This window comes from Streptomyces cyaneofuscatus, assembly GCF_042718795.1.
Lineage (GTDB): Bacteria > Actinomycetota > Actinomycetes > Streptomycetales > Streptomycetaceae > Streptomyces > Streptomyces cyaneofuscatus_A.
The window spans coordinates 247,036-293,898 of the sequence record NZ_JBHXOX010000009.1 but is presented as its reverse complement, the minus strand read 5'-3'; the positions used below and the strand labels follow the sequence as shown (position 1 = coordinate 293,898).

Annotated in this window: 38 protein-coding genes, 3 pseudogenes and 1 riboswitch (1 of these 42 only partly in view); of the genes and pseudogenes, 24 read left to right on the top strand and 17 right to left on the bottom strand. The window is 70.3% G+C overall.

Annotated features, from left to right (window positions below; translation table 11 throughout):
* Nucleotides 1-20: 20 nt before the first annotated feature.
* The 7 genes from ACFWRT_RS13155 to ACFWRT_RS13125 all read left to right on the top strand — a co-directional run bounded on the left by ACFWRT_RS13155 (nt 21) and on the right by ACFWRT_RS13125 (nt 9,914).
* Nucleotides 21-353 (top strand): ATP-binding protein, encoded by a 333-nt coding sequence (locus tag ACFWRT_RS13155; protein ID WP_380954485.1) that lies wholly within the window; start codon nt 21-23, stop codon nt 351-353.
* The gene (locus ACFWRT_RS13150) at nt 350-820 is read left to right on the top strand and encodes a hypothetical protein (protein WP_380954433.1); all 471 of its coding nucleotides are present in this window, start codon (nt 350-352) and stop codon (nt 818-820) included. Before ACFWRT_RS13155 ends, ACFWRT_RS13150 begins: the two co-directional genes overlap by 4 nt.
* Before the next feature lie 49 nt (nt 821-869).
* On the top strand, nt 870-1,991 hold the full coding sequence (locus ACFWRT_RS13145) for an adenosylhomocysteinase (protein ID WP_380954435.1): 1,122 nt from the start codon (nt 870-872) through the stop codon (nt 1,989-1,991).
* A gap of 5 nt (nt 1,992-1,996) precedes the next feature.
* Nucleotides 1,997-2,539, top strand: a complete 543-nt coding sequence (locus ACFWRT_RS13140; protein WP_380954436.1) for an NUDIX hydrolase — start codon at nt 1,997-1,999, stop codon at nt 2,537-2,539.
* A 356-nt stretch (nt 2,540-2,895) separates the two neighbouring features.
* Entirely contained in the window at nt 2,896-3,630 is a 735-nt protein-coding gene (locus ACFWRT_RS13135; protein WP_359373836.1) for a hypothetical protein, read from the top strand.
* Entirely contained in the window at nt 3,623-6,982 is a 3,360-nt protein-coding gene (locus ACFWRT_RS13130) for a P-loop NTPase (RefSeq protein WP_380954437.1), read from the top strand. The genes ACFWRT_RS13135 and ACFWRT_RS13130 overlap by 8 nt, the downstream gene beginning before the upstream one ends.
* Nucleotides 6,983-8,417: 1,435 nt before the next feature.
* The gene (locus ACFWRT_RS13125; RefSeq protein WP_380954438.1) at nt 8,418-9,914 is read left to right on the top strand and encodes a hypothetical protein; all 1,497 of its coding nucleotides are present in this window, start codon (nt 8,418-8,420) and stop codon (nt 9,912-9,914) included.
* A 48-nt stretch (nt 9,915-9,962) separates the two neighbouring features.
* Here ACFWRT_RS13125 and ACFWRT_RS13120 read toward each other — a convergent pair whose 3' ends face one another.
* A complete protein-coding gene (locus tag ACFWRT_RS13120) occupies nt 9,963-10,520 on the bottom strand; it encodes a hypothetical protein (protein WP_380954439.1) in 558 nt (185 codons plus the stop codon).
* A gap of 133 nt (nt 10,521-10,653) precedes the next feature.
* Here ACFWRT_RS13120 and ACFWRT_RS13115 point away from each other — a divergent pair, with 133 nt between their 5' ends.
* Nucleotides 10,654-11,238, top strand: a complete 585-nt coding sequence (locus tag ACFWRT_RS13115; RefSeq protein WP_380954440.1) for a TetR/AcrR family transcriptional regulator — start codon at nt 10,654-10,656, stop codon at nt 11,236-11,238.
* 21 nt (nt 11,239-11,259) lie between these two features.
* Here the strand turns inward: ACFWRT_RS13115 and ACFWRT_RS13110 are convergent.
* Nucleotides 11,260-11,733: pseudogene (locus ACFWRT_RS13110) on the bottom strand (NAD(P)/FAD-dependent oxidoreductase); the annotation flags it as partial.
* Between ACFWRT_RS13110 and ACFWRT_RS13105 the strand changes: the two are divergent.
* Entirely contained in the window at nt 11,662-11,826 is a 165-nt protein-coding gene (locus ACFWRT_RS13105; protein ID WP_380954441.1) for a hypothetical protein, read from the top strand. The pseudogene ACFWRT_RS13110 and the gene ACFWRT_RS13105 sit on opposite strands and share 72 nt — an antisense overlap.
* A gap of 444 nt (nt 11,827-12,270) precedes the next feature.
* Here the strand turns inward: ACFWRT_RS13105 and ACFWRT_RS13100 are convergent, their stop codons facing one another.
* From ACFWRT_RS13100 to ACFWRT_RS13075, 6 genes are all read right to left on the bottom strand, one after another.
* Nucleotides 12,271-12,558: a hypothetical protein gene (locus tag ACFWRT_RS13100; protein ID WP_380954442.1), complete on the bottom strand. Its 288-nt coding sequence runs from the start codon at nt 12,556-12,558 to the stop codon at nt 12,271-12,273.
* Nucleotides 12,555-13,313, bottom strand: a complete 759-nt coding sequence (locus ACFWRT_RS13095; protein ID WP_380954443.1) for a hypothetical protein — start codon at nt 13,311-13,313, stop codon at nt 12,555-12,557. The genes ACFWRT_RS13100 and ACFWRT_RS13095 overlap by 4 nt, the downstream gene beginning before the upstream one ends.
* Entirely contained in the window at nt 13,310-14,641 is a 1,332-nt protein-coding gene (locus tag ACFWRT_RS13090; RefSeq protein WP_380954444.1) for a phospholipase D-like domain-containing protein, read from the bottom strand. The genes ACFWRT_RS13095 and ACFWRT_RS13090 overlap by 4 nt, the downstream gene beginning before the upstream one ends.
* On the bottom strand, nt 14,638-16,626 hold the full coding sequence (locus tag ACFWRT_RS13085; RefSeq protein ID WP_380954445.1) for a hypothetical protein: 1,989 nt from the start codon (nt 16,624-16,626) through the stop codon (nt 14,638-14,640). The genes ACFWRT_RS13090 and ACFWRT_RS13085 overlap by 4 nt, the downstream gene beginning before the upstream one ends.
* Complete coding sequence (locus ACFWRT_RS13080) at nt 16,623-17,435, bottom strand: toll/interleukin-1 receptor domain-containing protein (protein WP_380954447.1); 813 nt, start codon at nt 17,433-17,435, stop codon at nt 16,623-16,625. The genes ACFWRT_RS13085 and ACFWRT_RS13080 overlap by 4 nt, the downstream gene beginning before the upstream one ends.
* 157 nt (nt 17,436-17,592) lie before the next feature.
* Nucleotides 17,593-18,816, bottom strand: a complete 1,224-nt coding sequence (locus ACFWRT_RS13075) for a helix-turn-helix domain-containing protein (protein ID WP_380954448.1) — start codon at nt 18,814-18,816, stop codon at nt 17,593-17,595.
* A gap of 348 nt (nt 18,817-19,164) precedes the next feature.
* Between ACFWRT_RS13075 and ACFWRT_RS13070 the strand changes: the two genes are divergently transcribed.
* The 3 genes from ACFWRT_RS13070 (at nt 19,165) to ACFWRT_RS13060 (ending at nt 25,648) form a co-directional block, all read left to right on the top strand.
* On the top strand, nt 19,165-19,638 hold the full coding sequence (locus tag ACFWRT_RS13070; RefSeq protein WP_380954450.1) for a hypothetical protein: 474 nt from the start codon (nt 19,165-19,167) through the stop codon (nt 19,636-19,638).
* Between the two features lie 224 nt (nt 19,639-19,862).
* The gene (locus tag ACFWRT_RS13065; RefSeq protein ID WP_380954451.1) at nt 19,863-23,468 is read left to right on the top strand and encodes a hypothetical protein; all 3,606 of its coding nucleotides are present in this window, start codon (nt 19,863-19,865) and stop codon (nt 23,466-23,468) included.
* Between the two features lie 353 nt (nt 23,469-23,821).
* Nucleotides 23,822-25,648, top strand: a complete 1,827-nt coding sequence (locus ACFWRT_RS13060) for a lysyl oxidase family protein (RefSeq protein WP_380954452.1) — start codon at nt 23,822-23,824, stop codon at nt 25,646-25,648.
* Between the two features lie 55 nt (nt 25,649-25,703).
* Here the strand turns inward: ACFWRT_RS13060 and ACFWRT_RS13055 are convergent, their stop codons facing one another.
* Together ACFWRT_RS13055 and cobN are read right to left on the bottom strand one after the other, a co-directional pair.
* Complete coding sequence (locus ACFWRT_RS13055; RefSeq protein WP_380954453.1) at nt 25,704-26,843, bottom strand: hypothetical protein; 1,140 nt, start codon at nt 26,841-26,843, stop codon at nt 25,704-25,706.
* Between the two features lie 96 nt (nt 26,844-26,939).
* Entirely contained in the window at nt 26,940-30,545 is a 3,606-nt protein-coding gene (cobN, locus tag ACFWRT_RS13050) for a cobaltochelatase subunit CobN (RefSeq protein WP_380954455.1), read from the bottom strand.
* A 119-nt stretch (nt 30,546-30,664) separates the two neighbouring features.
* A riboswitch (cobalamin riboswitch) is annotated at nt 30,665-30,750 on the bottom strand.
* 177 nt (nt 30,751-30,927) lie between these two features.
* Here cobN and ACFWRT_RS13045 point away from each other — a divergent pair.
* Genes ACFWRT_RS13045 through ACFWRT_RS13035 form a run of 3 tightly spaced genes read left to right on the top strand, consistent with a single transcriptional unit; the run spans nt 30,928 to nt 34,469 of the window.
* Nucleotides 30,928-32,274, top strand: coding sequence for a cobalamin biosynthesis protein CobG (locus tag ACFWRT_RS13045; RefSeq protein WP_380954456.1), 1,347 nt, complete (start codon nt 30,928-30,930; stop codon nt 32,272-32,274).
* Between the two features lie 50 nt (nt 32,275-32,324).
* Nucleotides 32,325-32,951 carry a precorrin-8X methylmutase gene (locus ACFWRT_RS13040; RefSeq protein ID WP_380954457.1) on the top strand — a complete coding sequence of 209 codons (627 nt, stop codon included), beginning with the start codon at nt 32,325-32,327 and terminating at the stop codon, nt 32,949-32,951.
* 3 nt (nt 32,952-32,954) lie between these two features.
* Entirely contained in the window at nt 32,955-34,469 is a 1,515-nt protein-coding gene (locus tag ACFWRT_RS13035; protein ID WP_380954458.1) for a precorrin-2 C(20)-methyltransferase, read from the top strand.
* Here ACFWRT_RS13035 and ACFWRT_RS13030 read toward each other — a convergent pair.
* Nucleotides 34,454-35,230 (bottom strand): cobalt-precorrin-6A reductase, encoded by a 777-nt coding sequence (locus ACFWRT_RS13030; protein WP_380954459.1) that lies wholly within the window; start codon nt 35,228-35,230, stop codon nt 34,454-34,456. The two genes, ACFWRT_RS13035 and ACFWRT_RS13030, sit on opposite strands and share 16 nt — an antisense overlap.
* Nucleotides 35,231-35,247: 17 nt before the next feature.
* On the opposite strand from ACFWRT_RS13030, the gene ACFWRT_RS13025 reads away from it, so the two are divergent.
* Nucleotides 35,248-36,378, top strand: coding sequence for a cobalt-precorrin-5B (C(1))-methyltransferase (locus ACFWRT_RS13025; RefSeq protein WP_380954461.1), 1,131 nt, complete (start codon nt 35,248-35,250; stop codon nt 36,376-36,378).
* Between the two features lie 11 nt (nt 36,379-36,389).
* Here the strand turns inward: ACFWRT_RS13025 and ACFWRT_RS13020 are convergent, their stop codons facing one another.
* A complete protein-coding gene (locus ACFWRT_RS13020; protein ID WP_380954462.1) occupies nt 36,390-36,602 on the bottom strand; it encodes a hypothetical protein in 213 nt (70 codons plus the stop codon).
* Between the two features lie 225 nt (nt 36,603-36,827).
* Between ACFWRT_RS13020 and ACFWRT_RS13015 the strand changes: the two are divergent.
* The 3 genes and pseudogenes from ACFWRT_RS13015 to ACFWRT_RS13005 form a co-directional block, all read left to right on the top strand.
* Nucleotides 36,828-37,019, top strand: a pseudogene (locus ACFWRT_RS13015) (radical SAM protein); the annotation flags it as partial.
* Nucleotides 37,016-37,153, top strand: coding sequence for a hypothetical protein (locus tag ACFWRT_RS13010; protein ID WP_380954463.1), 138 nt, complete (start codon nt 37,016-37,018; stop codon nt 37,151-37,153). The pseudogene ACFWRT_RS13015 and the gene ACFWRT_RS13010, both read left to right, overlap by 4 nt.
* Nucleotides 37,154-37,258: 105 nt before the next feature.
* Nucleotides 37,259-38,079: pseudogene (locus ACFWRT_RS13005) on the top strand (aminoglycoside phosphotransferase).
* A 270-nt stretch (nt 38,080-38,349) separates the two neighbouring features.
* On the opposite strand, the gene ACFWRT_RS13000 reads toward ACFWRT_RS13005, so the two are convergent.
* From ACFWRT_RS13000 to cbiE, 3 genes are all read right to left on the bottom strand, one after another.
* Entirely contained in the window at nt 38,350-38,520 is a 171-nt protein-coding gene (locus tag ACFWRT_RS13000; protein WP_380954464.1) for a hypothetical protein, read from the bottom strand.
* 400 nt (nt 38,521-38,920) lie between these two features.
* Nucleotides 38,921-39,670, bottom strand: a complete 750-nt coding sequence (gene cobM / locus ACFWRT_RS12995) for a precorrin-4 C(11)-methyltransferase (RefSeq protein WP_380954465.1) — start codon at nt 39,668-39,670, stop codon at nt 38,921-38,923.
* The gene (gene cbiE / locus ACFWRT_RS12990; protein WP_380954467.1) at nt 39,667-40,977 is read right to left on the bottom strand and encodes a precorrin-6y C5,15-methyltransferase (decarboxylating) subunit CbiE; all 1,311 of its coding nucleotides are present in this window, start codon (nt 40,975-40,977) and stop codon (nt 39,667-39,669) included. Before cbiE ends, cobM begins: the two co-directional genes overlap by 4 nt.
* Before the next feature lie 214 nt (nt 40,978-41,191).
* Between cbiE and ACFWRT_RS12985 the strand changes: the two genes are divergently transcribed.
* The 4 genes from ACFWRT_RS12985 (at nt 41,192) to ACFWRT_RS12970 (ending at nt 45,493) form a co-directional block, all read left to right on the top strand.
* The gene (locus ACFWRT_RS12985; protein WP_380954468.1) at nt 41,192-41,599 is read left to right on the top strand and encodes a YciI family protein; all 408 of its coding nucleotides are present in this window, start codon (nt 41,192-41,194) and stop codon (nt 41,597-41,599) included.
* A 52-nt stretch (nt 41,600-41,651) separates the two neighbouring features.
* Nucleotides 41,652-42,941 (top strand): RNA polymerase sigma factor, encoded by a 1,290-nt coding sequence (locus ACFWRT_RS12980; RefSeq protein WP_380954487.1) that lies wholly within the window; start codon nt 41,652-41,654, stop codon nt 42,939-42,941.
* Nucleotides 42,942-43,069: 128 nt separating this feature from the next.
* Nucleotides 43,070-43,756 carry an HhH-GPD-type base excision DNA repair protein gene (locus ACFWRT_RS12975; protein WP_380954469.1) on the top strand — a complete coding sequence of 229 codons (687 nt, stop codon included), beginning with the start codon at nt 43,070-43,072 and terminating at the stop codon, nt 43,754-43,756.
* 198 nt (nt 43,757-43,954) lie between these two features.
* Nucleotides 43,955-45,493 (top strand): M28 family metallopeptidase, encoded by a 1,539-nt coding sequence (locus ACFWRT_RS12970; RefSeq protein WP_380954471.1) that lies wholly within the window; start codon nt 43,955-43,957, stop codon nt 45,491-45,493.
* Between the two features lie 148 nt (nt 45,494-45,641).
* Here ACFWRT_RS12970 and ACFWRT_RS12965 read toward each other — a convergent pair whose 3' ends face one another.
* Nucleotides 45,642-45,815, bottom strand: coding sequence for a CsbD family protein (locus ACFWRT_RS12965; RefSeq protein ID WP_380954472.1), 174 nt, complete (start codon nt 45,813-45,815; stop codon nt 45,642-45,644).
* Between the two features lie 150 nt (nt 45,816-45,965).
* Nucleotides 45,966-46,286, bottom strand: coding sequence for a hypothetical protein (locus ACFWRT_RS12960; protein ID WP_380954474.1), 321 nt, complete (start codon nt 46,284-46,286; stop codon nt 45,966-45,968).
* A 296-nt stretch (nt 46,287-46,582) separates the two neighbouring features.
* Between ACFWRT_RS12960 and ACFWRT_RS12955 the strand changes: the two genes are divergently transcribed.
* A protein-coding gene (locus ACFWRT_RS12955) for a type II toxin-antitoxin system VapB family antitoxin (RefSeq protein WP_003967677.1) crosses the window boundary here: on the top strand, nt 46,583-46,863 show its 5' portion. The gene runs 16 nt beyond the window's last position; 281 of the gene's 297 nt are visible here — the first part of the coding sequence; it begins with the start codon at nt 46,583-46,585; its stop codon lies beyond the right edge, outside the window.

Genomic DNA, 46,863 nt, shown 5'->3' with positions numbered 1-46,863 from the left:
CGATCCACGGCGAAGTCCCCATGCCCGCCCAACGCGCAACTTCTGACGCGGACACGGCCAACAGGAGCGATCCACCTCATTGTGTTAGCCGCTGTAACGCGCTCGTCCACGGCACCGTCTCCGACCACGGATTCCTGGTTCGCCTCGACGCCGAGGACGGCGTCGTACGCCTGGAGGTGCACGACAGCCGCTGCGAACGCCCCAAGACGGGTGAGGCCGCCGACACCGACCTGTCCGGACGCGGCCTGATCCTGGTGGACGCGCTCGCCGACGACTGGGGAGTGCAGGACCGTACGCCCCTCGGGAAGATCGTCTGGTCCTCCTTCAAGGGCGCGGGAGGGAAGCAGGCGTGACCGCCGCCGTTACTCCGACCGGACCTGAGCCCCGACTACCCCTCTCACTCGCCGCGTGGAGCTGGCCGGGCATCAGTCCGGACAACCGCGAGATCGCCCACATCCTGATCACGCACACTCCTGCTCCGGCTCTCTCCGACCCCGCTGACGCACCCGAATCCCGCATGCGGCGTCTCGCGGACAGCCTCGGCGGACTAGGCCGGGCAGAGGATGTGGTTCCGGATGCCGGCCGCTGCCTGCACATCATCGGCGATCACGTGTTCCTCCACATTCCCGGCGCCTCCCGCAGGCTGCGGCTGCAAAGCCGCCCTGCCTGGACAGCACTGGCCACCCGCACCGGCACAGCCGTTCTCCTGCTCGGCTTGGACTCGTTGTCGCAGTCCGCCGACGCATCCCAGCTCGACACCTACCTGGATACCGCAAGCCATTCCGACCGGCTGCTGTACGGGATGGCCCGCACCCGTTGACCCGCTGCCCCCTGGGACTTCCTGCACGCCCCGATGAGAGGAAACTGAGATGGAAACCTTCGAACGCGCCAAGCTGGACGCCTACTTCGCCCGGATCGCCGCTCAGTTCGCCTCCGAGGAGCAGACCTCGTCGCTCCTGATCACTCACCTGTTGGCCGAGCGCCCCGCATTCGTCCGTGCCGTCGCCTCAATGACCCGGCTCGCGGCGGTGCTGCCCAAGCCGAAGTCCGTCCACCCGGCCGCCCAGCGTGAGACCGAGCGGACCGTCGCCGTCGACTCACTCACCCGCGAACTGTTCACCGACCCGGACACCGCACTGGACTATCTCGAATCCCGGGCTGCCGGGGAAACCGTCACCCTCCTCGATGTCGGCGGCTACTTCTCCCCCACCCTCACCGACCTCCACAGCCGCTTCACCGGCCGTCTGATCGGCGTCGTCGAGGACACCGAGAACGGCCACCGCCGCTACGACGCCCTCGACAAGCTGCCCTGCCCTGTGGTCTCGGTGGCCCGCTCCCCGCTCAAGGATCCCGAGGACTTCCTCGTCGGCCAGTCCGTGGTGTTCTCCACCGAGGCCGTCATGCGCGGCCGCGGCGACATCCTCCACGGCCGCCCCGCCCTGGTGATCGGCTTCGGCAAGCTCGGCTCCTCCATCGCCAGGCTCCTGCACGCCAAGGGCGTCCAAGTCACCGTCTTCGACATCGACCCCGTCCGACGTACTCAGGCCCTGTCCCAGGGCTTCACCGTCGTCCGCGACCGCGAGACCGCTCTCACGGGTGCCGGCCTGGTGCTCTGCGCCACCGGCGCGGTCTCCCTACGCGGCGAGGATTTCTCCCTTCTGCGCAACGGCGCCTACGTCGCCACCGTCACCTCCAGCGAGGACGAGCTCGACCTAGCCGGTCTGCCAGACGTCTACACCCGCACGGTCGTCGGCGACCACGTCACCCGCTACCAGACCACCGGCCATTACTTCTATCTGGCGAACGGCGGCAACGCCGTCAACTTCATCCACGGCGCCAGCGTTGGACCGTTCATCTTCCTGATCCAGGCCGAGATCCTCGCCGCGATCAGGATGCTCACCCGCGGGGACCTCACCCCTGGCATCCACGAGGTCTCCGCACCTGACCGCGAGGCCATCGCGGCGACCTGGCTCTCCTACTTCAACAGGTGATCAATATGCCCATTACGGCCCAGCACATCCGCACCACTATCAACGGCTACCTCGACCAGCACCCCGAGGACAAGCGCGAGATCGCCGTCATCCAGGGCCCCCTCAACGACGGCGACGACCTCACCAGTCGCAAGACCCTGCCCGGGCACGTCACCGCCGGCGCGATCCTCGTCGGCCGCGACGGCCGTGTGCTGCACATCCTCCACAACGCCCCCGGCAAATGGCTGCTCCCCGGCGGCCACATCGAGCCGTCCGACGACACGCTCCTGCAAGCCGCCGGCCGAGAACTGGCCGAGGAGACCGGCATCCCGCCCTTCGTCGTCACCCCGCACAGCGAGATCCCGCTGCACATCAACGTCCACCCCATCGACGCCAACCCCGCCAAGGACGAACCCGCCCACCAGCACTTCGACTTCCGCTTCCTCTTCCGTACCGCCGCCGACATCGGCGAACTGCAGACCGAAGAGGTCACGGATGCGGCGTGGCGCACAGTGGAGAGTCTCGCCGACGAACGGCTGAAACAACGGGTTGCCCGAGCGAATCGCTGACCTTCGAGGAATTGGCAGCCCCCGAGCACGACTAGCATGCCGCCGTGCTCTGGGCGCGTCGATTCGCCCAGCCCTCCCGCCACTACGCCCACCCCAACTGTCGCCTAGCGCCTCCTTCCCGGCGTAGCCAGGCATCGTTGAGGGCGACAGCTCCGCCGAGATGGGCGTGCCGCGCCTTCTAAAGGGTCTTTCACTCAGGTCATGCTGACCGCGAAGATCGCCGACGCTGTTCTGTCGGTGCGGGAGCGCCAGCCAGCGACTGTGGCCGATAGAAGACGCTCGCAGACCGGGGAAGCACTGATGGCAGTTCGTAGGATTTGGTACTTTCAGGCCCCGTTGAGTGCAAGGGGGCCCCAGTGGCTGTTGAGCAAGACATAGCCAGCCATCCAGATACTGCGCGCGAGCGCGCGGAGTACGACCAAGTCCTGGACGCCGTGGTCACCTCGGTCTCGGAGGCCTACTACTCGCAGCTCGTCCAAGCTGTCAGTGTCGCCCGGGGCCGCGCCCAGGCCGCACAGTCCACGGTCACCCTGTTCGCGGGCGGGCTGATGGCGGCGCTGAGCGTCACGGCCCTTGCCGACCGACCACTGGTGATTCAGTGGCTCGGCATCGTGTCCGTCGGGCTCTGGCTGGTATCGGCTCTGCTGTACCTCAGGGCGGTCGCCTCCCCCATACCCGAGACACTCGACCGGCTGAAAGTGGCCACGCGTCAGCAACTTCTCAATGAAGTTATCGACAAGGTTCGACAGGAGGCCAGAACGATCGACCATCGCCAAAGAAGGTCCAACGGGGTAGCGGCTGTCGCCGTCGCGCTGAGCCTCATCACCTTCGGACTGGCAGTTCTCACCAGCCCAGTCCGTGAAACCGCCGACGGTACCGTACTGGTCAACCCCTCCTACGCACCCGTCCTACGCGCCGCCTGCTCGCAGAAGGCCGCTGCCACCGGCGGGGTCGAGGGCAAGATCGTCAAGAATTCCCTTGGTACCTCGTTCGTGGAGATCGAACCGGCCCGCGGCGTTTGTCAATCGCCGGACTCGACGCTGCACGTTCCGCGCAACCAGGTCAAGGCCGTGAGGTGGCAGAATGCCTGAGCCCCAGCTCATGAAAGTCACTCATTATCTCCTTCTCGGGCCGCTTCTCCCGACTGCCGAATCTTCCAAGCAGGCAGTTCTCACGGAGGTGGCGCGGCTGCACGAGTCTGGGGGCCAGCTCAATGCGATCGTCGTCCTCGGTACCGCGGGCGTCCCGGGCGAGGCCAAAAGCTTCGTCGAGGACGTGCAGTTCGCCTGCCTGGAGCAGGGGTACGAGCCCGCCGTCGCCATTGTCCCTGGACCCTACGACCTCCGGACCATGTCGCCCAGAAGGTTGTTGGCGCGGAACCTGGCTGAAGGCTGGCAGGAGGTCGCACCTGACCTGTGGGACGGGACCATGACCGAGGACATCGTCCAGCCCTTGCGCAAGGACGTCTTTCCGGACTTCGCTCCCTGGGCGGCGGACATTGCGGACTCTTGCCCGGACTGGTATCCCGGTCTGCTGCCCGGCGACGGCTCCCTGCGGCAGCGGGTAGGCGAACGCACAATTGGCATGGTGTGCGTGAACACCGTTTTCCGTATGGTGGCCGACGATGCACCCGCCACCCTTGCCAGTTGCTCCGCTGAGCAGCTGGACAAAGCCGTGGGGGAGTCTTTTGCAGCCTGGGCAGCACACAATGATTTCACCCTACTCTTGGCCGGCCGGAGCGCCGAACTACCACACCTGCCACCGACGGCAGCACCGTTGCTCGCTCTGGCGGGAAGTGGCGAGGAATCCTCTCAGGGGTGGCACCTGCCATTCGATGCTGCCGCCACTGCCCACCTGCTGGTGCGTGTGGACGTGGGAGGGGGGCGACCGGTTGTCACGGACACCGCCACCCGCCGTCAGCTGCCATCGGCCGTCCATCCCCGTACGTCTCCAGCCAGCCGCGTGGTCCCTGCACCTCCGCAGGAGGAGCCGTACGACGAGAAACCTCTGCTTGACGACTTCTACCGGTATACGGCGTCCGGCCAGATGGTCCTCGTGGTGGTTTCAGGAACCGATGAGAACGTCATCAGCACAGACACTCTCAACCACCGGCTTGCGGAAACCGTCTTCGGAGCGATACCACAGCCTTTGCCTGCATTGCACGAGACCTGGGTGGCAGCCCGCCGCCAGCTCGCCGAGCAGCAGATGGAGTTGCATCTCAGGGCACTGGCCGCTCCAGACGGCCAAGACGCGCAGACAACGCACGGGCTGATGCGTGCCCCGTGGTCACGCATCTACGACTTCACCGGCAGCAGCACCATGGCCTCTGTCCACAACGCCCACCTTGCCGACGTGGTGTCCCTGGTTGATGCGTGTAAGGACTTTCCGACTGGCAAACGTAACGCTCTCGAAGCCATAGCCATGCACGGCTGGCCAGGTAAGGAGGATGCCCCCCAAGACTTCAGCGACGCCTGGTCAACCCCAGGCAACGACGCGCGCAGTTTGTGGTTCCGGCGCTTCCGGGCAGAACTGCTGACCCGGCCGGTGGTCTTCTTTTCCGCCACCGCCAACAGCCCGGCTTTGTGGGAGACCCTAGGGATTTCCCGGAGCATGTCTTTCGGGGAAGACGACTTCCCGAGGTTCCTCGTCACTCCGGAGGGAACGTCTGCCGACCGGGCACGGCTGCGCGAGGCAGGTCTCCGCCATATCCGCATGGCCCCTAGCGACTTCGTACAGCGTTGTCTCGGCAGCGGAATCCACGCCCTAGCCGAGGGACAGCGTGTCCTCAACGAGGAGTACGGGAAAACGCGCGACGGTGTTGGTGTCGTCCGGGTGGCGCGCCTCGTCGAGAACGCTCCCGCAGGCAGTCGCGAGTTCCTCATGGGGCGAGACCCGACGTGGGGCGACATTAAGAACAAGAAGATCGCGGCACAGCTGTCCCTGGTCGCTAAGGTCGAGGAGCGGGCCCATCCCGCCGAAGGGGGCCGACTGCCGATCGTACTCTTGAAGGGCACGGCCGGTTCCGGTAAAACGACCGCCCTGATGCAATTCGCCTACCGGCTCCACAAAGAGGGAAGAAATGCCGGCTGGGTAGACCGCAGGGCGTCGCTACCGCCCCATGAAGTCGAGCGTCAGGCACGTCAGCAGCGATTCGAAGCGATCTTCGTGGACGACGCGGACATGTTCACGAGCCGAGCGTCCTCCCTCCTGAAGAACCTGAACGACGACGGCCGTGCCCTTGTGATTGCCGCGATCCGTGTCACCCGCCAGTCAGAGCTGGGTGCCGGATTCCCCGCCGAAGTCGTCAGCTCTGACCAGTTACTGAATGACGACGACCTCGAAAAGATCATAAAGTCACTGGCAAAGAATGCGCTGATCGGCAACCTCAAGCAATATTTCTTCATGCACCAGAAGGTCGCGAGGCTCCGGGAGAAATGTGACCAAGGACTGCTAGCCGCCATGATCGAGGCGGTGACCGGGACCTCCTTGACCCAGAAAGTGAAGAGCGAGTTTGAGGAGCTTAACCAGATCCAGCGCGCCCCATATGCCGTGGTGTCCTTCTCCGACTCCTCTCTCGTCTTCCAACAGCGCGGCATCGACGAAGCGGACTTGTTGGAAATCGTTTCCCACCCGGACCCGCCGGACTGGAGCCACCGGACCGCGGTCAAGCAGCTCGTGCAGATGAACTTGCTGGTGCGCACCGGTGATGGTCGGCTGCATTGTCGGCAGCGGACTATTGCCGATACCGTTGTCGAGACCGTGCTCCAGGAGCGCAAGGGCGATCTGGAGTGGGTGATTGCCAAACTGTTGCTGTTCTACGCAGGACGTGCCTGGCACATCAAGGACAACCGGCATCGCGACCGGAGCGCCATGATTAAGCTGCTCAATCACGACACTATGCGGCGTCTGGACTTGGACGCCGAATCAGTGCGGCGGATTTATGACGCCGCGCACCAGTTTTTGGATGACGACCACCATTATTGGCTGCAGCGCGCTGAGTATGAGGCCGAGCAAGGCCGGCTCGATCTCGCCAAGAACCACCTTGCGGCTGCGAAGAACTGTCCCAACGGCGGCGAGGATCGCTTTGTCCTCACCGCCGACGCCAGGGTCCGGCTGCGTTCCTCGATGCAGAACCCGACCAGTCCACAGTTGATGCGGGCGGCTGAGCGTGCCGTGCACGACCTGTCTACCGTCGCCACCAAGTACCGCAGCCAGGCTCCGCATGCTTTCGTCGCGCTCGCCCGCGAAGGCAGCCGGTGGCTGGAGAAGTGCGGTGAAGCACTGACTCCGCAGAAGTACGAGGAAGTCCTGGATCGGATCACGGAGGGTGTGGCACTCGGCAAGAAGTGCTGTCCGGATAACAATCAGGTCGGGTATGCCCTCGACGAGTCTGGACCAAGGTTGAGGCAGCTTATTCAAAAGGGGCCAGGCATCCCGATCTGATTGTGCGGCTGCTGGCCACAGGTTGGGCACGCGCATGTGCGCGGTCTCAGTTCTGGTCTCATTCGGCCCCGTCCGGGTTCGTCCGGACGGGGCCGACCCGAACGTTCCGCCGCAGCTCAGAACTCCTACGACCCCCGCCGAACCCCCGGACGGACATTTGGAAAGCGTGTTGGGGGCAACCCCTCACGAGTTCGAATCTCGTATCCTCCGCCATTGCTCTCACCGGGCAATACGTCGAAGGCCCCCGCAGCTCGCTGCGGGGGCCTTCGACGTTGCGGGCCTTCGACGTTGGGGGTTGCAGTTCCGCTCACCGCCCGCTGAGGGCGGCCCGGCAGACGTTGCAGTACATGGCCGCGTTCGGGCCGTACCGGCGCATCATCTGGCTGCAGCCGGCACACAGTCCGAGTTCCCATGGCGGGCAGCCCAGTGCTGCGGAGGCCGCCGCTCGTTCGACAGGGGTGATTCGTGTCGTCGTCCTCTTCGACCGGCGTCATGGGCAGGGGCGTCTTCTCGTCGACGATCTCCTCCCACAGTGCACGATCGGCCGCCGACACCCACATGTGCCGTCCGGCGCGGCCGCTCCCCCGGCTGGGCACGTAGACCGGAACGCTCTCCCCCGTAGCGCTCCGCAGGACCAGGTCCTCGATGTGGATCGGCTTTCTCTCCGGGAGGCACAGCGCCGGTACGAACCAGACCGTGTGGATCGCACCACAGTGGCCTGCCCCCTCGCTGACGAGGCAGTGGCGCTCGGTGCTCGGGACGCACCTCCAGACTTCGAGGTGCCGGTCCCCGCCACGGATCACCATCTCCTTGCCGCCGGCGATGCCCCTCCACGGCATGTCGTCCACACGCGCCCACGGGGTCCGGTCGATCAGGTAAGCCGTCCGGTCCTTCGCCACCCAGAGCGCAGTGATGCCGTTCTCCACGGCGTTGACCGAACGCCGGTGCACGCTGCTGGGGCTGAGATGGGGGTACTGGATCTCCCAGCCGACCCTCAGTCCGGCAGGGCCGGTGACGACGGCGTCCGAGACGCTCCGCCGGTTGGCGACGGGGAACCTCGGCCTCGGCGTCCAGGCCGTACCGCCCTGCGGTCGCGACGACCCGCTCCTTGGTGGCCTTGTGCTGGGCGCGCTCCTCCGGAGTCGCCTTGTGCGTGATCGGCAGATGCGAGGCGACCAGCGGCCGCCGGCCGCCGACGCGCCCTCGGCGGATGAACATCCAGGGCGATTTCCCACCCGACTCCGACAGGCACTCGCGCTTGTCATGGTGCGCCAGCCATTCGAGCTATCAACCGTAGAGATGGTGGCTGACATTCAACAGAGCGCCGCCGAGCGCACGTTCTTCCGCGCGCTCCCGAAGTCATCGAAATTGTCAGAAAACCGCCCCACCAAAACGGAGTTGCGTCACCATCCACACATGAGCCAGGGACAGACGCATGGGTAAGCGCGAACGCCGCCGCAAGCGGGAACGGGTCAAGAAGAACCAGTCACCACGACGACCGGCCACTCCGGAGCCGATTGTTCGCGAGTTTCCCTTGGACGCTCCCCGCCTCCGCGTCGTGATCAAGCACGATGCTCCGGAGGATGCCCAGAGGATCAGTGCCCTCTACTGGGAAATCAAGGCCGACGGAACCTGGGCCCGGACCGTCGGCAGCATCGGCGTGGCCGGCGACATCGGCTCGGTGGCCGCTGCGCACTCGTACGCCACGCTCCTCAACTGCCCGTGCGCGAACTGCTCCGAACCGATCTCCGTCACCAGTCGGTCCTGGGCCAACAAGGTCGGCGGCAGGTACCTCGACGTGGCGGCTCCCTCGTACCTCTGCGGAGAGTGCTCGAAAATCCGGCAGCAGGAGGAGACCGAGCGGCAACAACGCGCCGCCGAACAGAAGCGCGTCGAGCGGGAACATGAGCAGCAGCAGGCGGAGATGCTCCAACGGCTGGTTGCTCACGCCCTAGCGGACGAAGAGGCCAAGGCCGCGCCGGCCGGCTCCCTCCCGACGGACAGCCCTATGGCCCTTGCCCTCTACGTGGCGTTGGTCAGCTATGCCACACGCAATCCCGGCAAGCCACTTCCCAGTCTCACGGGTATCGGCCCCTTGGGTTGGACAGGTGATACCGAGCAGGACAGAGAACTCCTGTCGGACCTCTACCACGCGAAGCTGCTCGCCCTTTCGCCGGAGAGCCCGCCGCAGGCGTTCACTCTCTCTCCGGACGGCGACGGCATCGCCTTCGTCCCCGCCGAAGTCGCGTGGCGCGTGGTCGGTGGCCTGACCGCCGCGCAGGAGCGCGTCACGAAGATCAAGGACGACCTCCTGACCCAGCCCGGTCCTGAGCCGGCTGAGGCGCGTGAGGCCTTCACCGCGCTGGTGGACCGGTTGGAGGTCCTCGAGATCTCCGGCTACCTCGACAACCTGCTCACCAAGAAGTACGGCTATCCCGCGGTGCCCGAAGCACGGCGCGAGGAACTCGCCGACGTGATTCGCAAGGGCTTCGCGCACGGGTACACCTCTGGTCAGATGATCTGCTTCGCCTGGCGGGCTACCGACTCGGCTGCGTCGTGGAAGGAGCGCAATCCTCGGATGGGGCCGCCGGAGGCGGCGTCCGCCTCGGTGACCAGCCTCAACGGCAAGATCGACAAGGCGATCGAGCTGCACCATTCCATCCCCGAGTACGAGGCCCCGCGGTGGCACACGTCGCCCCTGGCGCTCGCCTGTTTCCGGCGGCTGCACGCCGAGATCCGCTGGGTGTACGACCGCGAAGTCATCGGCGCGTGCACCCGATGCGACCAGCAGGGCCTCAAGGAGACCGTCCACCCCGAGACGGGCGTGGACGCCGTGTGGCGCTGCACCCATCCCGTCGAGATCCCCGCCCAACTCCATGGCGAGGGGGAGTCGAGCGGCCTGGATGACGCGGCCGACCCTGCCGACGTCTGATGCCTGGGCTCTCCAGACGTCGGCGGACCGGGTCGAGGCGACGACGCGTCACACCGTCCGGGTGCGTCCCAGGCGGAGGGCTGAGACCAGGAAGAAGACGCCGCCGAGGAAGGCGTAGCCGGCCAGGTTGGCCAGGGAGGCGTCGTCCGTGCCTGCCTGGGCGAGGAACGATGCGCCGGCGAGGGTGGAGATGGCTCCGCCGGCGATCATCGCCCACTGGCCGCCGAGTTGGCGTCGGGCGGCGCCGACGAGGAGTTGGACGACGCCCGCCGTGATGGCCCAGGCGCCCCAGACCCGCAGGACGGCGGGGATGCCGGACGTGGCGGCGACGGCGAGCCCGATGACAGTGAGGGTGCTGAGCGCGATGTTCACGTACAGGCCGCGCGCCGGTCGGGCGTTCGCCCGGGCGGACCGGAGGTCGATGACCGCGCACGCCACATCGAACAAGGGATAGATCACCAGCAGCGTGACCGTGAGCGCGCTCAGTGTGTCGGCGGTCGCGAACAGCAGGGCCGCCCACACCGCGGCGAACCCGAAGCGCAGGAAGTACAGCTTGCGCAGGGCGGTGGGGACGCTGGTGTGGGCCGTGCCGACGAGGGTGTCCACAGGAGTTCCTTTTCAGGGAGAGGTGTCGCGTCGCCCAACGAGGGAGAACGTTCGGTCTCTTCGTATTGAAGGGGGCGAGGGTCGCACTGTCAAGACCGAACGTTCTCCCTCATCGGTGCGGTAGCCTGACCGCATGAGTGAGGGCACGGGAGGAAGCAGCACGTCGGCAGCGCGGGCCCGGCTGCTGGGGACGGCGACGCGCATCTTCTACGCGGAGGGCATCCACTCCGTCGGCGTCGACCGGATCATCGCGGAGGCGCAGGTCACCCGCGCCACGCTGTACCGGCACTTCACCGGCAAGGAAGAGCTCGTCCTCGCCTATCTCGACCAGGCCGACCGGGGGATCCGGGCGGGCATCGAGGCCGCGCGGGCGGGCGAGCAGTCGGCGGCCGACGCGGTCCGGGCGGTCGGCCGGTTCATCACCGGAGGCATTCAGAGTCCCGGGTTCCGCGGCTGCGCCTTCCTCAACGCGGTGGCTGAATACCCCGACCCCGCCCACCCCATCCACCAGGCCGTCCTGGCCCACCGCCAGTGGTTCCTGGACACCGTCACCGAGCTGCTGGCGCAGGTCGGCGACCAGCCCGCCGACGGAGCCGGCCGGCACCTCGTCATGCTCCGCGACGGCGCCATGGCCGCCGGCTGCCTCTCCGACCCGAAGCCGATCGCCGAGACCTTCCTCCTGGGCGTCGAGGGGATTCTGCGGGCTCGCGGCGCCTGAGTGGCTTCGGGCGGCCGACTCCTAAAGAAGATCCCGCGCCGCGTAGTAGGCGTGCAGCGCGGCCTCGCTGCCGGAGCCCATGGCCGTCATGATCCGCTGGAAGCGGGCGGAGCGGAGATCGCCGGCCACGATGACGCGCGAGTGCTGGCGGTCCGGCGGGCAGTAGCCGTCGGCGCCCCGGACCAGGTCGCTCGCAGGGGCGGTGGGTGCGCTCCCGAGGCTGAGGTGGGCGGTGTCCGCCGTGACCGTGTGCCGTCCGCCGCCCCGGGTCCGTACGTCCGCGGTCACCGTGCCTCCTCCGGAGGCGTACAGCGTCAGATGCTCGACGGGCAGGAGCGTGACGCGGGGGTCGTCCCGGATCTCCTCGGTCTTGTACGCGTCCGTCTGCGGGTACGCCACGAGCAGGCGGGTCGCGGTGGCCGGGTGGGCGCGGAGGAAGGTGCCGATCGGGCGGTCGCCGCCGAGGACGAGGAGCGTACGGCCTTCGGCGTCGTCCGGGCCGGGATGCGGTGGAGGGTGTCCGGCTCGATCAGGGCCGAGCGCAGGCCCACGCTCGCGGCGGCGCAGCCGGCCGGTCGCCGCCGATGACGATCAGGTCGGTGGCGTGGGCTTCACGTGATCCGGGTCCAGGGCGGGGCGACATGTCGGCCATGGTCGTCATTCCAGCACCGAGGCGGTCGGCACCGAAGGTGGGGCCCGGCGGGCAGGCGACGTACAGACGGTGATCGCCGACAGGTGGGACGGCCTGTACCGGCGCCGGCGTCAGCCATCCCAACGTGATCGTGGCGTCGACGCCGTCGACGATGAGTGCTTGCCCTGCACCGTCATGGTGTACGTGCTGTCGGTCACCTGGGCGACACCCCTGCGCTCTCGGGGGCCATGGTCGCCGCCCCGAGCGTCGGGCCTCCGCCATGCGTCGGGGCCCGGTGCCCCGCCGGACACCGGCTGCCGGCACTCGCTCCCTGACTCCGCGAGCACGTGGAGAGCGGGGCCGGGAGTGGACGTGCACCGTCCCGGCCCCGCCGCCTCTGTTCAGTACCGGCCGTCGGCCGGACCACGCGCGATCCGCGCACCCGCTTCGAAATCGTCGTAGTGCACGCGCACGTCCTGGATGCCGAGAGCCCGCATCAGGTCCGTCAGCCGCACGACGTACCGTCGCCCGACTTTCCGGAGCGGGCAAGGGAATTCGCCCCTCCTCGCCCGCTGGTACGCCGTGCTCAGACCCAGGCTCAGCGCCTGCGCGGCCACGTACATCCCCACTTCCGCCGGAAGTCCGAACACAGCCGAGAAGGCGACGGTCTCATCGCGATGGCGCTTCATCGGCCGGGCCCCCGCATCCCGAACAGGTCCAACTGCTCGCTCACCACGGGCTCGACGCCACGACTCGCTCGGCGTCGCCCACGCTGACGCACCTGGCGCACATGGGCCAGCAGGCCCAATCGGTACGCCAGCGAACCGAGGCGTTCGCCCTGTGCCTGCTGGGCGATAGACCTGGACATCCCCTCGACACGTACGACTTCATCGGCCGCGATCGCCAACGGATCGGGCCCTTCCGGCTCCTCCACCGTCCCCCACTCCCCCACCGGGGTCTCCTCCGGACTACGGCGGCCTGTCCGCCACCCGGCTGCGAAGGCCGCATCGACCAGGTGCTGCTCAGCGGCCGATGCGTCCCGGCCAAGGGTTCGCGAACCCTCCAACATTCCTTGCAGCAAGGCGGAGCACACGTCGGCGTGCTCGGCCCCGGTGCGGCGGGAGAGCGAGTACGCCGCTCCTCTCAAGCGCGGCGCGAGCAGCCACACGGCGAGAAGCGTCCAACTCCTCACACTCTCGGCCTCCTTCTCCGGGTCCCGCCGGATGTGGTCGGTGATGTGCCGCCAGTGAGCGATCCGGTCAGGGTGGTCCGGTTCTGCTCGGAGGGCCTGGGACCGCAGATCGTCCAGCGAGATGCCCGTTCCGGCACAGTGCGGCTCCGTGCGTGCGTCCGAACCGCCGCACAGCGGTCGGCCGTGGGCGTACCGCTCCTCCACGGACCTGCAGATGCGGGTGAAGACATCGGAGGGCGGGCACGGACTCATCGCTCACCCCCGGGCCACTCCGGGCCGGTGCCGCCCCGCGCCCAGGCGCCGGGGTCGAACTGGCGGGTGGTGCCGCTCGCTTCGGAGGCCATGCCTTCCCGAACCGTCTGCCGGCTCCCGGTGCTCGGCGGTTCCGCCGCGTCGGTCGGGTGGCCGGCCCCGTCTCCGCCGTGCGGGGGCGGCGGAGAGGAGGCAGGTCCGGTCGGCGGCGGATCCTCCGTACCGGCGTCCTCGAAGGGGTCTGCAGGTGGTCGCCCGCTCTCGTGGTCGGCCCGGCTCAGATGCCTGCGGATGTTCTCCGCGGCCTCCGGCCGGCCCGCCGCGTCCGACATACGTGCGAGGCGGTCGAGGAACACCCTGGTCTCGTCCGACCCGTCGGTGAACCCCTCGCCGTCCAGCCAGGCCGCCAGGCTGTCGCTCGGCGGCGGCCCCTGCCCCGCCGCCGAACGGATCGGCCCATAGCCCGAAGGGGCCTGCCCACCGCCCGGCTCCGGATGGTCGAATCCGCTCATCGGCTCCCCTTCCACCGGCTTTACACGGCCCCGGAACAGGTCCCGGTACTCCTCGGGAATCTCCTCGTCGTTGGCGGCGGCGGACAGGACCGTCAGAGGAGCGATCATGTCCACCGCGCGCTCGATCTCGTCGTCGTGGCGGGCCATCCACCAGACCACGGCGTTGCCGGGGCTCCGTAGAACGTCTTCCCCCAGGTACTCCCGGAGGTTGCGCTCGTGCTGCCGCCGGCTCTCCCAACTGCCCATGGCCTTACGGAGACCGTCCAGCTCTTCCAGATGCCGCTGGTCCCTCGGCCGCAGGACCAGCCGGACGTCCGTGGCGAAGGCCACCACCAGCCCCGAATCATCGAGAGCGGGTGTTCCCAGCAGTCCCTCCAGCGAACGTTCCAGGAACGTGCACCGGCCGGGATCCTCGGTCAGTGTCATGCTCTGCACTCGTTGCAGGACGGATGTGGCGGCCAGTGCGGCCGGGTTGCCGTGCGTCGAGAGAGCGAACCTTCCGGCGGGCCGCCACCAGACGGCGGCGGAGAACAGGAAGGGGCAGTCGTCGACGGCGCTCTGGACGGGCACCACCACGATCGACGTCTCCTGGTAAGGGACTTCGGTCGGAGGCTCAGGAGCCGACTCGTCCGGGTCCGGAGCCGTCGGACGGCCGGTCTCCACGCGCGACACCCGCATATCGATCAGCAGAGCGGCGGCGATGAGCGAGGCCAGGAGGAACCACAGCCAGAGCGGCCAGCCGAGCGCGGCTCCCACCGCCAGGGCGGCGAGAACGAGTCCGGCGGACAGAAGACGTGTGATGTGCTGGGTGTTCATGGTCCTTCCCCTGTCCGTCGGGCGCCTGAGGCGGAGGAGAGGCCTCCGACTCCTTGTGCAAGGTCGATCTCCCGGCAGAACCGGTCGGCGGTCCGCACGCGGTCGTCACGCCGCGCCCGGAACTCCTCAGGCATGTCGACGGGCTCCGAATCGGCCCAGTCGCACGTCGTCACGTAGAGCTGGTTCAACAGATCCCGGTCTCCGTAGGCGGCGATCAGCAACGCGTTCAGAACCTCGTCCCCCGCCTGCCGCAGCGTCAGGACGGCGAGCCAGCGCTGGGCCGCGGGGGACCAGGCGCGGGCCGGTTTCCCCGCCATCACGGCCCGCCAGGCGAGGACGAACGCCTGCCAGGGCGGGTCGGCGCGCCGTTCAGCAGGGTCGAGCAGCGCCAGCAGTACGTCCAGGCCGCCGTCCACCGGTCTCGCCCTCGGCAGGAGGCGGTGCACCAGCTGCCCGTACAGCCGGCGGTTGCCGCGCGCCAAGTCCAGGAGGGCGGAGCGGGCCGCCTTCTTGATGTCCTCGTGGTTCTCCTGCCGCAGGGCGAGGTGCCTGAGCCGGACCATGGCCTGCTCCGGATGGGTGACGGCCATCACCTGCCGGCACACGTCCGTCAGCACCCGCGCGAGATCGGGCGCTATGCGCGCCGTCGTCACCCACTGGTAGACGTGCGAGCGGAACCGCGACCCGTACCGCTCGTGGCTGAGGCCCAGTTCGAGCGCCGCCGCGGCCTCGGCCCGCAGCCGGCCCCCTGCCGAGGGCTGGGTCCACTTCTCGATGAGCAGGTTCAGATCATCGGGCCGATCGGTCCGCAGGGCCTGTTCCGCGAAGCGGCTGACCAGACGCGCACGGTCCTCCGCTCCGAGGCCGGACAGCTCCATGCACTGCCCCACCCAGTCCCGGAAGTCCGCGCGGAGGTCGGGAAAGTTCTCCCAGAAGTGCCTTCGGACAGCGTCGTCGTAGGCGAGCCTGACGAACCGCACCCGCCCGTCGTCCTCCCGGTCGAGGGACAGCTCCTCGAACTGTTCGCCCAGGCCCGCCCGAGCCAGCCTGGGCGTTTCGTCCTGAGGGTGTCCCAGAACGCCCAGGAGGATGTGTGCGGCGCTGAGCACCGTGTCCGCCGGCCCGCCACTCGTCATGCTCGCCGCGAGCAGCAGTGCGCGTTCCCCGGCACCCCGGTGCTGCCGCAGGTCTCCGGCCACCTGCTGCGACCAGTTGGTCGCGGCGGCTACGGCCTCGTCCCGCCAGTGCTCGAACTCCGTGCCTCGCCCGGCCCGGTCCCGGGCCTGGACCACCAGGCCCGCCAGACGGTCCAGCTCCCCCATCGGAGCGGTCTCGAACAGATGCGGCAGGTCGCCGTGGTCCAGTTGCTCGTACGCGAACCTCACACCCCGCACCCTCAGATGCCGGCTGAAGACCGCCCGCCCGCTCGGCCGTTCGAGATGCACGGCCAAGGGGGCGAGTTCGGCGTCGAGCATCCATTCCAGGCCGGACGGAGATACGGCGACGAGCCGGGCACCGCTCTTCTCGACCAGCACGCAGTAGGACATGAGCGTGCGCTGGGCCGCCGCATAGTCGGCGTCGCCGACGCTCGACAGGTCCAGCAGGTAGCGGTCGTCGGGCGACGGGTCGAGAGGCTCCTCCTCCCTGACCGCGGGCAGCTCCTCGATGCGGCTGTCCGGCACCGACGCCCCCATCAACAGCATGGTCGCCGCGGAGCGCCGGCCGATGCCGGGCGCGCCTTCGAGGAGCACCACCGCACCGGGCCGCGCCAGCCGGTCGGCCGCCCGGGTGTATCCACCCGGCCATACGAAGCACTTGGCGAGCCGACGCCGGTGCTCGCGTACCATCTCCAGCCGGTCGACCCCGGTCCTGACCAGGGGCTCTCGCGGGCCGACCGAGTAGTAGTAGGTGTTGTTCTGGTCACCGCCACCGCTGTGCACCGGCCCCCGCGGGTCGCTGATCGACGTGCCGCCCGTGCCGGTCAACGTTCCTCTTCCAGAGGCCGTACGTTCCGGTCCGCCCGCTGCCGGACTTCCCCGTGGTTCTCGCCCACGTACTGCACAGGGCCTCCGTCGCCGGAGATACGCGGGCCCAGGTACTGCTCACGCGCCTGATACAGGTGTCCGCTCCCGGTGTGGACCGGGCCCTGGGGCTCGCTGACGAAGGTTCCGGAGAAGTCTCCGTTGACATTGCCGATCCCCCCGTGCTGGCGATGCTTGATCACCCTTGCCTGCACCCGAGCGCCCTTGGCCCCGTCCGTCCCACCGTCCCGGTCGGCCGCCGACACCGCCGAACGCGGTCGGTAGCCGTTGCTCCGGGCAGCGGCTCCGAGTTCGGGCAGCAGCTCCACGAGGTCGTCGGCCAGCCCCATCAGATCGGCGTCCGCGTTGCGGTGGCTGAGCCGCCGGTACTGGCAGGAGGCCAGCGCCTCGATGTCCTCGGGAAGGTCCTCGGAGCGCAGCCTCTTCGCGCCACCGACCAGCAGAGGGATGACCACGGCCCCGGTCTCGAGCGCTTCCCGGATCTCCCGCCGGGTCCAGTCGTCCTCGTCCTCCAAGGGGCTCCGGCCGCCGGGGGCTGCCGGCTGCAGCCAGCGGGGCCCCATGACGGCCAGCAGCACACTGCTGCGCCGGACGGCGGTGAGCAGTTCCTGGGGGAACCGGCTTCCCAGCCCGATGGACTTGCTCGCCCGGAAGACATGGTCATTGCCGAACACCCTGGAGAGTTCCCTGTCCACGAGCGTGGCGGTGGCTTCTTCGTCATTGGTTCGGTAATTCACAAAGATCAAAGGCATGCGGAATTCCCTCCTGCATCATGGCCTCATTCGAGGCAGGGAAAGCAAAAGAATGCCGTTGGGCCACCGAGGGCCCAGGGAGGTGTAAGAACTCCCGGCAAGACGAAAGGCGGTCCGAGCGCTATGCGGCCGATACCCCTGTGGCTGGAAACAATCGTCAGCGACCGGCGCCGAGTACGTTGGCGAGTGCGGGCCGGAGCCCGCGCACCGCCGGGTTCCCACGGAACCGCGACCATGCACGGTCCAGCCGGCGCACGTCCGTACGGACGGTGGCCGAAGGAACGACGCTCATGAAGGCCAGCAGTTCGCGGGCCGTTTCGCAGGACCGCTCGACCTCACCCGACGCGGCGAGCGCCAAGGCGTGCCGGAGGCCGTACCGTGCGCGGGTGTTCAACGCATGGGGCGCGACGCGTCGACACTCGCGTTCCAGCACCTCGGCGGCCTTCCCGGGGCGGCCCAGGTCGTAGAGGCACCACCCCTCCACCATCGAGACCGGGTCCTTGAGCTGGGTGGTGCCGAGCACCGGCCCGGCCGATGGGTCCACGTCGGCGGCGAGGAGTTCACGCGCCCGCTCAAGCGCTCTTCCGCAGGCCTTCTCGTCTCCGGCGAGCGCATGGCCCTGCGCCTCGCGCTGGGCCGCCAGACCTCTGACCCTGGGCGGCGCGGCGCTGCGCTGCGCCTGCCGGGCGAGTGCGATCGTCCGGGACGCGTTCCCGCTGTAGTAGGTGACGAGCGCACGACGGACCAGCGCATAGTCCGCCAGGTCCGTGTCCCCACCAGCCCGCGCCAGCTCCACCGCCTCGGCCGTGGCGTGCAGCGCGGCGGTCTCGTCGCCGCTCTCCTGGGCCATCCATCCGATGTACTCGGTGAAACGGGATGCGGTGATGAGCAGACCGGACCGGGAGGATCCGCTGGTCCGGGAGGCCAGCGCCGTGACGGTGGAGGCCTGTGAGCGGAGAACGGGCAGCATCGCGGCGGGCGCCAGGCTCTGGCCCAACAGCTTCATCTGATGCAGCTGTTCCTGGAAGAGGGCGCCCGGCGGCAGGTCTTGGTCGCCGACATGACCGGTTCCGCCGCCGTCCACGATGCGGGCGGCGAGCAGGGAGCCCATTCCCGTGACGATCACCCGGCGCCGCGCAGGCCTCGGCCTGCTTCCGGCCGGCTGATCCTCCGCCGAGAACAGTCGACGCAACCGTCCGCCGGCATGGAAGTACGCGTCGCAGCACTGAGCCAGATTCATCGTGGGGGGATTTACTCCCCGCTCGATCTTGGAGAGGTGCCCTGTGCTGTAGGTCGTGACTTTCGCCAGCTGCTTCAGCGTCATTCCCGCCTCTTCGCGCAGCCGACGCAGCTCCGCACCGAAACGTAACGGGACGTCCATATTCCCACCTTTCCCACACCCTGAACGACCGAATTACTCCTCGGCCGCTTCCTGAAGAAGATTCTGGCACGGCCGCGCGTTGTTCTGCCGGGTAAAGCGAAGTTTCATGTTTCCTCCTTGTGTTCGGGCACGGGAAACCGTTGCGCAGCCCGCAGTTCCCTGGTGTGATCACGGTCCGGAGTCGGGCGTGCGACGTGCAGGAATGCCGGTGATGCCGATTCCGTGACCCAGCCCCTTGTGCGATGCGAAACATTCGGTTCCGCATCGCACGATTTCCGTGATTACCCCTGCCGACCGCACGGGCTGACTATCGTGTCGACGGGCCGAAGACCGAGTGGGAGGGGCCAGGTGTTACCGGAAGCACTGAGCAGGATCGCGGCGGAGGCCGGTGTGGCCGTGGTGGAGACGGCCGGAACCGATCACTGGGCGCTCTTCGGGAAACAGGTGGCGTCCTGGCTCGCCCGGGACGGGCGGGCCGCGCAGGCAGACCTCGCCCGCCTGGCCGAGACCCAGGCCGCCCTGCGGGCGGCCGTCGACGCCTCGTCCCGGACGATCGCCGCCCGCCATGCGATGGCCTGGCAAGGCCGCTTCACCGCCGTGCTGGAACAGTTGACCGCCGAGGAACGCCATCCTGCGGCCGCACACCTGCAGCGTCTCGTGCGCGACCACTCCGCCGGCGGTGCCCCGGCTGCCCGGGCTCCCGGCGTCATCGCCGGCGAGAACGTGCGGCTTCAGGCCGACCATGGCTCGCTCACGGTGGGCCTGGTGAATGGAGACATCAACTTCAACTCCCCTTTCCACCCGGATCCGGCCCAGGGCTGACCGGACCGGGTGATTCAGGCCCACCCCCAACAGAACGCATCGCGCGGGACGCGGCCGACGCCGCCCGCGAGGCCGTCCTGGCCGCCCGGCAACGCTTCCTGCGGCGCGGCAGACGCGTCCGGCCTCCGTTCGGTCTGGCCGCACGGCCCCACGCACAGGAGTTGCTCGACCGGCTGACAGCAGGGGACGGGCCCACCACCATCGTCTGTGAGGGTCCCGCGGGAATGGGGAAATCCGCCGTCGTCGAGGAGGTCATCGGCCTCGCGTCCGACCGGGGATGGCCGGTCCTGCCCTTCCGGATGGACGAGGTGGAGGCGGACGACCGGACCGCACTGGCAGTGGGCTTACGGCTGCGTCTCCCCAGCTCCCCCGCCGAGCTGATCGCCCAGGTGGCGGACGGTGGTCCCGCCCTGCTGGTCGTGGACCAGCTCGACGCGGTGAGCAGCTACAGCGGGCGCATCCCTGTTGTCTTCGAGGCCGTCGACGAGATGCTGGAGGCGCTGGCCACCTCACCGAACGTCAAGGTCGTGCTGGTGGCGCGGACGGTCGATGTCGAGAAGGACCCTCGGCTCACGAGTCTGGTCGACCAGGAGGACACCGTCGAGCGGTTCGCGCTGGGACTGCTGGACGACCGAGCCGTTCGCGCAGTCCTCGAACACGGCGGCACGCCTGCGGAGAAGCTGGGCGCGGAGACCTTGGCCCTGCTGCGGACCCCCCTGCACCTCGCCGTCTTCAGCAGACTGACGAAGGCAGCACGGACGACGGCCTACAGGAGTCTGCAAGACCTCTACGACCGGTACACGGACGAGAAGCGACGTGAGGCGGAGCGATCTCTCTCCCGTGAGGCCTGGCCGGCCATCACCCGGCAGCTGGTCGAGGAGATGAGCCGGCGCGAGACCGTCACCGTCCCTTACGCACTCCTGGACCGGTTCGCCAGAACCGACCTGGCCGTGCTCTCCTCGGCCGGAATCCTTATCCACGCGGAGAACGGCCGCATCGGGTTCTTCCACGAGACGTACTTCGACTATCTCTTCGCCCGCTCCTTCGTCCTGGCGGGCCACGACCTCCATGACTTCCTCGCGACGAGCGGACAGGCCCTGTTCCGCCGGGCCCAGACCCGCCAGGTCCTGGAGCATCTGCGGGACACGGACCGCACGGCCTTCAGAGACACGACGGTCCGCCTGCTCACCTCGGACCTGGTCCGGCCGCACCTGCGGTTCGTGGTCCTGGCCGTACTCGAACAGCTCGACGCCACCAGCGAGGACTGGGCCTCGCTGGAACCGCACGCGTGGGGCGATGACGTGACCGCGGACAGCCTGCGCCGTCTGCTGGCCCTGCCGTCCTGGTTCGAGGCGGCCGATACCGGGAGCTGGGAGAAGTGGCTCGCCGCACCCGAGGTCGTACCGCTGGTCCTCCCCCACCTGGAGTGGAGCACCCTGCACCATCCGGCGCGGGTGACGGAGCTCCTCGAACGGTATCGGGACGCCGACGGCCCATGGCGGCAGCGGCTCCTCTCCTGGGTCCAGTCGCGGCCCTCGGTGCACGCCTTGAGGCTGATCCTCGCGCTCATCGGCCGGGGTGACTTCGACGTCGCGCCCGACGGGTCCTCCGGCGCCGGGGCGGACTTCTGGCGCCTCTTCGAAGAGCTCGCGGACGAGGACGCGGTCGCGGCACTCCAGGTGCTGGGAGCCTTCCTCACCCGCGCGTTGCGGCAGGCCGCCGCCGCAGGGCACGGCGACCCCTTCGCCTCAAGCCACCTGCCCACTCGCGCGGGGACCAGCCTGGGCACGCTCGTCACCGACGCGTGCGAGGCAGCCCCTTCGGCAGCGCTCGAACACGTCTTGCCGTTCGTCGTCGCCGTGGCGAGGGCCAGCCACACGGCACTCGCGGACGTGTCACTGCTGCGCCCCCGGTGGGCGCTTCCCCCTTCCGAGTTGCAGCCCGACCTCGATGAAGCCCTTTACGGGGCAGTTCACAAGAGCCTGCGGACCATGGCGCAGCAGGACCCCTCCTCCATCGCCGAGGCCATGCGGGTCCTGACCTCGGCGGGCGGCGGACGCGCCCTCAGCTTCCTGATCTGCCGGACCTACACGGTCTGGAACCGCCCGGACGAAGCGCTCGCCTGGCTGATGAGCGACCCTGAGCATGCGCGTATCGGCTGGATGGACAGCGCGTGCTGGGGTTCTCGTGAACTCATCGCCGCGGCGACGCAGCAGTGCGACGACACCACTCTGGAACGGCTCGTCCACCTGCTGCTCCACCTCGTCCCCAGGTGGGAGCGGGTCCCCGAGAACCGTGATTTGTTCGGGCGGACGCAGTACGTGCTCCTCGGCGCGGTCGACGAGAAGCGCCGCACCACCGCCGTGGAGAGGCGCCTCGGCGAGTTGGAACGAAAGTTCGGGCAGCATCCTCCGGTGGGCCCCCGGGATTCAGCGGCCCACTTTGTGGGCCCTCCGGTGCCCCGCTCCGCGGGTGAGCACATGACGGACGATCAGTGGCTGCGCGCGCTGAGGAAGTACGACACGGAACAGACCGATTGGGACGGTGACGTCCCGACGGGTGGGGCCCGCGAACTGGCCTCCTTGCTGGGCTCCGTGGCCGAGCAACAGCCCGAGCGGTTCGTCCGGCTGGCACTCACCTTCGACGAGACGGTTCCGGCTCCGGCCTTCGACGCCGTGATCAATGGGGTCGCGGGAAAGGCGGATGCCGACAGCCTGCTCGAGCTCTGCGTCCACGCTCGCCGCCTCGTGGGGACAAGCGTAGGCAGAACCGTCTGCCGAGCGATCGAAACCGCTGCGTCGGAGGTCGTGGGGCACCCCGACCTCATCGACCTGATGGTCCGCTGCGCCGACGACCCGGACCCCCGATCCGAAGCGGCGCGAACCGGGGCGGTTCCCGGGCAGGAGCCCTACGGTGGCGACCTCCTGACGGCGGGGATCAACTCCACGCGAGGAGAGGCCGCGCTCGCCGTCGGCGCTCTGCTCCGGGCCGCGGATACCGCACCCCAAGGGCTCCTCGCGCTGCTCGGCAGACTCGCCGTGGACCCGGTCATGTCGGTCCGCGTCTGCGCTGCGGAGGCCGTGGTCGCCCTGCTGCGTCATGCCCCGGAGACCGCCCTCGACCTGGCGGAAGACCTCTTCACCGACGTACCCGTCGATATCCACGAAGCCTTGACCACCCACAGACTGCTCACCTGGGTCCTGATCCGCGACACCCGGCGCTTCGCGCCGGAACTGCTCCGGGCGCTCAATGGACCGGAGCAAGCCGCCCGGCACGCCGGAGCGACCTGGTCCGTCCTCAGCATGCAGGGACGGCTGATTCCCGGCCTGCCGGCCGACCCCGCCGAGTTCGCGACGGCGGCACGCCAGGGAGCCGCCGAGGCGGCTGCCGGGGACCCCGCGTACGGCGCATCGCTGCTCCAGGGGATGTTCCACGACGACGATGCGGCGGTACGCGCAGCAGCAGCCCGCTCGATGAGCGACGTGGCGTCGCTGCCGCCCGGCGCCGCGGACGACCTCATCGGCGCATTCCTGAGCAGCCCCGCTCTTCCGGAACACCCTGAGACGCTGGCCCGTGCCCTGGCCGGCTCGGCGTCGCGGCTGCCTTCCCGGGCGATCGAGGCGTGCCAGGCGCTGGCATCCGTTTCCGAACGGAGCAGCAGGGAGGGTCGACGCGGCCACGCCCTGATCCAGCGGTATCTGATCGAGGCGGTGCTCCGCCTGTACCGCCAAGGTGACGCCCAGGTACGCGCACAGTGCCTCGACATCATCGATGCTCTCTACCGCACCGGCGCCCACGGACTGACCGACGCGCTTTCGGGAGAGCGCTGAACCCGCACCCGTCACGTCCTCTCGCAACGGCACCGTGTCCGCAGAAGGATCGACCACCGCCGGACGAGAGGCCCCCCTCAACCCGTCGCGGGCCCGTGGCTTGAACGCGCACTGCCACCGCTTCGGCGAATCCGCTGCTCAGCAGCCTCGCCACCCTCGCCGAGTCCAGCGCCTGGATGAGATTTCCGGCCACCCTTGGTCCGTTCGGTGGACCCCAGACAACCCCAGGCACCCCACAGCCCCTCTCACAGACCGGACACAGCGTCGCCACAGTTGAGGTCGCCACAGGTGAGTTGGGGCCGTGCTGTTCGTCCGCGTCACGTCACGCACCCGGAAAGCCGGAAGTACGAGGAATGATGACCAGATCCCAGCAAAGCCGCACCAGCCGCCTCACCCGCCCCTCGGTCGCCATCGCCGCGGCCGTCGCCGTGACGGCGGGGGTCGTCGCCGCCGCGCCTGACGCGAAGACGGCGGCGGCGGGGCCGAAGCTCAGCCTGATCGCCGCCTCCAAGTCGGTGACGCTCGACTCGTGGAAGGAGGATCCCGGCGTCTATCTCGATCTCGGGACCTACCTCACCTCCGAGAACGGTGCCTTCGAGTTCAAGGTGACCCGGAAGTCCTACAAGGACCCGGTCGTCGCCTCGCAGATCATCCGGAACGGGAAGAAGACCACCACCAAGGCGCTTCCGGCGGGGCTGGTGAAGGACTTCTCCGGGCTGCCGGACTTCATGACGGTCAGCGTCGTCGACGCGGCGGGTAAGCCGGTGCTGACGAAGACCGAGAGCTTCTGTCCCAACAACGCCTCCGGGCGGGTGCGGCCCGATGCCCCCGCCAACTCGAAGTATCCGCAGAGCTGCCCGGTCAACCCCTTCACCCTCGGCTCCGTGTGGGGCGTGGAGAACGGGTGGGCCGCCAACACCTATGCCGGGTACTACTCCCAGCCCGTCCAACTGGCCGCCGGCACGTACACCGCCAAGATCTCCGTGACCAAGAAGTACCGCGACCTCTTCGGGATCGCGAACAAGCCTCAGAGCGTCAAGGTGGTCGTGCGTGAGCGGAGCTGGGAGGAGAGCGAGGGCGTCTCCGCCTCCGCGGCCCCGTCCTCCGCCAAGTCCGCCGGCTCCAAGGCCGCCGCCAAGTCCGCCGCCCCGTCCGCGCACGGCGCCCACGCCGGGCACGGTGCCCCGGCCTCCGCCCACGCCGGGCACGGTGCCCCCGCCCGAACCGAGGCCCCCGCCACCCCGACGACCGGTGCCGGGTCCACGTTCAACGTCGGTCATGGGCCCTACCCGCCGGCGCCGCCCGCCCTCCCCTGGGCGCTCAAGAAGCAGGCCGCCGAAAAGCAGGGCGGGAAGGACGCCTTCGGGGCGCAGGGGTTCTCCGCCGCTCGCGTCGGTGACCGGGCCGGGCAGACCGACGGGTCGCGGCAGGCGACCGGGGCGCAGCCCAACGCCAAGCGGCCCACCGGCAAGGCGGCCGTGCCCGACGTGCCCAAGCCCGACCTGCGCTCGCTGCCCGCGTACGGCATCACCGTCAGCGACGGGTACGAGGACGTGCCCGGCAAGGACTACCTCGCCTTCAGCGCCAACGTGTGGAACGCGGGTCCGGCCAAGCTCGTCGTGGACGGATTCCGGGCGCCGGGAGCGGAGTTGATGGACGCCTACCAGTACTTCTACGACGCCAAGGGCAAGCAGGTCGGCTACACCCCGACCGGCACCATGGAGTGGGACCCGCGCCCCGGCCACGAGCACTGGCACTTCACGGACTTCGCCAGCTACCGGCTGCTGAAGGCCGACAAGAAGGAGACCGTGCGCAGCGGCAAGGAGGCCTTCTGCCTCGCCAACACCGACGCCGTCGACTACACGGTCAAGAACGCCAACTGGCACCCCAGCAACACGGACCTCTCCACCGCGTGCGGCCAGGAGAACTCGATCTCTGTCCGTGAGGTTCTGGACGTCGGTTCCGGTGACACCTACACCCAGGACCTGCCCGGCCAGTCCTTCGACATCACCGGCCTGCCGAACGGCACGTACTACATCCAGGTCCTCGCCAACCCCGAGAACCGCCTCAAGGAGACCAACCACAAGAACAACAGCGCGCTGCGCAAGGTCGTCCTGGGCGGCAAGAAGGGTGCCCGTACGGTGACGGTCCCCGCCCACAACCTGGTGAACGCCAACTGATCCTCGCTCTTTCTGTTCGTGATGCCGGCCCCGGGAACATCTCCCGGGGCCGGCATCACCCGTTCTCCCCCACCGCCCGCCGATCCGTGATCCGCCCCGTCGCGTCCGCGTCCAGGCGGGCCGTACCCTCCGTGCCGCTCACCGTGACCCGCACCCGGGGCCCCACCCCGGCGCCCGTGCCCGGGGTGACGTCGATGCGCCAGCTCTCGGGATCGCGGACGCCCAGGGTGGTGCGGGCCTCACGGACGAGGCCGGGGAAGAGTTCGTACGGGAGGGACTGGAGGTGGACCGTCTCGGCGGGCGGGAGGGCGGAGTCGCCGCGCACGGCCATACGGTGGGCCTCGATGGTGAGCGCGGTGACGTACGGGGTGTCCACACGGGCCTCCAGCTCCATCGCGGTCATCCGCATCCGCCCGAAGGTGAGCAGGGAGGAGGAGGGCCCGGAGACGGTGGTGGAGGTGGAGAACGTCCGGGAGGCGGACGAGGAGGAGGACTCCTTCGGCACACCCCGGGAGTCGTCGGACGCGAACAGCTCCGCCCGGAAGGACAGCACCACCACCGCCGCACCCGCCACCAACCCGACCAGCACCAGCAGGCACCACGCCCCCGCGCCCCCGTCCGGATCCCTCACCAGGGTGTACTCGGGCGCGGAGTCGATCTCCGCCTCCTCGGCCCGGCGGCTCCACTCCGGGGTCGGCCGGGTGACGATCCGCACGTCCCAGGGCTTCTCCGGGTGGTACTCCACGACCGCGATCCCGCGCGGCCGGTAGGCGGGGATGTCGACCAGGTTGATGGACTGGCTGATCTTCACGCGGTACGCCGGCCGGCCGTCATCCGGCTCCGGCGCCACGGTGAGGCTGAACTCGACCGGTACGTCGGCCAGTTCGCCGCTCGTCGCCCGCAGGTCCTCGATCCGGGCCAGCGCGATCCGGCCGGCCGGCGGCTGCTCGCGCGCCGAACGACGCCGCCCGCCGAGAGCACCGAGAACGACGAGGAGGACCAGGGCCCCGCCGCCGGTGGCGATGACCGGCACGTCCGTGAGGATCAGGCCGACCACGAGAGCGGCGACCGCCGCGCCGGTCACACCGGAGAGAACCACGAGCCGAAGCCCTGCGAGGAACCGGCTCATGCCCGAACGGGCCTCCCCGGACGACCGGTCGACCTCGTCCGCACGCCGCTGCCCCGTCATCCCCATGACGGCGATTGTGCCGGTCGTGGGGACAACGGGGCAGGGGACGGACGAAGAGAACCGGAAGAACAAGCAGGACGGGAAACAGGCGGGGCCAGGAGGTCAGTCCTCCCCCTCCAGATTCCCCTCCGTCTCCAGGTACACCTGCCGCAGCGCCTCCAGCACCGCCGGGTCCGGCTTGGCCCACATGCCGCGCGACTCGGCCTCCAGCAGGCGTTCCGCGATGCCGTGCAGGGCCCAGGGGTTGGCCTCCTGGAGGAACTGCTTGTTCTCCGGGTCGAGCACGTACGTCTCGGTGAGCTTGTCGTACATCCAGTCGGCGACGACGCCGGTCGTGGCGTCGTACCCGAAGAGGTAGTCGACGGTCGCGGCCAGCTCGAACGCGCCCTTGTAGCCGTGGCGGCGCATCGCCTCGATCCACTTCGGGTTGACGACCCGGGCGCGGAAGACGCGCGAGGTCTCCTCGACGAGCGTGCGCGTGCGGACGGTCTCGGGGCGGGTGGAGTCCCCGATGTACGCCTCCGGGGCCTTGCCCTTGAGCGCGCGCACGGTGGCGACCATGCCGCCGTGGTACTGGAAGTAGTCGTCGGAGTCCGCGATGTCGTGCTCGCGGGTGTCGGTGTTCTTGGCGGCGACCTCGATCCGCTTGTACGCGGTCTCCATCTCCTCGCGGGCCGGGCGGCCGTCGAGCTCGCGGCCGTAGGCGTAACCGCCCCAGACCGTGTAGACCTCGGCGAGGTCGGCGTCGGTGCGCCAGTCGCGGGAGTCGATGAGCTGGAGGAGCCCGGCGCCGTACGTACCGGGGCGCGAGCCGAAGATGCGGGTCGTGGCCCGGCGTTCGTCGCCGTGCTCGGCCAGGTCGGCCTGGGCGTGGGCCCGTACGTAGTTCTGCTCGGCGGGCTCGTCGAGCGAGGCGGCCAGCCGTACGGCGTCGTCGAGCAGCCCGATCGTGTGCGGGAACGCGTCCCGGAAGAAGCCCGAGATGCGGAGCGTCACGTCGATGCGGGGACGGCCCAACTCCTCGTACGGGATGGGCTCCAGGCCCGTCACCCGGCGCGAGGCGTCGTCCCAGACGGGCCGGATGCCGAGCAGCGCGAAGGCCTCCGCGATGTCGTCGCCCGCCGTGCGCATGGCGCTGGTGCCCCAGAGGGAGAGGCCGACCGAGGTGGGCCAGTCGCCGTTGTCGGTGCGGTAGCGGGTCAACAAGGAGTCCGCCAGCGCCTGGCCGGTCTCCCACGCCAGCTTGGACGGAACGGCCTTGGGGTCGACCGAGTAGAAGTTGCGGCCCGTCGGGAGCACGTTGACCAGGCCGCGCAGCGGCGATCCGGAGGGGCCGGCCGGCACGAAGCCGCCGTTCAACGCGTGCACGGCGTGGGTGAGTTCATCGGTCGTGGCCGCCATGCGCGGGACGACCTCGGTGGCCGCGAAGGTGAGGATGTCGGCCACCGCGTCGGGAAGGCCCGCCGCCACCCCTGCCACCGCCACCGGGTCCCACTCCGCGTCGTCCATCGCCTGGACCAGCGCGCGGGCCTGCTCCTCGATGGCGTCCGCGTCGGTGCGGGTCGCGGCCGACTCGTCGAGCCCGAGCGCCTCGCGGAGCCCCGGCAGCGACGCCGTACCGCCCCAGATCTGGCGGGCGCGCAGCACCGCCAACACCAGGTTGACCCGGTCGTTCCCGGCCGGTGGGTTGCCCAGGACATGCAGGCCGTCGCGGATCTGGACGTCCTTGATCTCGCAGAGCCAGCCGTCGAGATGCATGATGAAGTCGTCGAAGCCCTCGTCCTCCGGGCGGTCCGCCACCCCGAGGTCGTGGTCGAGCTTCGCGGCCTGGATCAGGGTCCAGATCTGCGCGCGGATGGCGGGCAGCTTGGACGGGTCCATGGCGGCGATCTGGGCGTGCTCGTCGAGGAGTTGCTCCAGGCGCGCGATGTCGCCGTAGCTGTCGGCGCGGGCCATCGGGGGTACGAGGTGGTCGATGAGGGTGGCGTGGACGCGGCGCTTCGCCTGCGTGCCCTCGCCCGGGTCGTTCACCAGGAACGGGTAGACCAGGGGGAGGTCGCCGAGCGCGGCGTCGGGGCCGCAGGCTGCGGACAGGCCGGCGTTCTTGCCGGGCAGCCACTCCAGGTTGCCGTGCTTGCCGAGGTGGATCATGGCGTCGGCGCCGAAGCCGTTGTCCTCGGCGGAGGCGGCGATCCAGCGGTAGGCGGCCAAGTAGTGGTGGGACGGCGGGAGATCGGGGTCGTGGTAGATCGCGATCGGGTTCTCGCCGAAGCCGCGCGGCGGCTGGATGAGGATGAGGAGGTTGCCGCGGCGCAGAGCGGCCAGGACGATGTCGCCCTCCGGGTTGGCGGACCGGTCCACGAACATCTCGCCGGGCGCCGGACCCCAGTGCTCCTCCACCGAATCCCGCAGCTCCTGCGGGAGTTGGGCGAACCAGCGGCGGTAGTCGGCGGCCGGTATGCGGACCGGGTTCTTCGCCAACTGCTCCTCGGTCAGCCACTCCTGGTCGTGGCCGCCCGCATCGATCAGCGCGTAGATCAGCTCGTCGCCGTCCCCGGAGACCAGCCCCGGGATGTCGGCCTCGGGCCCGAAGTCGTACCCCTCGGCGCGCAGCCGCCGCAGCAGCGCCACGGCACTGGCGGGGGTGTCGAGGCCGACGGCGTTGCCGATCCGGGAGTGCTTGGTGGGGTAGGCGGAGAGCACGAGCGCGATGCGCTTCTCCGCGTTCGGGATGTTCCGCAGCTTCGCGTGGCGTACGGCGATCCCGGCGACGCGGGCCGCGCGCTCGGCGTCGGCGACGTACGCGGGCAGCCCGTCCTCGTCGATCTCCTTGAAGGAGAAGGGGACGGTGATCAGGCGGCCGTCGAACTCCGGCACCGCGATCTGGGTGGCCGCGTCCAGCGGGGAGACGCCCTCGTCGTTCTCCTCCCACGCGGCGCGCGGGCTGGTGAGGCAGAGCGCCTGGAGGATCGGCACGTCGAGCTGGGTCAGCGCGCCCGCGTCCCACGACTCGTCGTCGCCGCCCGCCGAGGCCTCGGCCGGCTTGGTGCCGCCCGCCGCGAGGACGGTGGTCACGATGGCGTCGGCGGCGCGGAGTACGTCGATCAGCTCGGTCTCCGGCGTACGGAGGGACGCGACGTACAGCGGCAGCGGCCGGGCCCCCGCGTCCTCCACCGCAGCGCACAGCGCCTCCACGAACGCCGTGTTCCCGCTCATGTGGTGGGCGCGGTAGTAGAGGACGGCGACCGTCGGCGCCCCCGCGTCCACCGCACGGGCCTCCCGCTCCAGCGCTCCCCACGCGGGGGCCGGGGCGGGCGGCTCGAAGCCGTGGCCGGTCAGCAGCACGGTGTCGGACAGGAACCGGCCGAGCTGCTCCAGGTTGGCGGGCCCGCCGTGCGCGAGGTAGGCGTGCGCCTCGGCGGCTATCCCGATCGGCACGGTGGAGGCGGCCATCAACTGCGCGTCCGGAGCCTGCTCACCGGTCAGCACGACGACGGGGCGCCCGGTGGCCAGCACCGCGTCGAGCCCCTCCTGCCACGCGCGTACGCCGCCGAGGAGCCGGACGACGATGAGGTCGACGCCGTCCAGCAGCGCCGGGAGCCCGGCCAGGTCGACGCGGGAGGGGTTGGCGTACCGGTAGCTGACCGGTCCCTCGGAGGCGCGGGCGCTCAGGAGGTCGGTGTCGGACGTCGACAGGAGCAGGATCATGCTGCGTCAGGCCTTCCTCGGGGTGTCCACGCCCCGGGCGGTGTCGGAGGGGTCTCCCCGCGTCCGGCTCACGGAGCCGGGCGCCGCACCCGGCTCGGAGGCCGGGCGCTCGGGGAAGGGAGTTCCTGACTCGTCCGGCAGCCGGTGGTGGCGGCGGCCGGACTCACAGTGGCGGGACCGCGCCGGAATCACACCGGGCTTCCTCCCCTGTCGCCGTCTGGCGATGGCGGCCTGAACGGACCACCGCCTGCATCCTAAGCGGCGGGGGTGGGGGCGGGGCAGGGGGCGGGGGTGCGGTGGTGATCACTGTTCGGTCTGCCGGCAGGGGATCTGTCCCGCAGGTCACAGACACGACCCCGCCGCCGGGACCGGCCCGGTCGGTATGCTCGCCGCCATGCCCGATTCCGCCCCCTCGCCCCTTTCCGCGGGCGGCGTCTCCCCCCGCGCCGGCGGCGCGGCACGTGCCACCCCCCGCGACGGCGGCGCTGCACGTGCCACCCCCCGCGCCGGTGGCGACGCCTGCCCGGGAACGCTGCGGCTGCACCGGGCGGACGACGGGGCGCTGGCCCGCGTACGCGTCCCCGGCGGCCTGCTGAGCGCGGACCAGGCGGACGCGCTCCTGCTGGCGGCCGAGCGGTTGGGGGACGGTGAGCTGCATCTCACCTCGCGGGGCAACGTACAGCTGCGCGGCCTCGGCACGGAGTGCGGCGGCGAGCTGGCCGGCCTGCTCACGGACGCGGGCCTCCTGCCCTCCGCCGCCCACGAACGGGCCCGCAACATCGTGGCCTCGCCGCTGGCCGGGCTGGACGGCTCGCCGTCGATCAGGTCCTGGCTGACCGAGCTGGACCTGCTGGTGTGCGATTCGGGCGCCGCCGCCACGCTCTCCGGCCGCTTCCTCTTCGCCCTGGACGACGGCCGGGGCGACGTGGACGCCCTGGGCGCGGACGTGACGCTGATCGCGGAGGGGCCCTCGGGGGCCGCCCTGCTGCGGATCGGGGCGGCCGACGAGGTGTTCCGGGTGCCGGTCGCCGACGCCCCGCGCGCGGCGCTGCGGGCGGCCGAGGAGTTCCTGCGCGCGGCCCGGGACTCCGGCGCGTGGCGCGTGAAGGACCTGCCCGACGACGTACGGGCGGAGCTGGTCCGCACCATCGGCCAGGCGTCCGGCCCGTCGGTCCCCCGCCCCCGCCCGCGTACGGCGACACCCCCCGCTCCCGGCCCCCACGGCTCCGCGATCACCGCCGACGTACCCCTGGGCCGCCTCACCCCCGCCCAGTGGCGCCTGCTCACGGAGACAGCCGGGCGGTACGGCGGCGAACTGCGGCTCACCCCGTGGCGCGGGATCGTCATCCCCGGGCCGGTCCCTCGACCGGAGGCGGCGGAAGCACTCCGCACGCTCTCCGCGTCCGGCCTGATCACCGCCCCCGACTCCCCGTGGACGGGCGTCGGCGCCTGCATCGGCCACCCCGGCTGCGCGAAGTCGCTGTCCGACGTCCGGACCGAAGCGGGGGCCGCCGTCGGGGTGCCCGGGCGGCTACCTGTGTACTGGTCCGGGTGCGAACGCCGCTGCGGCCACCCCCACGGGGAGTGGATCGACGTGATCGCCACGCCGGACGGACACCGGATCTCCCACGTACGGGGAGAGCACAGGGACCCTCCGGCAACAGCAACGGCGACCGTAGGGAACGACCCGGCGCGGCTGGCGGCAGCGGTGGCCGAGGCCCGCGCCTGAACACCCTTGCACCCCCTGATGAGTTCACGGCAGAAGAAAGCGACAGCACTGTGCACCAGTACGAGAAGGACGGACCGGCGATCTACCGCCAGTCCTTCGCCACCATCCGCGCGGAGGCGGATCTGGCCGGGCTGCCCGCCGACGTCAGCCAGGTCGCCGTCCGGATGATCCACGCGTGCGGCATGGTCGACCTCGTGACGGACCTCGCCTTCTCGCCGAACGCCGTGGCCGACGCCCGCGCCGCTCTGCGCTCCGGCGCCCCGATCCTGTGCGATGTGGCGATGGTGGCCAGCGGGGTCACCCGCAAGCGGCTCCCCGCGGACAACGACGTGGTGTGCACACTCTCCGACCCATCCGTGCCCGAGCTGGCGGCGAAGATGGGCACGACCCGCAGCGCGGCGGCGCTGGAGCTGTGGCGGGACCGGATGGAGGGGGCGGTGGTCGCGGTCGGCAACGCGCCGACGGCCCTGTTCCGGCTGCTGGAGATGATCGAGGAGGGCGCCCCGCGCCCGGCCGCCGTCATAGGCGTCCCGGTCGGCTTCGTCGGCGCGATGGAGTCCAAGGAGGCCCTGGCGGAGCACACGTCGGGCCTGGAGCACCTGATCGTACGGGGCAGGCGCGGCGGCAGCGCGATAGCGGCGGCAGCCCTCAACGCCATAGCCAGCGAGGAAGAGTAAGCGGTGAGCGAGATCAGCGGAAACGGCAGCGGCAGGCTCTTCGGCGTCGGGCTGGGCCCCGGCGATCCGAACCTGATGACGCTCCGGGCCGTCCAGGCCATCGGCGAGGCCGACGTGATCGCGTACCACAGCGCCCGCCACGGCCGTTCGATCGCCCGCTCCATCGCCGCCGCGCACCTGCGCGAGGACCACATCGAGGAGCCCCTGGTCTACCCCGTCACGACGGAGACCACGGACCACCCGGGCGGCTACCGGGGCGCGCTGGAGGAGTTCTACGAGAAGGCCGCGGCCCGGCTCGCGGCGCACCTGGACGCGGGCCGGACGGTGGCGGTCCTCGCCGAGGGCGACCCGATGTTCTACGGCTCGTACATGCACATGCACAAGCGCCTGGCCGACCGGTACGCCACCGAGGTCATCCCGGGCGTGACGTCCGTCAGCGCGGCGGCGGCCCGGCTCGGCACCCCCCTGGTCGAGGGCGAGGAGATCCTCACGATCCTGCCCGGCACCCTCCCGGAGGAGGAGCTGACGGCCCGTCTCGCCGCCACGGACACGGCGGTGGTGATGAAGCTGGGCCGTACGTTCCCGGCGGTGCGCGGCGCGTTCGAGGCCTCGGGCCGGCTGGCGGAAGCGCGGTACGTGGAGCGGGCGACGATGGCCGGGGAGCGTACGGGCGACCTGGCGGAGATCGACCCGGCGTCGGTGCCGTACTTCTCGGTGGCGGTGCTGCCGAGCCGGGTGGACGCGGTCAGGCCTTCGGGAACTGCGGACGGCGAAGTGGTCGTCGTGGGAACCGGCCCGGCGGGCCCCCTGTGGCTGACGCCGGAGACGCGGGGCGCCCTGGCGGCGGCGGACGCCGTGGTCGGCTACACCACCTACCTGGACCGGGTCCCGGTCCGCCCCGGCCAGGCGCGGCACGGCTCGGACAACAAGGTGGAGTCCGAGCGGGCGGAGTTCGCACTGGACCTGGCCCGCCGGGGCCACCGCGTCGCGGTGGTCTCGGGCGGCGACCCGGGGGTCTTCGCGATGGCGACGGCGGTGCTGGAGGTGGCCGCGCAGGAGGAGTACGCGGACATCTCCGTACGGGTCCTGCCCGGCGTCACCGCGGCGAATGCGGCGGCGGCGCGCGCCGGCGCACCGCTCGGCCACGACTACGCCACGATCTCCCTCTCGGACCGCCTCAAGCCGTGGGAGGTCATCGCGGAACGCCTGCGCGCGGCGGCCTCGGCCGACCTGGTCCTGGCCCTCTACAACCCGGGCTCCCAGTCCCGTACGTGGCAGGTCGGCAAGGCCCGCGACCTGCTCCTGGAGCACCGCTCCCCGGACACCCCGGTGGTGCTCGCGCGGGACGTGGGCGGCCCGACGGAGAGCGTGCGTACGGTGCGGCTGGCGGACGTCGACCCGGCGGAGGTGGACATGCGGACGCTGCTGATCGTGGGCTCGTCGCAGACGCGCTGGGTGCGGCGGGGGGAGTCGGGCAGGTCCATCGTGTGGACGCCGCGCCGCTACCCGGAGGCGTAGAGGCGTCGTACCCACGCCGCGGCCTCGTCGGGCGTGGCGGCCACCGGCACCCCTTCCGGAACCGGTGGCCGCCGCACCACGACGACGGGAATCTGGGCCTCACGGGCGGCGGTGAGCTTGGGGGCGGTGGCGTCGCCGCCGCTGTCCTTGGTGACGAGGGCGTCGATGCGGTGGCGCCGGAGGATCTCCCGCTCACCGTCGAGGCTGAACGGCCCCCGATCGAGCAGGACCGCCATCGTCCTCGGGCAGGGCGGCTCCGGCGCATCGACGGACCGCACAAGAAACCACAACGCATCGAGCCCCGCCCCCGCGAAGGCCGCGAGCCCCATCCGCCCGGTGGTGAGGAAGACCCGCTCACCGAGTGTCGGCAACAGGCGCGCGGCCTCGGCGAGCGACGCGACGGAGTGCCAGCGGTCGCCGTCCTGGGCGACCCAGCCGGGCCGGCGGAGGGCGAGGAGAGGAACATGGGCCTGCGCGGCGGCCAGGACCGCGTTGCGGCTCATGGTGGCGGCAAAGGGGTGGGTGGCATCGACCAGAGCGTCGACACGGTGCTCACGTACCCACTCCGCAAGCCCCTCGCCGCCCCCGAACCCCCCGACGCGTACGTCACCGGGCGGCAGCCGGGGAGCGGCCACGCGCCCGGCGAGCGAGGTGGTGACGCGAAGGCGCGGGTCACCGACCAGGCTCTCGACGAGCTGACGGGCCTCGGTGGTCCCCCCCAGAACAAGAACATGCACAGGCACAGGCACAGGCACAGGCATCGGAACGGACTCTTCTCATGAACGCTGAGGCGCGGGGATCGGGCACCGGGACCCCGGGTGGCCGGGATGCCCAACTCAAACACACCGGCCTGCGCCCCGGCTGGACGACCGGTGCGTGTGCGACGGCGGCGACGACAGCCGCGTACACGGCCCTGCTGACCGGCGACTTCCCGGACCCGGTGAGCATCAGGCTGCCGAGGGGCCAGACACCGGCGTTCGCGCTGGCGGTGGAGGAGTTGGGGCCCGGGCAGGCGAGCGCCGGGGTGGTGAAGGACGCCGGGGACGACCCGGACGTGACGCACGGGGCGCTGGTGAGGGCGACGGTACGGAGGCTGCCGCCGGGCTCCGGGGTGGTGTTCCGGGCGGGCTCCGGCGTCGGTACGGTCACCCTCCCCGGCCTGCCGCTGGACGTCGGGGAGCCCGCGGTGAACCCGGTGCCGCGCCGGCTGATGCGCGAGCACGTGGAGCGGGTGGCGGCGGAGCACGGGGCGCCGGGGGACGTGGAGGTGACGGTGTCGGTGGACCACGGCGAGGAGATCGCCCGCTCGACGTGGAACGGCCGCCTGGGCATCCTGGGCGGCCTGTCCATACTCGGCACCACAGGCGTCGTGGTCCCGTACTCCTGCTCGGCCTGGATCGACTCGATCCGCCGGGGCGTGGACGTGGCAAGAGCCGCAGGCCTCACGCACGTGGCGGGCTGCACAGGCTCGACGTCGGAGAAGACGGTGGTCGCGGAGTACGACCTCCCGGACATAGCCCTCCTGGACATGGGCGACTTCGCGGGCGCGGTCCTGAAGTACGTACGCCGCCACCCCGTCCCCCGCCTCACGATCTGCGGCGGCTTCGCCAAACTCTCCAAACTGGCCGCAGGCCACCTGGACCTGCACTCGGCCCGCTCCCAGGTGGACAAGCCCTTCCTCGCGGATCTGGCCCGACAGGGCGGTGCGACCGAGGAGTTGGCCTCCCGGATCGCCACGGCCAACACAGGCCTGGAGGCACTCCGCCTCTGCGAGGCGGCGGGGGTACGGCTGGGCGACCTGGTGGCGTCCCGCGCCCGCGACGAGGCGCTGGCGGTCCTGCGGGGCGCGCCGGTGGAGGTGGACGTGATCTGCATCGACCGGGCGGGGGCGGTGGTGGGGCGGGGCTGAGTTCCGTGCCCTCAGCTCTTCTGCAGAGCGCGGGTGACACCGGCGACGATGGCGGTGGTCAGCACCCAGCCGAAGGAGTTGAGAGCGCCGCCCGCGACAGTCGACCGCCGCAGGTCCAGATCACCCCCGATGCGCGCGAGTTCGGCGTCGACGCCCGGAACCCCGCTGTCCGCGATCACGACCGTCCGAGTCGTAGCGCCGTACAGCCGGACCGGCTCATCCAACCGGCAGCCCTCCAAGAACAACGTGTGGGAGATCTCCGCCCCTGACAGATCGAGACGCCCACTGACACGCGCCCCACGAGCCGCAGGGCAGCCACGGCACCGGACCGCTCCTCGTCGTTCGCACCGAGCAGCAGCGCCGCGACGACGGCGGCACGGACGGTACGCCCGGCCCCCCAACCGAGCACCCTCAGCCGGAACGTCCGCCTCCGCCACACCGGTACGCAGATGACCGAGGGCGTGGACGGACTCCTCCGCCTGCCCCGCATCGCTGATGCCCAGATGCTTCGCACCGGTGGCTGCGGCGGCTGTCAGCTCTCCGGCACCTGCCGGGTCTGCCGACCGCTCGCCAAGGCGTACCAGGAGGCGAAGGCACCACTGAACACCTACTGCCAACACGGAAACGAGGAAGCGTCATGACCGCTGTCATGGTGGAGATCCGCCCCCGACCTCCGGCCCTGGAGGAGCCCGAGGGAGTGATCCTCCTGGACGACCTGGAGGTGCTGGCCGAAGGGGCCATCCCGGGCTGCAACGAGGACAACCCCTACCGGTAGACAACTGGCCGCACAGAACCGCGGGGGCTTGAGGGCGTTCTTCCACCCGAAGCCCCCGCACCAGTGCGCACCCACATGCCCGCACCCATGGAAGAGTGCAGCCCCATGGCGACCACCCGCATCGGCCTCGACCGACTGCCGCCCGCCGCCCGCACCGCCGTCGAAGAACACACCGGCCCCCTCCTCACGGTCGAGGCGACCACCGAAGGCTTCAACAGCGAGATCGCGGCCCGCGTCACCTCCACCACGGGCACCTGGCACATCAAGGCCTGCGCACCGACCACCCCCGCGCCTGGACCCAGCGTCGGGAGGCCGCCGTCGCCCCCTTCCTCACCGGCTTGGCCCCCGCCCTCCGCTGGCGCGTTGAAACCGCCGGATGGGACCTCCTCGGATGTGAAGCCCTGGCCGGCCACCACGCCGACTACACCCCCGACTCCCCCGACCTCCCCGAAGTAGCTGCCCTCCTGCGCCGCCTCGGCAAGACCGCCTGCCCTGACATCGAACTGCGCCACGCCGAACAGCGCCTGGAGTCCTACGCCGCCCACCCCGACGATCTCCACTCCTTCGCCGGAACCCACCTGCTCCACACCGACCTGAACAACACCAACGTCCTCATCGACGACCACGCCCCCCAAGGCGATCGCGCCCGCCTGGTCGACTGGGCCTGGGCCACCCAAGGCGCCCCCTGGCTCGACGCCGGCTACTGGATCATCTGGCTCATCGCCGCCGGACACACCCCCGCATCCGCCGAACGCTGGGGCGCCGGAATCCCCTCCTGGCACACCGCCCCTGCCGAAGGCATCACCGCCTTCGCCACCGCCAACGCCAATCTCTGGTCCGACATCAGCAACGCCGACCCCGGCCCGTGGACCCTGCGCCTCGCGACTGCCGCCACCGCCTGGCACGCACACCGCAGGACTGGCTGAGCGACAACCCGCCGGTTGCCGGCCGCTGTGCCGCAAGGCAAAGCCAGGATCCCTGTGGATTGCTCCACAGGGATCCTGACCTGCTGTGCACTCGGCAGGATTCGAACCTGCGACCTTCTGATCCGCAGTTCTATGTGGATCAGTCAAGAGCGGCCATACAGATGCGCCTTGCGCGTTTCAAGAGCACTGCCGGGCACGGACGATGGCTCTGGTTGTTGTTCTTCGGTGCTGTAGCGCACGCATCCGGGCCCAGGAAATCGCCACGTGAAGTCAGAAGCTGCGGATGATCAACCATCCGGCGATTCCGAGCACCAGCAGGTATCCACCGGTAGAGAGCGTTTTGCCCAAGCTTTCGTGACCAGAATTCTCGATCCATCGGCCGATGATCCCGACCAACGGTGCCACAAAAATGATCAGAAGGATGCCGATAAGAAAGTCCATGATGCCCCCCTGGCTGCGATGCCTTCCTGGTGATCCAGGGCGTGATCGTAGGTCACGGGATCTTCCAGGGGTAGCTCCGCACCTGCCCGAGCCCATGGACAAGCCTTGATCACCCTGTGATGTGGCTTGTACCGCATCCAGCGAGATCGGCGGAGCCCCAGTCACTGATACAAGCCGGCGGGGCACCGTACATCGATGTGGTTGGCGCCCCGCGTTGAGCACAGGATTTGATCTATGACCTCATCTTTATCAGGTGTGGCACTCTCCGAAAGCACGGGCAATCGTCGCTCGACATGAGCCGGGGCGCTGCCGAAAGCAGCAGGTCCGCACTCCGCCTGACCGTCCTGGCGGGAGAGCCGTCACCCTGAGCGTGTCCGGTGGGTTCAGGCCCGGGACTGCGTCAGCAGTCGCCCCGGTCCCGCCCCACCGCGTACAAGTGGCTGTCCCGGAACTGCTCCGCCCCCAGCGTCCGCCCCACCATGATGACCGCCGTCCTGATCACCCCCGCCGCCTTCACCTGCTCGGCGATCGAGTTCAACGGCCCGCGCAGCACGATCTCGTCCGGGCGGGACGCCATCGCGACCACCGCCGTCGGGCAGTCCGCCCCGTAGTGCGGGGTCAGCTCCTCCACCACCCGGTCCACGTAGCGGGCCGCCAGGTGCAGGACGATCAGGGCGCCGCTGCGGCCCAGGGTGGCCAGGTCCTCGCCCTCCGGCATCGCCGTGGCGCGCTGGGCGATGCGGGTCAGGATCACCGTCTGGCCGACCGTCGGGACCGTCAGCTCGCGCTTCAGGGCCGCGGCCGCCGCCGCGAACGCGGGGACGCCGGGGACGATCTCGTACGGGATTCCCGCCTCGTCCAGGCGCTTCATCTGCTCGTTCACCGCGCTGAACACCGACGGGTCCCCCGAATGCAGCCGCGCCACGTCGTGGCCGTCCGCATGGGCCCGTACGAGCTCCGCGGTGATCTGCTCGATGTCCAGGTTCGCCGTGTCGATCAGGCGGGCGTCAGGCGGGCATTCCGCCAGCAGCTCCACCGGGACCAGGCTGCCCGCGTACAGGCAGACCGGGCTGGCGGCGAGCAGGCGTGCGCCACGCACCGTGATCAGGTCGGCCGCGCCGGGGCCCGCACCGATGAAGTACACCGTCATGTTCGATCTCCTGAAACTGAGGGTTTGCGTACGGACCACTGCGTCACCGGCATCGCCTGACGCCAGCCCGTGAATCCGCCCACCGGGACCGCGTGCGCCACCGCCAGCCGGGTCAGCTCACCGCCGTACGCCCTGTACCGCTCGGCCAGCAGCGCCTCCGACTCCAGCGTCACCGCGTTCGCAACCAGCCGGCCCCCGGGCCGCAGCGCCTCCCAGCACGCGTCCAGCAGGCCCGGTGCCGTCAGGCCGCCGCCGATGAACACCGCGTCCGGCACGTCCAGTTCGGACAGCTCGGATAGTTCAGACAGTTCAGACAGTTCAGACAGGGACGAGGGGGCCGGGCCCGTGACGACCCGCAGGCCCGGGACTCCCAGGCGGTCCGCGTTCCGCGCGATCCGCTCCGCCCTCGCCGGGTCCCGCTCCACGCTCACCGCCCGGCAGGTCGGGTGCGTGCGCATCCACTCGATCGCGATCGAGCCCGATCCGCCGCCCACGTCCCACAGCAACTCTCCGGGCGCGGGCGCCAGCGCCCCGAGCGTGGCGGCCCTGATGTGGCGCTTGGTGAGCTGGCCGTCGTGTTCGTACGCCTCGTCCGGCAGGCCCGGTACGGCCCCGAGCCGCAGCGCGTCCGCCGACGCCCGGCAGTCGATCGCGATGACGTTCAGGCGGTCCCCGGGCGCGTGCGTCCACGTCTCCGCGAAGCCGTCCACGTACGCCTCCGCCTCGCTGCCCAACTGTTCCAGCACGCGCATACGGCTCGGGCCGAAGCCGTGGGCCGTGAGCAGGGCCGCTACCGTCGCGGGCGTCGAAGCGTCCGCGCTCAGCGCCAGCAGCCTCCGGCCCTCGTGGAGGGATACGGCCAGGCGGGACGCCGGGCGGCCCACCAGCGTGACGACCTCCGTGTCCTCCAGGGGCCAGCCGAGCCGCGCGCAGGCGTACGAGACCGAGGACGGGTGCGGGAGGACCCGGAGCGCCTTGGGGCCCAGCTCCTCCGCCAGCGCGCGCCCGATCCCGTAGAACATCGGGTCCCCGCTCGCCAGCACCGCGATCCGGCGCTCCCGGTGCTCGGCCAGCAGCCGGGGTACGGCGGGGCGCAGCGGTGACGGCCACGCCACCCGTACGCCCGCGCACTCCGGCGGAAGCAGGTCCAACTGGCGCGCCCCGCCGATCACGACCTCCGCCTCCCGCAGCGCCTCCCGCGCCCCACCCGACAGCCCGGACCAGCCGTCCGCGCCGATCCCCACGACCGCGACGGGAGGGGCAGGAGAGGCGGGAGGGGCGGGAGGAGCAGGAGGGGTGGCAGGCACGGTCGAGACCTCGTTCAGCTGCGGAGGAGGCGGGTGGGCGCAACGTTGCCGAACTTTACTGAACGTCCCGTTCCGACCCCTCCGGCGGGTGAATCCCGAAAAGAATCCGCGCGTCGTGTCGAGAACCCCGCCCCGGCCCCGACGTCCCCTGTGTAAGCGGAGAAGAAGAGAACGAAGAAGAGAACGAAGAACGTGCTTCCAGGAGGCGACGGTCATGAAGTATCTGGTGATGGTCCAGGGCAGCCAGGCGGACTACGACGCGCAGTCCGGCAAGGGGTCGGCGGACAGTCCGGCCTGGGACGAGAAGGCCATGCAGGAGATGTTCGCCCACATGGGCAGCATCAACGACGACCTCGCCGAGTCGGGTGAGCTGGTGACCGCGTACGGGCTCACGGAGCCCGCGCAGGGGCGGGCCGTCAGCCTCGACGCCGAGGGGCGGCCGGTGGTGTCGGACGGGCCGTACAGCGAGACGAAGGAGCTGCTCGCCGGGTTCTGGATCCTCGAGTGCGAGAGCCTGGAGCGGGTGACCGAGATCGCCGCCCGCGTGGCACGCTGCCCGCAGCCGGCCGGGGCGCCCGAGTACCCGGTGCTCATCCGGACCATCGGCGGCGGGATCGACTAGTTCGACCAGGAGCAGGCTTCGACCAGGAGCAGGCTTCGACCAGGAGCAACCACTGAAGGCAGACCGTACGGGCGACGACCACGACATCGAGGACCTGCTGCGCCGCCACGCGCCGCAGGTCCTCGGCGCGCTCGTCCGCCGTTACGGGCACTTCGACCCGGCCGAGGACGCCGTCCAGGAAGCCCTGATCGCGGCCGCCGCGCAGTGGCCGGAGGACGGGGTTCCGGAGAATCCGCGCGGCTGGCTGATCCGGGTCGCCTCCCGGCGCCTCACCGACCGGTTGCGCAGCGACGAAGCCCGTCGGCGGCGTGAGGAGACCGTGGCGGCCCTCACCCCGGCGGACGCGTTCGTGGCCCCGCCGGCGGACGCGTTCGTCGCCCCGCCGCCCGGGGAAGGCCTCACCGGCCGGGGCGGGCGGGCGCCCTCCGAGGACGACACCCTCACCCTCCTCTTCCTCTGCTGCCACCCCGCCCTCACCCCCGCCGCCCAGATCGCCCTCACCCTCCGCGCGGTCGGCGGGCTCACCACGGCGGAGATCGCCCGCGCCCACCTCGTGGAGGAGGCGACGATGGCGCAGCGGATCAGCCGGGCGAAGCGGGCGGTGCGCGGGGCGGAGTTCCGGCGGCCGGAGCCCGAGGACCGCGACCGGCGGCTCGCGGCCGTCCTCCAGGTCCTCTACCTGATCTTCAACGAGGGGTACACCGCCACCGCGGGCCCCGACCTCCACCGCACCGATCTGGCGCGCGAAGCGATCCGGCTCACCCGTGCCGTACGCCGGCTCCTCCCCCGGGAGGGGCGCGTGACCGGGCTGCTGGCGCTCATGGTCCTCACCGAGGCGCGCACTCCGGCGCGCACCGGGCCCGACGGCGAGCTGATCCCCCTCGACGAACAGGACCGGGCCCGCTGGGACCGTACGGCCATCGCCGAAGGCACCGCGCTGGCCGAGGAGGCGCTCACCCAAGGGCCGGCCGGGGACTACCAGCTCCAGGCCGCCATCGCCGCCCTGCACGACGAGGCCGGGCGCGCCGAGGACACCGACTGGCCGCAGATCCTCGCCCTGTACGAGCTCCTCGTGCACCGCACCCCGGACCCCGCCGCCGCTCTGGGCCGCGCGGTCGCGGTGGCCATGGTGCACGGGCCGCGCGCCGGGCTGGTGGAGGTCGACGCGCTGGCGGGGACGTCGGGCGGCCACCACCGGCTCGACGCCGTACGCGCCCATCTCCTGGAGCGGGCCGGGGAGTCGGGCGCCGCCCGTACCGCCTATCGCGCGGCCGCCGACGCCACCCTGAGCGAACCCGAGGCCCGCTACCTCCGCATGCGGGCCGACCGGCTCGCCCCGTAGCACCCGCGCCCGAACACGTACGGCGACAGCGCGAGCACGATCGCGTACCCCCTCCTGCGCGAAGCCCATCGGCGCGACTGGACTCACTGGAGTCGCCGTCGGCGCCCGCCCTCGGGATCATCGAAGGTATGACCAAGAGCGACAGTGGCAAGGACCTCACCCTGCGGATCGCCCAGCAGCCGGCTGCGGACGAGCTCCTCGCCCGCAGCCCCCTGGCCGCCCTCATCGGCATGTTGCTGGACCAACAGGTCCCGATGGAGTGGGCGTTCACCGGCCCGTACACGCTGGCGGAGCGGATGGGCTCGGACGACCTGGACGCGGCGGAGATCGCCGCCTACGGCCCCGACGCCTTCACCGCCCTCTTCACCACCAAACCGGCCCTCCACCGCTACCCCGGCTCCATGGCGGGGCGGGTCCAGCAGCTGTGCCAGTACCTGGTGGCGGAGTACGGGGGCGACGCGAGCGCGGTGTGGCGGGACGCGGGCACCGGGCAGGAGCTGCTGCGACGGCTGAACGACCTGCCGGGCTTCGGCACCCAGAAGGCCCAGATCTTCCTGGCGCTGCTCGGCAAGCAGTTCGGCGTACGTCCCACGGGGTGGCGGGCGGCGGCGGGGGCGTACGGGGAGGACGGCTCGCGCCGGTCGGTCGCCGACATCACCGGACCGGAGTCACTGGCGGAAGTACGCGCGTACAAGCAGGAGGCAAAAGCGGCGGCCAAAGCGGCCAAGACGGCGAAGGCAACAAAGACGGCGAAGACAGCGAAAACGACCAACGGCTCATCCAAGGCCAACGGCTCACCCAAGGCCAAGGGGTGACCGGAATGCACAGCTCAGCACGCAGTCGGACAGAACACCCGGCGGAAACGATCAAAATCGGCCACTGGTGTTCCCAGGGGCCGCCCCACTCGCTAGCTTTCGCAACAGCTTTCGCAGCACGTTCGTTCGCATCTCCAAGCGCACCTCCGTCACGTCTCGACCGGAAGGACTCTTGTGCACGCAACACGTCGCAGAGCCATGGCAGTTGTGGCCGCCACCGCTCTGGCCACGCCGCTCCTCCTGGGCGCAGCCCCGAACCACGGGCCTTCGCACGGGTCAGGCCACTCGAAGGACGCCTCGAAGGAGGCGGTCAAGCTGTCCCGGGAGCTGGTGAAGAACGCGTCCGCAGGGGACGCCTACCGCCACCTCCAGCAGTTCCAGGCGATAGCCGACTCGGCCGACGGTCACCGCGCGGCGGGATCGCTCGGCCACGATGCCTCGGCGGCGTACGTCTACCGGCAGCTCCAGCGCGCCGGGTACCAGGTCTCGTACCAGACCTTCCGCTTCCCGTACACGCAGACGCTGGCCGAAAAGCTCGCCGTGGTGTCGCCGACGCCCCGCGACGTGACGATCAAGGCGATGACGTACACCCCGTCGACCAGGGTAGGCGGCCTGACGGCGGGACTCGTCAACGTCCCCGTCGATGACACCTCCGGCTGCGAGGCGTCCGACTACGCCTCGGCGAACTTCACCGGCAAGATCGCGCTGATCAAGCGCGGCGGCTGCCCCTTCGCCGACAAGCAGGCGGCGGCAGCGACGGCCGGCGCGGCCGGCGCGGTCATCTACAACAACACCGAGGGCCTCCTCTCCGGCACGCTCGGCGACGCCGCGGCGGGCAGGATCCCGACCGGCGGCATCAGCCAGGCGGAAGGCGAACAGCTCGTCGCCGACCTGGCCGGCGGCGAGGTGACGGTCTCCTTCGAGGTCCGCCAGCTCCAGGAGGAGCGCACCACCCGCAACGTCATCGCGGAGACGCGCGGCGGCAAGGCGGCGAACACCGTGGTGCTCGGCGCCCACCTCGACTCCGTCACCGAGGGCCCCGGCATCAACGACAACGGCTCGGGCTCGGCCGGACTGCTCGAAGTGGCCCAGGAGCTGGCCAAGTCGAAGAGCAAGCCCGCCAACAAGGTCCGCTTCGCCTGGTGGTCGGCCGAGGAGAACGGCCTGCTCGGCTCGGAGGCGTACGTCGCCGGGCTCACCGAGCAGCAGCGCCAGCAGATCAAGCTCTACCTGAACTTCGACATGATCGCCTCGCCCAACGGCGTCCAGTTCGTCTACGACGGCGACGACTCCGACGGCGTCGGCGCGGGCCCCGGCCCGGAGGGCTCGGCCCAGTTGGAGCGGGACATCAACAAGTTCCTCGACGGCAAGGGCAAGAAGCACGAGGGCACGGACTTCACCGGCCGCTCGGACTACGGCCCGTTCATCGAGGTGGGCATCCCCTCCGGCGGTACGTTCACGGGCGCCGAGGGCATCAAGACGGCGGCCCAGGCCAAGGTGTACGGCGGAAAGGCGGACGTCGCGTACGACCCGTGCTACCACGCGGCCTGCGACGACCTGGACAACATCAGCATGCGGCACTTCGACGTCAACATCGACGTGATCGCCAACGCGGTGGGCACGTACGCCCACGACCTGCGCTCGCTGACCCGCCCGGTCAAGCCGGTCCCGAGCACCGGCACGCCGGGCAGCGGCGGCGGCCTGCACGACGGCCACGGCCACGAGGTCACGGAGTAGGGCTTACGTCATGGATCAGGGCCCACGTCACGGGTGAGGGCCCACGTCCTGGCACAGAACACGGCGCGGCCCCGCAGGAGCGATCTCCTGCGGGGCCGTCGCCGTCGTGGTACGCGGGACCGGACCTCAGTCGGGCCTCGGCCGGACCTCAGTCGGTGAGAGCGTCCTTGACCTTCTCCTTGGCCTGACGGGCGTCGCCCTTGGCCTGGTCCGTCCGGCCCTCGGCCGTCAGGCGCTCGTTGCCCACGGCACGTCCGGCCGCTTCCTTGACCTTGCCCTTGGCCTGCTCGGTCTTGGCCTGGGCCTTCTCATCAGCAGCCATGTCACTCACACCCTGATCGCTCGGCAATGTCTCTCCCCCCGCCTGACCCGCTCCGTCCCGTTCAAACACACCGGAGCAAACACAACGGAGCGAACACACCGGAGCCCGTCACGCCACGGAACCGTGAGCGGTGGACATCGCTTCGACAAGTCACAGACCGGTGATGTCCCGCGCCCTCTTCAACGCGGAGCCGAGCTTGTCCACCGCCGCATCCTGCCGCTTCGCGCGCGCCGCGACGTCCGTCGGCACCAGCCGCTCGGCGGTCCGCACGGCATGGGCGTCCGGGTCCCCGTAAGCGGTCTGCGGGCTCTCCCCCGTATCCGCGCAGTGCGTCGTGACCTCCTTGACCGCCTGGAGCACCACGGCCCGGTCCACACCCGGCTGCATGGCCAGCCGTACCTGGAAGCGCGCCATCCACTTCTCGCGGGCCTTCTCCTCCGCCGCCTCCGCCGTCCGGTCCTTCCTTGCCACGCGCCCTCCCGGGGTGGTCGACACAGCCGTCCGTCATCAGGTCAGACGCCTGAGCAAGGGAAAAGGTTCACGGGCAGGAAGCCGCGGTCGGGGTGCCGCGATCGGTATGCGACCTGCCGCCTACCGCCTACCGCAGGCGAACGTTGGGACACCACCCCGCCTGCGGCCTGCCCACTCGTACGGGCGAACCCCTGCCCCGGTATCCAGCGCTATGCGGCGCTCTACAACGTTTCGCGGGCCACCGCAGTGAGGTTCCGTGGCTGCGCCCGGCGCCCCTTGCCCGGTAGGCTTTCCGTGTGATCTTCAAGCGCATCGGAAATGGGAAGCCATACCCCGACCACGGCCGGGAAAGCACCCGACAGTGGGCGGATGTCGCGCCGCGTCCGGTTCGCCTGGACCAGCTCGTGACCACCAAGGGACAGCTGGACCTGGAGACCCTCCTCGCCGAGGACTCCACGTTCTACGGTGACCTCTTCGCCCACGTCGTGAAGTGGCAGGGGGACCTGTACCTCGAAGACGGGCTGCACCGGGCGGTCCGCGCCGCGCTCCAGCAGCGCCAGGTGCTGCACGCACGCGT

What these genes read in the sequence shown, in the direction of transcription:
- ACFWRT_RS13075 (WP_380954448.1), bottom strand. Translation starts at nt 18,816, where the DNA reads ATGGACGTCCCGTTACGTTTCGGTGCGGAGCTGCGTCGGCTGCGCGAA.
- ACFWRT_RS13045 (WP_380954456.1), top strand. Translation starts at nt 30,928, where the DNA reads ATGCTCGCCGCCATGCCCGATTCCGCCCCCTCGCCCCTTTCCGCGGGC.
- ACFWRT_RS13115 (WP_380954440.1), top strand. Translation starts at nt 10,654, where the DNA reads ATGAGTGAGGGCACGGGAGGAAGCAGCACGTCGGCAGCGCGGGCCCGG.
- ACFWRT_RS13140 (WP_380954436.1), top strand. Translation starts at nt 1,997, where the DNA reads ATGCCCATTACGGCCCAGCACATCCGCACCACTATCAACGGCTACCTC.
- ACFWRT_RS13155 (WP_380954485.1), top strand. Translation starts at nt 21, where the DNA reads ATGCCCGCCCAACGCGCAACTTCTGACGCGGACACGGCCAACAGGAGC.
- ACFWRT_RS13095 (WP_380954443.1), bottom strand. Translation starts at nt 13,313, where the DNA reads ATGAGTCCGTGCCCGCCCTCCGATGTCTTCACCCGCATCTGCAGGTCC.
- ACFWRT_RS13030 (WP_380954459.1), bottom strand. Translation starts at nt 35,230, where the DNA reads ATGCCTGTGCCTGTGCCTGTGCCTGTGCATGTTCTTGTTCTGGGGGGG.
- ACFWRT_RS12970 (WP_380954471.1), top strand. Translation starts at nt 43,955, where the DNA reads ATGGCAGTTGTGGCCGCCACCGCTCTGGCCACGCCGCTCCTCCTGGGC.
- ACFWRT_RS13065 (WP_380954451.1), top strand. Translation starts at nt 19,863, where the DNA reads ATGGGGAAATCCGCCGTCGTCGAGGAGGTCATCGGCCTCGCGTCCGAC.
- cobM (WP_380954465.1), bottom strand. Translation starts at nt 39,670, where the DNA reads ATGACGGTGTACTTCATCGGTGCGGGCCCCGGCGCGGCCGACCTGATC.
- ACFWRT_RS13055 (WP_380954453.1), bottom strand. Translation starts at nt 26,843, where the DNA reads ATGGGGATGACGGGGCAGCGGCGTGCGGACGAGGTCGACCGGTCGTCC.
- ACFWRT_RS13090 (WP_380954444.1), bottom strand. Translation starts at nt 14,641, where the DNA reads ATGAACACCCAGCACATCACACGTCTTCTGTCCGCCGGACTCGTTCTC.
- ACFWRT_RS13000 (WP_380954464.1), bottom strand. Translation starts at nt 38,520, where the DNA reads ATGGACTTTCTTATCGGCATCCTTCTGATCATTTTTGTGGCACCGTTG.
- cobN (WP_380954455.1), bottom strand. Translation starts at nt 30,545, where the DNA reads ATGATCCTGCTCCTGTCGACGTCCGACACCGACCTCCTGAGCGCCCGC.
- ACFWRT_RS12985 (WP_380954468.1), top strand. Translation starts at nt 41,192, where the DNA reads ATGAAGTATCTGGTGATGGTCCAGGGCAGCCAGGCGGACTACGACGCG.
- ACFWRT_RS12975 (WP_380954469.1), top strand. Translation starts at nt 43,070, where the DNA reads ATGACCAAGAGCGACAGTGGCAAGGACCTCACCCTGCGGATCGCCCAG.
- ACFWRT_RS13025 (WP_380954461.1), top strand. Translation starts at nt 35,248, where the DNA reads ATGAACGCTGAGGCGCGGGGATCGGGCACCGGGACCCCGGGTGGCCGG.
- ACFWRT_RS13100 (WP_380954442.1), bottom strand. Translation starts at nt 12,558, where the DNA reads ATGAAGCGCCATCGCGATGAGACCGTCGCCTTCTCGGCTGTGTTCGGA.
- ACFWRT_RS13060 (WP_380954452.1), top strand. Translation starts at nt 23,822, where the DNA reads ATGATGACCAGATCCCAGCAAAGCCGCACCAGCCGCCTCACCCGCCCC.
- ACFWRT_RS13080 (WP_380954447.1), bottom strand. Translation starts at nt 17,435, where the DNA reads ATGCCTTTGATCTTTGTGAATTACCGAACCAATGACGAAGAAGCCACC.
- ACFWRT_RS13130 (WP_380954437.1), top strand. Translation starts at nt 3,623, where the DNA reads ATGCCTGAGCCCCAGCTCATGAAAGTCACTCATTATCTCCTTCTCGGG.
- ACFWRT_RS13010 (WP_380954463.1), top strand. Translation starts at nt 37,016, where the DNA reads ATGACCGCTGTCATGGTGGAGATCCGCCCCCGACCTCCGGCCCTGGAG.
- ACFWRT_RS13125 (WP_380954438.1), top strand. Translation starts at nt 8,418, where the DNA reads ATGGGTAAGCGCGAACGCCGCCGCAAGCGGGAACGGGTCAAGAAGAAC.
- ACFWRT_RS12965 (WP_380954472.1), bottom strand. Translation starts at nt 45,815, where the DNA reads ATGGCTGCTGATGAGAAGGCCCAGGCCAAGACCGAGCAGGCCAAGGGC.
- ACFWRT_RS13145 (WP_380954435.1), top strand. Translation starts at nt 870, where the DNA reads ATGGAAACCTTCGAACGCGCCAAGCTGGACGCCTACTTCGCCCGGATC.